Here is a 55765-nt window from a genome sequence, read left to right on the forward strand (position 1 = left end):
GCCGGGCGCGGGCGGGGTCGGGCGCGCGCTGCAACCGGCCAGTGCCGTGGCCAGCAGGACGAGGACGAGGACGGGGCGGCGGCGCGCCTGCGCGGTGCGATGCATGAGGGGTCCTGCGGACACGGGAGCGGCCGCCATTATCCGCGCGCCATGCACCAGCAACGAGCGCCGGTTCGCTATTCCTCCGGCAGGCCTGGCCGCGGGCGCGGGGTGAAGCGCAGGACCACGCCGCGGCCGGGCGGCTGCTGGCGCTGCCACAGCACCGGCACCTCGCGCGGGGCGACCGGTTCGAGCTCGTCGGCATCGCGTCCGGCCAGGGTCGCGGCTTCCTCCTCGTCCTCCCAGCTGTAGCGCGGGCGCGGCGGCAGCGGATCGGCCCGCCACCACAGCAGTCCGGCGACCACGCCGGCCAGGCCGCCGCCGAGGTGCGACTGCCAGGAAATCCCCGGCTCGTGCGGCAGCACGGTCATCAGCATGCCGCCATAGAACAGCACGCCGATCATGCCGGCGGCAATCGAGGCGCGGTCCCGGCGGCGCAGGCCGAGCACCGCGATCATGAACATCAGGCCATGGGTCAGGCCGCTGGCGCCGAGATGGCGGCTGCCGGCCTCGCCGAGCAGCCAGGCGCCCAGTCCCGAGCCCAGCCACAGCAAAGGCAGCGCACGCAGGGTGGCGCGCGGATAGACCGCGCCGGCCAGGGTGCCGAGGATCAGGATCGCGCCGGCATTGGCGCCGAGGTGTTCCGGCGAGCCATGCAGCAGCGGTGCGGCCAGCAGGCCCAGCCACTGCCCCAGGTCGCGTGGCGACACCGCCAGCGCGCCCACGTCCAGCGCGGGCTGGGAGACGAACACCACCAGCAGCAGGAAGACGAAGGCCAGGCTGGCATTGAAGGCGCGCAGGATCCGGTGGCGGTCGCCGCCGGGCTGTGACGCGGGGTTGGATGAGGTGTCCATTCCCCCTGCATGGCGCCGGCCTGCGGCCGAATCAACCGGGCCCGGGCAAAAAGAAGGGCGCGGAAACCGCGCCCAAGCATTGCTCAGCCCTGCCGGGAGAGAGGGACAGGTGGAACGGGACCACCAGGCCCGCGCTCGTGCCGCGGGCCGATTGGCCAGGCGGAGGGGATCTGCGCGCCGGGCCGGGGAGACTGCAGGGCCAAGTTGTCACAGCCTCCGTTAACGTTTCATCTGGAGGCCGTGAAGCGCGCATTGCCGCTGTTACTGGCGCAGGTCCCGCTCTGCGCCGGGTGCCGGCTGGCCCGGCGTGGCCCGCCACGGATTGATGTCCAGCCCGCCGCGCCGCGTATAGCGCGCCTCGACCGATAGCCACTGCGGCTGGCAACGCGCCAGCACGTCCAGGAAGATCTGCTCCACGCACTGCTCGTGGAAGCCGGCGTGCTCGCGGTAGCCGGCGATGTAGCGCAGCAGGCTGCCACGGTCGATGCGCGGCCCCAGGTAGCGCAGGTGCACGCTGCCCCAGTCGGGCTGGCCGGTGACCGGGCAGTTGGACTTGAGCATGCCCGAATGCAGGTACTCCTCGACCACCTCGCCCGCATCGGCGCGCAGCACTTCCGCCTGCGGCGGACCGTAGTGGTCGATGTCCACGTCGGCGTCGTCGACGCTGGTGCCTTCCTGGCCCCCGGCCATCGGCGGCAGGCCGAACCGGACCTCGACAGGAGCGCCGGCGGCACGCGAGAGATCGTCGACCACGCGCAGGCGCAGGGCCTCGGCATCGTCGAAGCGGGCCGCGTTGAGCGAGTTGAGGTAGAGCTTGAACGACTTGGACTCGACCAGGCAGGGCGAATCGGCCGGTACCACCACGGTGGCGGTGCCGGCCTGCGGGCGGCCGCGGCCATCCAGCCAGCCAAGTTCGTAGGCATGCCAGCGGTCGTGGCCGATGAAGGGAAGCGCGGTACCGGGGGCCAGCCCAAGCTCGGCGCGGGCACCGGCACGCGGGATCGGGAACAGCAGCGTCGGGTCGTAACGGGTCGGGTAGGCGACCTCGCGACCGAGGCTGGAATCCTGGGGAGTATTCATCGGCACATTCTAGGCAGCCATGCCTGCATGGCGCTTGTCCGGCGCTTCAGCGCGTGGAGGCCAGCGCAATCAGCGCGATGGCGAGGATGGCCAGGGCGATGGCCGCGCGGTTGAGTCCGGAGGTGCGCTCGCGGAAGGCCAGCACGCCGACCAGGGTGCCCAGCACCACCACGCCGATGTTCATGGTCGCGAACACCGTGGCCGGGCTGTCCGGCAGGGCCTGGTGCGCGCGCACGTAGAACACGATGTTGCCGAAGTTGAGCAGGCCCAGGCCGAGGCCCGCGGCGGCGTGGCGCAGGCCCGGGCGCATGCCGTCGCGCAGCATCCGCCACAGCTGGATCGCGGACATGCCGAAGAACGCCAGCACGAAGGCCACCAGCAGCGCCGCCGAGGCAGGGGTGCCGGACATGGCCAGCTGCTTGAGCATCACGTCGACCAGGGCGAAGCCCGCCCACACCGCCAGCAGCAGGAGCCAGCCGCGGCGGTCGGGCGCCGAGTCCGCAGGGCGCGCGAGGATGCCCAGCACCGCCAGCAGGCCCAGGCCGATGCCGGCCAGCTTCAGGGCCCCGGCGCGCTCGCCGAAGAACACGAAGGCCGCGCCCAGCGACAGCAGCAGCGACAGGCGCTGTGACACGTCGGTGCGGACGATGCCGGCGTGGCGTACCGCAGCGGCCAGCACCAGGAACAGCGTCGGCAGCACCGCCGCCAGCACCAGCAGTGCGACCCAGGGCGCGTCCGGCTGGTGCAGGGACGCGGCCGGCGGCTTCAGCAGCCAGGCCGAGAGCAGGGCCGCGGCCAGGTAGTTCCAGGTGATCATCTGGCCCACGTCCCAGCCGCGCCGCGGCGCCAGCTTCAGCAGTACCGAGACCAGGACACTGCAGGTGACGCTGAGCAGGAGGAAGTGCATGCGGAGGGTGGGCCGGAACGGGCGGTCATTGTCGCCGGGCCGGGCCCCCGCGGCGACCGCCTTCGCACCGGGTCCTCGCGGGCGGTCTGTATCATGTGCGCATGAGCCAGAGCGCCTTTCCCGACCAGTCCACCACCCTGATGCTCGACGGCCCGGCCGGCGAGCTGGAAGTGGCGGTGGACCTGCCCGAGCCCGCCGATGCCCGTCCGCTGGTGGCGGTGGTCTGCCATCCGCTGCCCACCGAGGGCGGCACCATGCACAACAAGGTCGTGACCATGGTGGCGCGCGCGCTGCGCGAGCTTGGCGCGACCACGGTGCGCTTCAACTTCCGCGGCACCGGCGGCTCCGGCGGCGAGTTCGACCGCGGCGTCGGCGAACGCGAGGACCTGCGTGCGGTGGTCGACTGGGTGCGCGCCGCGCGGCCCGGCCAGGCCCTGTGGCTGGCCGGTTTCAGCTTCGGCTCCTACGTGGGCCTGTCCAGCGCCGCCGAGCTCGCTCCCGATGCGCTCATCTCGATCGCCCCGCCGGTATCCGGCCGTGGCTGGGACTTCTCCGGCATCGAGGTTCCCGAGGTGCCGTGGCTGGTTGTGCAGGGCGACCAGGACGAGATCGTCGACCCGCAGGCGGTGTACGACTGGATCGACACGCTGGAGCGCAAGCCGCAGCTGGTGCGCATGCCCGAGACCAGCCATTTCTTCCACCGCAGGCTGATCGACCTGCGCGGCGCGATCCAGCACGAGGTCAAGGGCTGGCTGCCGCAGGCATGACCGCAGGTCCCGTACGCACCCCGTCCCGGGTCTACGCCGAGGGCGCCGCTGCCGGGCGCTGGCGCGATGATCCGGCCCAGCATCCGGCACTGGGCGAGCTGGACCGCATCCACCAGGGCCTGCTGGCGCCGGCCGACGGCGGGCTGCTGTCGCGCCTGCTGTCGCGCCCGCCGCGGCCGGTGCAGGGCCTGTACTACTGGGGCGAGGTCGGGCGCGGCAAGACCTTCGTGGTCGACCTGTTCTACGAATCGCTGCCGCTGCCGGTGTACTCGCCGGGCATCGGCAAGCCGCAGGTCAGCAACGGCAAGTACCGCACCCACTTCCACCGCTTCATGCGCGGCGTGCACGAGCGCCTGCGCGACTACGCCGGTGAGGCCGACCCGCTGGCGCTGGTCGCCCGGCGCTGGCGCGGCTCGCTGAAGGTGCTGGTGCTGGACGAGTTCTTCGTCACCGACATCGGCGACGCGATGCTGCTGGCGCGCCTGCTGGAGCGGATGTTCGCCGAGGGCGTGACCCTGGTGACCACCTCCAACACCGCGCCGGAGAACCTGTACCGCGACGGCCTGCAGCGCGCCAGCTTCCTGCCGGCGATCGACCTGCTGCAACGGCACTGCGTGGTGCTGCGCTCGGATGGCCAGGAGGACTACCGCCTGCGCGCGCTGACCCGCTCGCCGGTGTACCGCTCGCCGCTGGATGCGGGCGCCGATGCCTGGCTGGCCGAGCGCTGGCGCGAGCTGAGCGGTGGCGACGCGGCCCATGCGTGCAATATCGAGATCGATGCGCGCAAGATCCCGGTGCGCGGCCGCGGCAAGAGCATCGCCTGGTTCGACTTCGCCGCGCTGTGCGAAGGCCCGCGTGGCACCACCGACTACATCGAGATCGCGCGCGAGTTCAACACCGTGCTGCTGGGCGGGATCCCGCGCATGGACGCATTGAACGAGGACGCGGCGCGGCGCTTCGTCAACCTGGTCGACGAGCTATACGACCGCCAGGTCAACCTGGTGTGCACCGCCGACGCGCAGCCGACCGGGCTGTACGCAGGCCATCGCCTGCAGGGTGCGTTCGAGCGCACCGCCTCGCGCCTGATCGAGATGCAGAGCGCCGAGTACCTCGGCACCCGGCACCGCGCCTGAGCCTCAGCGCCGCGTGCCGGCGCGCAGCTGCCAGGCGCACAGGCCGAGCCAAGCCAGGTAGAGCGCGATCACGGCCTTCTGCGAGGCGCCACGCGGCAGCTCGCGCCACAGCGCATGCGCCCACAGCCCGGCGAAGGCCAGCATCGCCAGCGGCAGCAGGATCCGCCCCGTCGCGCGCCAGCGCGGATCGTGCCGCAGCGTGGCCGACTGCAGCAGCATGCCGCTGCCTACCAGCAGGAAGGCCGACATCGCCGAGATGCGGTGGACCAGCACGCCCAGCTCGTCCACCGGGTATCCCGGCGCCGGGCCGGGCCACATGGCGGTGACCGCCAGTGCCGCCGCGCCGATGACCAGCAGGACCGGCACCAGCACGTGTCGCGCCGCCGGCAGCAGGCTGCGGTGGACCTGCACCGCCAGAACCGCCACGCCCAGCGCCAGTCCGTAGTACGCACAGCGCAGCCACGCGCCCCATTCGCCGCTCAGGTACAGGCTCAGCGGCGCCTGCCACGGGTCGTAACCAGGGCGCAGGAACTGCACCGCCACCGCGGCCAGCAGGAAGTGGAACACCGAGGCCAGGACCAGCAGGCTGGCAGTGGCGTCGCGGGAGGGCTGGATCGTCATGCGCGGGAGTTTCGCAGAACCGTTCCGGTGAGGTGCGCCATGGCGCATTTCTACAAGATATGGTTGACCAGTGGCATGCGGCCACACTATGTTGTGTCTGTCGGTTCCGGTGGCCCAAGGCCACCGGATTAAAAGGGAAGTCCGGTGGGCCGCAAGGCGAATCCGGCACTGCCCCGCAGCGGTAACCGGAAACGAACCCGCGTCAATGCACTGGGCCACGGGCCTGGGAAGCAGCGGCAGTAGGCGAGGCCAGGCCTCACGTCCGGAAGTCCGAAGACCTGCCGACAGCCGCGCGAAGCACACCGCGCGGTGCCGGTCGTGGATCCCCGGAGGGGGGAGGGCTGGTGAAGCATGGACCGCCGCAGCCGCGCTGCGTCGCGGCCATTGCGACGCTGCCTCCGCATCCTGCGTTCCGCACCGGATCCGAGTCCTTCGAGGGAGGGACACGGCGTGCATCACGCAACGGAGGATGCGCAATGACGTCCCAGGACACCTCTTCGCCGGTCGCCACGCCGGCGGATCCCGTCGTGGCCGCCGCACGCGCGGCACGGGCCATCGACCCGAACGACCACGTGCCACTGCCACCGGCCGCCAGCGGATCCGCGCACCCGCCCGAGGCCGAGGCCACCACCTGGATCACCAAGGAGGCCGGCAACCGGCGCCTGGCGTTCGATCCGGCGCGCCTGGAGCGCAGCATCGATGTAATCGCGGCCGGGTTCCCGCAGCTGGAGATCGGCGACTACAAGCGCGCCGTGCTCGGCTTCGTCGCGCGCAAACCGGCGCTGTCGGCCGACGACCTGGTCGACCACCTGATCCGCGAGGCCGAAGCGCGGGTGGACCTCACCGCACCGGAATGGGAGCGGTTCGCCGCGCGCCTGTACCTGCGCCGGCTGTACAAGCGCGCCAGCCGCAACCGCTTCTACGACGCCGGGCAGAAGTACGGCTCCTACGTCGGCCTGCAGGAGAGCCTGGCCGACCGCGGCATCTATTCCAACGACATCCTGCGCGCGTACTCCAAGGAAGAGCTGGAGGAAGCCGGGCGCATGATCGAGCCCGAGCGCGACAAGCTGTTCGCCTACAACGGCCTGTACCTGCTGGCCACGCGCTACCTGGCCACCGATACCGCCCGCAACGTCTACGAGCTGCCGCAGGAACGCTGGCTGACCATCGCCTTGTACCTGATGCAGGAGGAAAAGCCACGCGAGCGGCGCATGCAGCTGGTGGGCGAGGCGTACTGGGCGCTGTCCAACCTGTACATGACCGTGGCAACGCCGACCCTGCAGAACGCGGGCAAGGTGGGCGGCCAGCTGTCCAGCTGCTTCATCGACACGGTCGACGACAGCCTGCAGGGCATCTACGACTCCAACACCGACATCGCCCGCGTGTCCAAGGGTGGCGGCGGCGTGGGTGCCTACCTGGGCTACGTGCGCGCCGCCGGCGCGCCGATCCGCGGCGTGCCCAATTCCTCCGGCGGCGTGGTGCCATGGATCAAGCAGCTCAACAACACCGCCGTGTCGGTGGACCAGCTCGGCCAGCGCAAGGGCGCGGTGGCGGTGTACTTGGACATCTGGCACCGCGACATCGAGGCCTTCCTCGACCTGCGCCTGAACAACGGCGACCAGCGCCTGCGCGCGCACGACGTGTTCACCGCGGTGTGCATCCCGGACCTGTTCATGGAGGCGGTGGAGCGGCGCGGCGACTGGTACCTGTTCGACCCGCACGAGGTGAAGCAGGCCAAGGGTTGGTACCTGCAGGACTTTTACGACGAGAGGCGCGGCGAGGGCAGCTTCCGCAGCAAGTACCAGGAGCTGGTCGAGGACGGGCGCATCGGGCGCAGGACGGTCAAGGCGATCGACCTGTTCAAGCGGATCATGGTTTCGCAGCTGGAGACCGGCAACCCGTTCATGTTCTACCGCGACGAGGTCAACCGGAAGAACCCGAACAAGCACTGCGGCACGGTGTATTCGTCCAACCTGTGCACCGAGATCCTGCAGAACCAGAGTCCGACCCGGATGATCCAGGAGGTCATCTCCGGCAACCAGATCGTGACCACCAGGCAGGCCGGCGACTTCGTGGTCTGCAACCTGTCCTCGATCAACCTGGGCCGCGCGGTGGTCCAGGCCGATGGCCAGGGCGACCTGATCAGCGACGTGCTCGAGCGCCTGGTGCCGATCCAGGTGCGCATGCTCGACAACGTCATCGACCTCAACCAGCTGCCGGTGCCGCAGGCGACCATCACCAACCGCAGGTACCGCGCGATCGGCCTGGGCACCTTCGGCTGGCACCACCTGCTGGCGCTCAAGGGCATCCACTGGGATTCGAAGGAGGCCGAGGACTACAGCGACGCGCTGTACGAGCGGATCAACCGCCTGGCGATCCAGGCCAGCATGGAGCTGGCGAAGGAAAAGGGCACCTACCCCGCGTTCCCCGGCAGCGACTGGCACACCGGCGCCTACTTCCGCGAGCGCGGCTACAACTCGCCCGAGTGGCTGGACCTGGCCGCGCAGGTGGCGGTCAACGGCCTGCGCAACGGCTGGCTGCTGGCGGTGGCGCCGAACATGTCCACCGCACAGATCGCCGGATCCAGCGCCTCGATCGACCCGGTCTACTCGGCGTTCTACTACGAGGAAAAGAAGGACTACCGCCGCCCGGTGGCCGCCCCCGGCCTGTCTCTGGAAACCTGGCCCTACTACGAGAAGGGCGCGTGGAAGGTGGACCAGTTCGCCTCGGTGCGGCAGAACGCGCGCCGCCAGCGGCACGTGGACCAGGCGATCAGCTTCAACCTCTACGTGCCCTCGTCGATCCGCGCTTCGGTGCTGCTGGAGCTGCACCTGGAGGGCTGGCGGCAGGGCCTGAAGACGACGTACTACGTGCGCTCGAACGATATCGACGTGGCCGAGTGCGAATGGTGCAGTAGCTGACTGCGCGTTCGCGCTAGTCAGGTTCCACGGTTCGCGCTGCGAACCGCGGGCCCCGCTCCGCATTCCTCCATACCCCCGCGCCTTCGGCGCGCCCCCTGACTCAGGGGGCTTTCCTCCAGAGGGCTGGCTGCAGAAGGCGGCCGGCAAAGAGAGAAGAACAATGAACGTTGTTGCTGCACCGCGAACCGCTACCCGGCTGGATCGCATCCGCATCCTCGAGCCGCGCCATCCCAACCGTTCGACCGGCATCATCAACGGCACGACCTCGGGCATCCTCAACTGGAACGACATCCCCTACCCGTCGTTCTATCGTGCCTACAAGGAGCTCTCGACCAATTTCTGGATCCCGGACGAGGTCGACATGAAGAGCGACGCGCGCCAGTACGGCGAGCTGTCGGCGCGCGAGAAGAACGCCTTCGACTCCATCATCGGCCTGCTGGCCACCCTGGACTCGCCGCAGACCCGCTTCATCTACAACGTGGCCGAGTACATCACCGATCCGGCGGCGCATGCCAACGCGGCGATCATCGGCCAGCAGGAGGTGATCCACAACGAGAGCTACAGCTACGTGCTGGCCTCGATCACCGACCTGGCCAACCAGAACCGGGTGTTCGAGATCGCGCGAACCCACCCGACCATCCTGCGCCGCAACGCCCCGATCATGGCCGCGTACGACGACTTCATGCGCGAGAAGACCGCCGAGACCCTGCTGCGTGCCCTTATCCAGTCCTCGATCCTGGAAGGCATCAACTTCTATTCCGGCTTCGCCTACTTCTACAACCTGGTGCGGCAGAACCGGATGGCCGGCACCGGCAAGATCATCAGCTTCATCAACCGCGACGAACTGGCGCACACCAAGTTCATCAGCGAGGTGATCCGCGCCATCGTCGGCGAGAACCCCGAGCTGCAGACCGACGAGCTGGCCGACTACGTCCACCTCGCGTTCCGCCACGCGATCGAGCTGGAGACGCAGTGGACCGGCGAGGTCCTGGACGGCATCGACGGCATCGACGTGGACGAGATGATCCGCTACGTGAAGTACCGCGCCAACAAGATGGCCGGGATGCTGGGCATCGAGTCGCTGTACACGGAGACCACCGACAACGTCATGCCCTGGATCCGCGCCTACGCCGACAACTTCACCGAAACCAAGACCGACTTCTTCGAGATGCGTAACGCCTCGTACAAGAAGACCAATGCGGACAACGGATTTGATGATCTATGAGGCAGGTGATTCGTGATTGGTCATTCGTGATTGGAAAGAGCAAAACCTGCGTCGGCAGCAATCGCGGGACACGGACATTGACCTCGAACCCTGGCCTTCATCGAATCACCAATCCCGAATCACCAATCACGGCTTTCAAATGCCCCTCCTGATCGCCTACGCCTCCCTCAGCGGCAACACCCGCGATCTTGCGCGGCAGGTACGTGCGCGCTGCGAGGCACGGGGGCATGCCGTGACCTGGCTGGAGGCCGGGTTGCACACGCCGGCGGAGATCGGCGATCCGCGGCATGACCTCTACCTGCTGGGCAGCTGGACCGACAACGCCGGGCGCACGCCGGCGGAGATGAAGCGGTTCATCGGCGACCTGGTCGCGGCCGTGGGCCGTCCGGCGAACGTGGCTGTGTTCGGCACCGGCGAGACCCAGTGGGGCGAGGAGTACTACTGCGGCGCCGTGCGGCGCATCGCCCGCTTCTTCGATTCACCCTTCCCGACGCTCGAGATCGAACAGATGCCGCATGGGCAGCGCGACGCACTGGCCATCCGCCGCTGGACCGACCAGGTCCTGGACACCATCGGAACCGACACCCATGCAGACCCTGCACGCCACCTCGCCTGAGGAACACGCTGCCGCGCTGGCGGCCCATCCCCACCTGCTGGTGGACTACTGGAAGGACGACTGCCCGGGCTGCGCCATGCTCGACCTGTCGCTGCGCCGGTTCGCCGCGGAACCCGCGGCGAAGGGCCTGGTGCTGCTGAAGGTGAAGCTGGAGGACCTGGGCGAAGAGTTCTTCCGCGGCCTCGGCCTGCGCCAGACCCCGACCCTGTCGCTGTACCGCGACGGCCGCGAGGTCGCGCGCCTGCCGGGCTTCCAGTCGCCGGCGCAGGTCGCTGCCGCGGTCGCCAAGGTCTCCTGAGGTCGTGCCATCGTCCACGCGCTGGGATGCCCGGATCGGCGATGATCCGGACAGGCCCACAGGGAGAATGCCGTGATGTCCGAAGCCGTCACCGTCGGGGAGCGCCCGACCGAAGCGCGCCTGATGAACATGGTCTTCCCGGACCACACCAACCACCTGGGCACGCTGTTCGGCGGCCAGGCCCTGGCCTGGATGGACATGGCCTCGTTCATCGTTGCCTCGCGTTACGCGCGTACCACCGTGGTCACCGCACGCTCGGAGCAGGTGGACTTCAACCAGCCGATCCACAAGGGCGACCTGGTCGAGGTCATCGCGCGCCTGGTCAAGGTCGGGCGCAGCTCGATGAACGTCGAGGTCGAGGTGATCACCGAGAACCTGCTGACCGGCGAGCGCAAGCTGTGCACCCGCGGCCGCTTCGTGATGATCGCCCTGGATCCGCTGGGCCAGCCGACGCCGGTGCCGCAGCTGCCCGGCGCCGACTGAGGCCGGAGCCGACTCAGTCGGCCGCTCCGGGGTGCCGCTCCTGCCACGCGGCCAGCGCCTGCCGGTACTCGTCCAGGGCTTCGGCGTAGAGGTCGTACACGCAGATCGGGCAGCCGCTCTCGCAGCACTCCGCGGGCAGCGGCTTCTCGGGCGGCTGCGGACGCGGATCGTCGGCGGGTAGCGGCTCGGGGATGGAGGACATGCGGGCAGGGACTGGTTACGTGCGTCCCATTGTCCCGTGCCTGCGACGCTGCGAACAGCAGTGCAGGACAGGCACTCCGGAAAGCTCGTGTTGATCGGCGTGATCCACATGGCCTGTCGCGCCGCCGCGTGACCCGCCGGCGATTTCGTGACCGCCTGCGCGAATGCGGACAGATCCCCGCGGAAAGCTGCCAACCCCGTCTCATCCATTGGTCTAACCGGGCAATTGATGCCTAAACGCGGGGCCGGGGCCGCCGATACCCCCCTACCCCGATCAGCCCCCGCAGCCCACGCTCCACGCATGGCCGGCTGGTGCGGGGACATTCCTCCACCTCGACGCCGGAGCGGCGCGGCCCGCCGCACGCCCGGTACCAAGACCTCCCCCGGGTAGCCATGAACGAGTTCCTGCAACGCTTCACGGTCGGCAAGCGCATGTTCGCCGGCTTCGGCCTCATGCTGCTGCTGATGGCGGCGATCGCCACGGTGTCGGCCGTCTCCCTCTCGATGCTGGAGCGCCACCTGCGCAGCATCGCCACCGAGCACACCACCAAGATCCGGCTGTCGAACCTGCTGTACGACCATGCCAACGAGCTGTACATCGACCTGCAGGCGGTGCTGCTGACCGCTGACGCCGAAGGCCAGCAGCTGGCGCTGGACAAGCTCACCGAAACCCGCGAGCACTTCGTCGCCACCTACGACGAGCTCGCGGCGATGCCGGGCGACGAGGCGGGCAAGCGCCTGGTGGCCGCCATCGGCGATGCGCGCCTGGCGACGGTGCCGACCAACAACGAGGTGATCGGCCTGGCCACCAGCGGCCAGCGCGAGGAAGCCCTGGCCTACCTCACCGCCACCGCGGCCCCGGGCATGCAGGCCTGGCGCGAGGCGGTGACCGCCAACCTCGAACACGAGCAGGAGATGATGGGCCAGGCCTACGCGGACGCCAGTGCCGCGGCCGACCGCACCCGCGTCGCCATGTTCGCGGTCCTGGGGCTCGCGATCGTCCTCGGCGTGTTCCTCGGCATCGTGTTCACCCGCAGCCTCACCCTGCCGCTGGCGCGTGCCGCCGCGGCCGCCCGCGACCTGGCCGCCGGCCGCATCGAGGGCGAGCGCCTGACCGGCGGACGCGACGAGGTGGGCGAGGTGCTGCGCGCCGTCCAGGCCACCCGCGTGTCACTGCGCACCCTGCTCGACGGCATGGCCGAGATGGGCCGCCAGCACGACGAAGGCCATATCTCGGCGCGCCTGGACCCGGAGGCGGTGCAGGGCGAGTACCGCACCCTCAGCGAGTTGATCAACGCGCAGATCGGCAGCCACATCGACGCCGCCCTGCTGGCCGCACACATGGCCGGGGCCTATGCCCGCGGCGACCTGCGCGAGGACTTCCCGCGCCTGCCGGGCGAGAAGGCGGTGCTGATGCACGCCATGGACGAGGTGAAGTCCAACATGCTGGCGCTCAGCGAGGAGATCGGCACCCTTAGCGGCGCCGCGGTGCATGGCGACTTCAGCCAGCGCGGCAACGAGGCCCGCTTCGAGTTCGGCTTCCGCGACATGGTCGCTAACCTGAACCGGTTGATGGCCACCGCCGACGGCAGCCTGCAGTCGCTGTCGCACCTGCTCAGGGACGTGGCCGACGGCGACCTGACCGCACGCATGGACGGCGAGTACGAGGGCGTGTTCGCCGACATGCGCGACGCGGCCAACGCCACCGTGCGCAACCTCACGGGCATCGTCGGCCGCATCCAGCAGGCCTCAGGCAGCATCAACAACGCCGCCGCGGAGATCTCGCAGGGCAACGCCGACCTGGCCCGCCGCACCGAGCAGCAGGCCGCCAACCTGGAGGAAACCGCCGCGTCGATGGAGGAGCTCACCTCCACCGTGCGCCAGAACGCCGAACACGCGCGCCAGGCCAACCAGCTGGCGATCGGGGCGGCCGGGGTCGCCTCCGAGGGCGGCGTGGTGGTCGGCCAGGTGGTCGAGACCATGAGCGCGATCGAGGATTCCTCGCGCAGGATCTCCGAGATCATCTCGGTGATCGACGGCATCGCCTTCCAGACCAACATCCTCGCGCTCAATGCCGCGGTGGAGGCCGCGCGCGCCGGCGAGCAGGGCCGCGGCTTCGCCGTGGTCGCCTCCGAAGTGCGCACCCTGGCCCAGCGTTCGGCCGGTGCCGCCAAGGAGATCAAGCAGCTGATCGACGACTCGGTGCAGAAGGTGGCCGATGGCTCGGGCCTGGTGCGCAAGGCCGGGACCACCATGGGCGAGATCGTCAGCAGCGTGCAGCGGGTGACCGACATCATGGCCGAGATCTCCGCGGCCTCGCAGGAGCAGACCGCCGGCATCGAGCAGGTCAGCCAGACCGTGGTGCAGATGGACGAGACCACCCAGCAGAACGCCGCGCTGGTGGAAGAGGCATCCGCGGCTGCGCGCGCGATGGAGGAACAGGCCAGCCAGCTGGTCGAGGCGGTGGCGGTGTTCCGCCTGGAAGCGGGGGCCGCGCGGCCGACGGCGCGTACCGCGTCGCGCCCGGCATCGCCGGCCGCGCCGGTGCAAGCCAGGCCGCAGCCGGCCCCGCGCCCGCGTGGTGGTCGTGCGTTCCCGGCGCTGTCGGTGGCGGCGGCCGCCGAGGGCGACTGGCAGGAGTTCTGAGCCGCGGCCGGCTCATACGGTGTGCGGAAGCCGTCCCCCCGCGGCTTCCCCCGGACGCCGGCCCTGGTGGCCGGCGTTCTCTTCTCCACGGAGGCGGTCAGCCGACGACGATGCCGGCCGCCTCCAGGGCCGCGCGGGTCGGCGCGTCGCCGTCCGGGGTCACCGGCCGGGTCAGGTCCCACAGGAAGCGCACGCGGAAGCCGGCAGCCAGCGCGTCCTGCGCGGTCCACAGCACGCAGTAGTCGCGGGCCAGGCCGCAGACATGGACCTCCCCGATGCCGCGCTCGCGCAGCCAGCCGGCCAGGCCGGTGGGCGGGCGCTGGCCGTCCGGCCCGTGGTTCTCGCGGAAGCCGCTGTAGGAATCCACCTGCGCGCGGGTTCCCTTGCGCAGTACCAGGTCGGCGGCGCTCCAGTCCACCCGCGGGTCCAGCGCCGCACCCGGCGTGCCCTGCACGCAGTGGTCCGGCCACAGGGTCTGCGGCTGGCCGTGGAGTTCGATCTGCTCGAACGGCCGGCGGCCGGGATAGGCGCTGGCGAAAGAGGCGTGGCCGGGCGGATGCCAGTCCTGGGTGGCGAGCACGGTGCGGTAGCGGCGCGCGCGCAGCAGCGCGTCGATGGCCGGGACGATGGCATCGCCCTCGTGGCAGGGCAGCGCGCCGCCGGGCATGAAGTCCGGCTGCAGGTCGACGACGATCAGGGCGGTGGTGTCAGGCAGCATCGGTGGCCAGCGGAAGACGCCGCGGCTTGGCGCGGCGGGTGCCCAATGATGCCGCAGGCAACGTGCCGGCGGCCCCCTTGCCCGCCGTCCGGTTCAGGGCTCGGCCGTGCGCCGCAGCAGGTTGGAATAGCACTTGTTGACCAGTTCCAGGGCCCGTTCGGCGCCTTCAAGCCCGGTCAGCTGGGTGCGTGCGGCGGACAGGTCGTGCAGCATCTCGCGCATCGCCGGCTCGCGCACCAGGCTCTGCACCCAGCCGACGATGGCGATGCGCTCGCCGCTTTCCACCGGGCGGACCCGGTGCAGCTGTCCGGTGGGATAGCAGATCGCCGAGCGCGCCGGCAGCTTGAACGCCATCTCGCCGCTGCCGTGCTCGAAGGCCAGCTCGCCGCCTTCGTAGCTGTCCGGGTCGCTGAGGAAGATGGTGAAGGACACGTCGCTGCGCACGTGGTTGGGCGCGCCCATCACCGCCGCGTCCACGTGCAGGCCGTAGGCCATGCCCGGCTGGTAGCGGCTGACCAGCATCGCGGCCAGGCGCCGCGGCTGCGCCGCGCTCATGAAGGTGTCGTCGCGCCCCAGCGCCTGCATCACCAGCGCGGTGATGTCCTTCATCACCGGATGGTTCCAGGGGATCTGCTGGTTCTGCTTCTTGCGGTGCAGGTATTCACCTGCGGTGGCGCGGCCGTCCGCGAACTCGACCCCGGCCAGCAGGCGCTGGATCTGGGCCAGTTCCCCCGGCGTCAGCACTTCCGGCAACGTCAGGATCATCCCGTTTTCCCCGTCGGGCCGTTCCCGCGGCCCCCCCTTGGCCCCAGTGTAGGCGGGCGCCGGGCGCGATCAAGCTCGCACGCCGGCGCATCCGCCCGGGGCGGCCAGGGTCCCGCGCGGGACCCGGGCCCATCCACGCCTCAAGCGATCGAGGCGCGGTAGATCGACTCGATCGAGGCGTCCAGCGCCTTGTCGAACTCCTCGTCGCCCTGCTGCGCGCCGAGGCCCTCGGTCAGGGCACGGCTGAAACTGGCGATCACGCCCGGGTTGCGGGCCAGCTTCGCGTTGGCGTCGTCGCGGCTGTAGCCACCGGAGAGGGCCACCACCTTGAGCACCGACGGATGCGCGACCAGCTCGGCGAAGAAGCCGTCGACGCTTGGCAGGGTCAGCTTGAGCATCACCGGGGTGGAGGCGTCGATGCCGTCAAGGCGCTCCAGCAGGCCGCGCTTGAGCTCGGCCTCGATCGCTTCCTTGTCGGCGGACTTGATGTCCACCTCCGGCTCGATGATCGGCACCAGGCCGGCGGCCAGGACCTTGCGCGCCAGCTCGAACTGCTGGTCGAGCACGGCCGCGATGCCCACGGCGTTGTTGGCCTTGATCACCGAGCGCTCCTTGGTGCCGAACACGCCCTTGGCCTTGGCCCGCGCCAGCAGGTCCTCCAGGCCCGGGATCGGCTTGAGCATCTGCACGCCGCCTTCCTCGTCCTCCAGGCCCTTGTCGATCTTGAGGAACGGCACGACCTTCTTCTGCTCCCACAGGAAACGCGCGGCTTCCTGGCCGGCGAAGCTGTCGTCCAGGGTGCGCTCGAACAGGATGGCGCCGAGGATGCGGCCGTCGAAGGACGGGCTGGTGACGATGCGCTCGCGCATGCGGTGGACCAGCGCGAACATTTCCGCGTCGTTGGAATAGGCGGATTCGTCGACGCCGTAGAGCTTCAGCGCCTTGGGCGTGCTGCCGCCGCTCTGGTCGAGCGCGGCGATGAAACCCTGGCCGGAAGCAATGCGGTCACGCTGTTCGCTGTTGATGGTCACGGCAGATCCCTTTGCTGTTCTGGGGGCCGACGATCTTAGCGCCGGGCCCGTAAGCGCGACGTACCGTCCGCACAAGACAACGCTGTCAGCCGTACGCCGTGGTGCGGACATGTGGGCGATATCGTGCAACATGTCCCCACCGCTCCTGTTCCCGCGCCTGCCGCGGCGCTGCCAACCACCGATGCACGCTTCCGCTCCCGCGCTACCGACCTTCGACGCCGCCGGCGGCGGAGCCGCGCTGGGCGACTTCATCGCCCGCCATCGCCGCCTGTTCGTGCTTACCGGCGCGGGCATCAGCACCGGCTCCGGCATTCCTGACTACCGCGACGCCGATGGCGGCTGGAAGCGGGTGCCGCCGATCACCTTCCAGGCCTTCACCGGCGACGACCATGTGCGCCGCCGCTACTGGGCCCGCAGCCTGGCCGGCTGGTCGCCGTTCGCCGCGGCCCGGCCGAATGCCGCCCACCATGCGCTGGCCGGACTGCAGGCACGCGGCCGCGTCGCCTGCCTGCTGACCCAAAACGTGGACGGCCTGCACCAGCGCGCCGGCAGTACCGGCGTGATCGACCTGCACGGGCGACTGGACCAGGTCGTGTGCCTGACCTGTGGCCTGCGCCAGCCGCGCGCCGGTTTCCAGCAGGAGCTGCTGGCGCGCAATCCCGGCTGGGAAACGCACATGGCCACGGTCGCGCCTGATGGCGACGCCGACCTGGAAGGCGTGGACTTCGCCGGCTTCGAGGTGCCCGGGTGCCTGGCATGTGCCGGCATGCTCAAGCCGGACGTGGTGTTCTTCGGCGAAAGCGTGCCGCGCGCGCGGGTCGAGCAGGCCACCGCCGCCCTGAACGGCAGTGACGCGATGCTGGTGGTCGGCTCCTCGCTGATGGTCTGGTCCGGCTTCCGCTTCGCCAGGATGGCGACCGAGGCAGGGATCCCGCTGGCGATCCTCAACCGCGGCCGCACTCGCGCCGACGGGCTGGCGGCGCTCAAGCTCGAGGCCGATTGCGTGCAGGTGCTGCCAGGGCTGGTCGACGCCGCCTAGATGCGGCGAACGTGGCGCGATGCTGCGATCCAGCCATGGCCTTGCACCCCGGTCGCCGCGGCGCTGCAATGCCCGGCCGCATCAAGGTACAGACCATGAGCCAGCTGTTCTCGCCGCTCCACCTCGGTCCCCTGGAACTGCTCAACCGGATCGTCATCGCGCCGATGTGCCAGTACTCGGCGCACGAGGGCGTGGTTTCGGACTGGCACCGCATCCACCTCGGCAACCTGGCCCTGTCCGGCGCTGGCCTGCTGATCCTGGAAGCCACCGCGGTGCAGGCCAACGGCCGCATCAGCCATGCCGACCTGGGCCTGTGGAACGATGACCAGGAAGCGGCGCTGGCGGCACTGGTGGCCTCGCTGCGGCGCTGGGCGCCGATCCCGCTGGGCATCCAGCTGGCCCATGCCGGACGCAAGGCCTCGACCGCGCGTCCATGGGAAGGCGGAGGTCCGATCGCCGCCGGCGAACCGGATGGCTGGACCACGGTATCCGCCTCCGCGCTGGCGTATGACGAGGGCCATCCGCTGCCCGGGGCGCTGGACGCGGCGGGCATCGAGGCCCTGGTCGAGGCCTTCGTCGATGCCGCGCGGCGCGCGGCGCGGATCGGCCTGGACCTGGTCGAGATCCACGCCGCCCACGGCTACCTGCTGCACCAGTTCCTGTCGCCGCTGTCCAACCAGCGCACCGACGAATACGGCGGCAGCCTGGAGAACCGCCTGCGCCTGCTGCTGCGGGTGTTCGACGCGGTGCGCGCGGCGCTGCCGGAACACGTGTCGGTCGGGGTGCGCATCTCCGCCACCGACTGGGTGGAGGGTGGCTGGGACCTGGAACAGAGCATCGCCCTGGCCCGCGAGCTGGACGCGCGCGGCTGCCACTTCATCCATGTCTCCAGCGGCGGCCTGGACCCGCGCCAGCAGATCGCCATCGGCCCGGGTTACCAGGTGCCATTCGCCGCCGCCATCCGCGAGCAGGTGCGGATGCCGGTGATCGCGGTCGGGCTGATCACCGGGGCCCGCCAGGCGGAGGCGATCGTCGCCGACGGCCAGGCCGATGCGGTGGCGCTGGCCCGCGGGATCCTCTACGACCCGCGCTGGCCCTGGCACGCCGCCGCCGAGCTCGGGGCGAAGGCCAAGGCCGCGCCGCAGTTCCTGCGCTGCGAGCCGCCCGGGGTCCGCGGCCTGTTCGGCTGAGCCGGGCGGCGCCGGGAGGGCGGTAACAGCTGCAACGGCCGCGCGCGGCGGCCGTCGCTCGCATACCATGGCGCGCCTATGCGCCACGACTACATCCTCGCCCTTTCCTGCCCGGACCGTACCGGCATCGTCTACCGCGTCTCCGGCCTGCTGTTCGGCCAGGGCTGCAACATCCTCGACGCCCAGCAGTTCGGCGACGAGGAGACCGGCCGCTTCTTCCTGCGCGTGCACTTCGAGCTGCCGGAACCGCAGGCGCTGGAAGGCGTCCGCGAACGCTTCGCCAACCTTGCCGGCGAGTTCGACATGGACTGGCAGCTGCACGACGCCCGCCGCCGCGCGCGCCTGCTGGTGCTGGTGAGCAGGCAGGGGCACTGCCTCAACGACCTGCTGTTCCGCGCCCACAGCGGCCAGCTGCGCGTGGACATCGCCGCGGTGGCCTCCAACCACCAGGACTTCGCCGCGCTGTCCGCCTCCTACGGCGTGCCGTTCCACCACCTGCCGGTGGATGCATCCAACCGCGGGGAGCAGGAGCAGGCGATCATCGACCTGGTCGAGCGCGAACAGGTCGACCTGGTGGTGCTGGCGCGCTACATGCAGATCCTGTCGCCGCGCCTGTGCGAGGCCCTGGCCGGGCGCGCGATCAACATCCACCACAGCTTCCTGCCGAGCTTCAAGGGCGCCCAGCCGTACCACCAGGCGCACGCGCGCGGGGTCAAGATCATCGGCGCCACCGCGCATTACGTGACCCCGGACCTGGACGAGGGCCCGATCATCGAGCAGGACGTGGCCCGCGTGGACCACGCCATGACCCCGCGCGACCTGGTCCGGGTCGGCAGCGACATCGAGTCGCAGGTGCTGGCGCGCGCGGTGCGCCGCCACGTCGAGCACCGCATCCTGCTCAACGGCCACAAGACCGTCGTCTTCCGCTGACACCACTCGCCTCTCCGGTGGGATGGCGTGTGCGCGCCTGCTGCAGCACACCCGCGTCCTGCAGCGCGGGTGGGGCGTCCGGCAATACCCGAATCCCGGGGGCTACCGGAGCCCAGGCCGCTGCGTCGCGGACGGACCTCTGCTTGATGCCCCTCAGGACCCCAGCCAGGTCCGCAGCGGATGCGCCGGGTCGGCGAGCAGCCGCAGTGCCAGCAGTACCGACACCGTCACCAGCAGCGGCTTGATCACCTTCGCGCCCTGGCGCATGGCGAAGCGCGAGCCCAGGCGTGCGCCCAGCACCTGGCCGGCGCCCATCACCAGGCCGACCTTCCACAGCACCGCGCCGGAAACCAGGAACACCACGAACGCGCCCAGGTTCGAGCCGAAGTTGAGGAACTTGGTGTGGGCGGTGGCCTTGAGGATGCCGTAGCCGGCCAGGCCGACGAAGCCCAGCATCAGGAACGAGCCGGTTCCCGGGCCGAACACGCCGTCGTAGAAGCCGATCACCGGCACGAAGGTGAGGGCGAAGGCCTTTTCGCTGATACGCCGCTGCCGTTCCACCGCGCCCACGTCCGGCTTCAGCCAGAAATACAGGGCGATGCCGAACAGAAGCAGCGGCAGCACGGCGCGCAGCCAGCTGCCCGGTACCACCGTCGCCAGCAGCGCACCGGCCACCGCGCCGGCGGCCGCGGTAAGCGCCATCGGCAGCTGCGCGCGCAGGTCGACGTGGCCATGGCGGGCATAGGTCCAGCTGGCCGTTCCCGCACCGAACAGCGACTGCAGCTTGTTGGTGCCCAGCACCTGCAGCGGCGGGATACCGGCCAGCAGCATGGCCGGGATGGTGATCATGCCGCCACCGCCGGCGATCGAGTCGATGAAGCCGGCCAGCAGGCCGGCAAGGAACAGCAGCAGCAACAGCTGCAGGGCAAGCTCGGGCATGGGGTGGGGGGCGCGACGCGCTGGTAGGAGCGACATTGTAGGCGCCGCCCGGTCCGACACCGGGCCAGGCGATGCAGCACCGCGTGCCGCCGTCGCCACGGCCAGCGGCTAACCTGTGGCCCTCTTCCCTTCGTCGCCGAGCCACCCATGCCGTGCAAGCCGCTCATGCATTCCCTCGCCCTGGCCTGCCTGCTCGCGCTGGGCGCCACGGCTCCGGCCGATGCGGCGGCGCCACGGCCCGAGGTCGACGCCGCGGCGGCGAAGCTGCAGGCGCAGGTGGTCCACTGGCGCCGCGACTTCCACCAGCACCCCGAGCTGTCCAACCGCGAGCAGCGCACCGGCCAGGTGATCGCGCGCGAGCTGGCGAAGATGGGCCTGGAGCCACGCACAGGCGTCGCCGGCCATGGCGTGGTCGCGGTGCTCAAGGGCGGCAGGCCTGGACCGCGGATCGCGCTGCGCGCGGACATGGACGCGCTGCCGGTGACCGAGCGCAACGACCTGCCGTTCGCGTCGAAGGCCACCGGCGAGTACCGAGGGCAGAAGGTCGGGGTGATGCATGCCTGTGGCCACGATGCGCACATGGCGATCCTGCTGGGCGTGGCCCGCGCCCTGGTCGACCGGCGCGCGCAGCTGCCGGGCGAGGTGATGTTCGTGTTCCAGCCGGCAGAGGAAGGCGCGCCTCCGGGCGAGCAGGGCGGCGCCCCGCTGATGCTGGAGCAGGGCCTGTTCGACGGATTCCGGCCGGAGGCGATCTTCGGCCTGCACGTGTTCTCCTCGGTCCAGGCCGGGAAGATCGCGGTGCGCGGCGGCCCGCTGATGGCCGCTTCCGACCGCTTCGGGATCAAGGTGATCGGCCGCCAGACCCATGGCTCGCGGCCGTGGGGCGGGATCGATCCGGTGGTGGCCGCCGCCGACATCGTCGGCAGTGCGCAGAGCATCGTCAGCCGCCGCACCGACATCGCCAGGTTGCCGGCGGTGGTGACCTTCGGCGCGATCAACGGCGGCGTGCGCTACAACATCATCCCCGACGAAGTGGAGATGGTCGGCACCATCCGCACCTTCGACCCTGGCATGCGCGAGGCGATCCTGGCCGACCTGCGCAATGTCGCCAGCCATGTCGCCGCCGCGCACGGGGCCAGGGTCGAGGCGCAGGTGCCGGACGGCGAGGGCAATCCGGCCACGGTCAACGATCCGGAACTGACCGCGCGGATGCTGCCCAGCCTGCAGGCCGCGGTGGGCGCGGAAAACGTCTACGAGCCGGCGCTGCAGATGGGTGCGGAGGACTTCGCGTACTACGCGAAGGAAGTGCCGGCGATGTTCTTCTTCGTCGGCGCCACCGCGCCGGGCATCGATCCGGAAACCGCGCCGGGCAACCACTCGCCGGAGTTCATGCTCGACGAGACGTCGCTGGACGTGGGCCTGCGCGCGCTGCTGCAGGTCTCGCTCGACTACCTGCACGGCCCCGGCTGAGCCGGGCGCGCGTTCAGAGGTCGAAACCCAGCAGCAGCGGGTCGTGGTCCGAGCTGCGCCACGGGCCCGGCTCGTTGCGCCCGGCGTAGCCGGCATCGTCCGGCTCGTCGGCATTGACGTGCCACTCGGCCGCGCCGCGCAGCGCCGGCACCAGGGACGGACTCAGCAGGGCATGGTCCAGGCGCCCGCTGAGGCCGTCGTAGACATAGCTCCACGGCCGCTCGATCCCGGCCGCGGCGAACGCGTCCACCCAGCCGCCCTCGCTGCGCAGCCAGTGCAGCGGGTCTTCCATGGCGTAGGCATTGAAGTCGCCAAGCATCACCACGCGACCGGCGCGGCTGCCGACCGGATGGGTCTTCAGCCACGCGTGCAGGCGCCGGGCCGAATCGGTGCGCAGCGCGTTCCAGCAGCCCTGGCCATCGCCACGGTCGGCATCTGCGCCGGTCGCCTCGCTGCAGCCCTTGGACTTGAGGTGGTTGGCGACCACGACCAGGTCGCGCTTGCCGCCCTTGCGCACGAAGGCCTGGGCGAGCGGCACGCGGCTGCGCTCGCCGAATGGGCCACCTTCCAGCACCGCCGGTTCGCCCCTGGCGACCACGCGGTCGGCGCGGTAGATCAGGCCGACGCGGATGGTGTCGCCGCCTGGGCCGTGGCCGGCGTCGACGAAGCGCCACTGCGCGCCATCGGCGTTGAGCGCGTCCACCAGCTGGGCGATGCTCGACTCCGGGCCGTAGCCGTCGTTCTCCAGCTCCATCAGCGCGGCGATGTCCGGGTCCAGGCCGTGCACGGTCGCCACCAGCTTGGCCAGCTGCGCCTGCATCGCCGCGTGGGTCCTGGCGCCGCGCTTCGTCGGGAAGCCGCCGCCGCGACCGTCGCCATTGAACAGGTTTTCCAGGTTGAACGCGGCCACCTTGAGCGTGCCGGGCACGCGTGGCGGCTGCGGGCGCCCGGCCGCCTGCAGCTGCAGCGGCTGCTCGACCTGGATCCGCCAGCTGCCATGGCGGCGCTCGAGGATGCCTTCCACGCCCTGGACGATGCTGCCCACCCGCGGCGTGCTGGCCTCGCCGAGGTACGGGATGGACTGCGGATCGCGCTGGCCGCTGCCGTCGTCCAGCAGCAGCCGCTGGCGGGCATTGGCCGCGGCCAGGCGGGCATGCTCGGGAGTGCCGGGCAGGGCGATCTCGCTGGGTTGCCACTGGCGCCCGGCGAAGCTCACGGTGAGCTCGCCATAGCGTTCCAGCGCATGGGTGCCGGTGACCGTGAGCGGCGCCTCGATGCGCACGCGCATGCCCTCCAGCGGTTCCCAGCTGGAAGGCAGCGCCGATACCCGCACCGGTTCGGCCGGAACCGCGGCGCGGCACGGGCCGATCGATGCTGCCGCCAGCGCGCGCAGGCGGTCGGCGCCGGCGCGCAGCTCGACCAGTTCGCCGCTGGCCTGGCAGTGCATGCCCGGGCCGAAGCCCGGCGGCACCGCCAGCTCCGGTCCCGCCTGGACCAGCAGCGCGTCCGGCGTGGCCGGGTCGCTGTCGCCGGCGTCCTGCAGGTAGAAGCCGCCCAGGCCGGCGCGGAAATCGCCGGTGACAACGCCCTCGACCCGCAGCGGGCCGGTGGGTGCTTCGCCGCGGGCAAGGCTGCCAAGGGCGGAGGAGGCGGGCCCGGCCAGCGCCAGCGGCGGCGCGAGCAGGAGCGTGGCCAGCAGGAGGCGGGCGGGCCCCGGCAGGGAACGGCGGCGGTACTGCATTGTTGATCCTCGGCCCGGCGGGGCCCGGAAACGCGGACGCCGCCCTGGGGCGGCGTCCATGGTGTCCATGCGGGCTGGCTTACTTGAGGTTGTCCAGCATCCAGTCGACCGTGGCGTGGACCTGCTCCTCGGTCAGGGCCGGGTTGCCGCCCTTCGGGGGCATCACGCCGGCATTGCCGGTGAAGCCCTCGACGGCGTGCTTGTACAGCGTGTCCTTGCCCTGGGCGATGCGCGCGTTCCAGTCGCCGCGAGCCAGGGTCGGGGCATTGCCGACGCCGTTGGTGTGGCAGGCGCCGCAGAGGTTCTGGAAGATCACCGAGCCGTCGGTGGTGCCGCCGTAGGCGACCTGCGAGGCGGCGGCGGCAGCGGCGGCGGCCGCGGCGGCGGCTTGGGCGGCAGCGCCGGTGTCACCGGCGTACACCGCGCCTGCCGGAGCGATGCGCTCCTGGGTGCGGGCGGCGGCCGAGGCCGAGACCTCCGGCGGAATGCGGCCATGCAGGTGGTACGCCAGCAGGATCAGCCCCAGGGTGATCAGGCCAAGCATGCCCAGGACCATCGAGAAACGCTTCAGGAATTCCAGGTCGTAGTTGCGCACATCGCATCCTATTGGCGAGCGGCCCGGCGGCCACAGCTCGCCGATTATAGGGATGGACGCGCCGGCTTCGGAAGCGGCCCGCCGGACGGCGTCCCGGAACGGCACCGGCCGGGGCCCCGGGAGCGGGCGCGGGCAACGCATTTCCCTGTTGCGTCGCAGCACGTTCCGTGCCCCGCAGCGGCGACTGCCGGGACGCCCATTGCACCGGGCGGCGTACGGATCGCCCGACAGGCCGGGGTTATCCCGTCGGACCCCGCCGGCACGGGCTCCATGGGCCCGCGCACGGTTGTGCCACGTGGATTGACAGCGCTGACAGTTTGGCCGGAGCCTCTGCGCCGGACCGCTCCGTGGGCCGGGAGGGCAATGGCCGCGCGGAGCCGGGATAACGTCACCAGGGAGGAACAACCTTGAGCAGCAAGCTTGCTGGCGCGCGTGCGCCCGCCACCCGGATCGGTACGACCCTGGCCATGGCCGTCGCCGTGGCCCTGCTGGGCGGCTGCGGCAGGAGCGAGGCCGACACCTCGGCCCCCGCCGCGACCCCTGCCGCCGCCGATGGCAGCATCAATCCCGACAGCTGGCCGCAGGTCGAGTGGCCGCTCAAGGCCGACCCGGAGATCGAGAAGAAGATCGACGAGCTGCTGGCCAGCATGACCCTCGAGGAGAAGGTCGGCCAGGTCGTGCAGGGCGACATCGCCTCGCTGACCCCCGAGGACGTGCGCAAGTACCGCCTCGGCTCGGTCCTGGCCGGCGGCAGCTCCGATCCCGGTGGCAAGTACAACGCCAGGCCGGAAGAGTGGCTGAAGCTGGCCGACGCCTTCTGGGAGGCGTCGATGGACACCTCCGGCGGCGGCAAGGCGATCCCGGTGATCTGGGGCATCGACGCCATGCACGGCCAGAGCAACGTGGTCGGCGCGACCCTGTTCCCGCACAACGTCGGCCTGGGCGCCACCCGCAACATCGAACTGCAGCGGCGGATCGGCGAGATCACCGCGCAGGAGACCCGCACCACCGGCATGGAGTGGACCTTCGCCCCGACCGTGGCGGTGCCGCAGGACGTGCGCTGGGGCCGTGCCTACGAGGGTTATTCGGAGAATCCGCAGCTGGTGGCCGATTTCGCCCGGGCGATGGTCGAAGGTCTGCAGGGCAAGGCCGGCGCGCCGGACTTCCTCGACGACCGCCACGTGATGGTCTCGGTCAAGCATTTCCTCGGCGACGGCGGCACCAGCAACGGCCGCGACCAGGGCGACACCCTGGCCACCGAGCAGGAACTGCGCGAGATCCACGCCGCCGGCTACGTCACCGCGATCAATGCCGGTGCGCAGGCGGTGATGGCCTCGTTCAACAGCTACCACGGCACCAAGCTGCACGGCCACAAGCCGCTGCTGACCGACGTGCTCAAGGGCCGCTTCAACTTCAACGGCTTCGTGGTCGGCGACTGGAACGGCCACGGCCAGATCCCCGGCTGCAGCAACGACGACTGCCCCGCCACCTTCGCAGCCGGCCTGGACATGGCCATGGCCCCGGACAGCTGGAAGGGCATGTACGAGACCACCCTGGCCGCGGTGCGTGACGGCACGCTCGCGCAGGAGCGCCTGGACGATGCGGTGCGCCGCATCCTGCGGGTGAAGTTCCTGATGGGCCTGTTCGACAAGCCCAAGCCCTCCGAGCGCGCGCTGGGCGGCAAGTTCGAGCTGCTGGGGGCGCCGGAGCATCGCGAGGTCGCCCGCCAGGCGGTGCGCGAGTCGCTGGTGCTGCTGAAGAACCAGGGCGGCCTGCTGCCGCTGTCGCCGAAGCAGCGCGTGCTGGTCGCCGGCGACGGTGCCGACAACCTGGCCAAGCAGGCCGGCGGCTGGACCCTCACCTGGCAGGGCACCGGCACCACCCGCGCCGACTTCCCGAACGCCGATTCGATCTGGCAGGGCCTGGAGCGCGCGGTCAAGGCCGCCGGCGGCAACGCCGAGCTGGCGGTGGACGGCAAGTACAAGGCCAAGCCGGACGTGGCCGTGGTCGTGTTCGGCGAGGAGCCCTACGCCGAGTTCCAGGGCGACATCGCCAACCTGCTGTACAAGCCGGGCAACGACGCCGACCTGGAGCTGATCAAGCGCCTGAAGGCCGATGGGATCCCGGTGGTGGCGGTGTTCCTGACCGGCCGGCCGCTGTGGATGAACCGCGAGATCAACGCCGCCGACGCCTTCGTGGTCGCCTGGCTGCCGGGTTCGGAGGGCGCCGGCGTGGCCGACGTCCTGCTGCGCAAGGCCGATGGCAGCGTCGCCCACGACTTCAAGGGCAAGCTGAGCTTCTCCTGGCCGGCGCAGGCCACCGAGGGCAACGTGCGTTCGCCGGACTACAAGGCGCTGTTCCCGTTCGGCCACGGCCTGACCTACGCCGACAAGGGCGACCTGGACGCGCTGCCGGAAGACTCCGGCATCGACGGCCTGCATGCCGCCCCCGGCGTGTACTTCTCCAACGCCATGCTGGCCCCGGGCCTGGCGATGCGCGTGGAGAACGCGCAGAACCACACCGCCCAGATCACCACCGTACCAGCCCGCCTGCACGACGGCAGCATCGAGGTGACCGCGGTCGACCACCAGCGCCAGGAGGACTCGCGCCGCTTCGCCTGGTCGGGCACCACCCCGGCCACCGTTTCGGTCTATGCCGAGCCGGCGGTGGACCTGTCGCGCGAGACCAACGGCGACCTGCTGCTGGTGCTGACCGTGCGCCCGGATTCGATCCCGGCCAGCGGCAAGCTCGGCATCAGCGCCGGCCGCGGCCAGCCGGTGTCGCTGCGCGAATCGCTGGCGGCGCTGCCGGCCGGTGAGTGGACCACCGTGGGCGTGCCGCTGAAGTGCCTGGCCCACGCCGGCGCCGATGCCTCCGCGCTGGACGTGCTGCTGCGCCTGCATGGCGATGCCGAGGCGGCGCTGTCGGTGTCGCGCGTGGCCATCGGTGCGGTCAGCGAGGCCGAGCACATCGTCGACTGCCCGCGCGGCGAGTAAGGCCCGAAGGGCCGGCGGATCGCATCCGCCGGCCCTTTCTCCATCTCCAGCCGACGCATCGCAGGCTGGACGTTTCGCGCAAAACTTTGCTGCATCGCAGTGGCCGCCGTGCCCTGCGCATGGCCCGCAGCACGCAGCCACGCGCCCCGCGGCGGGCAATGCGGGCAGCCGCAGCAGCCCGGCGCCATCGCGTTTGACAGCGCTGGCCGGGGCATCGATAAGACAGCGCTGTCAGGCCTGGGGGACAACGTCGTGCGCGCTATCGGCGCGGCGACCACGGCGCGGGAACGCATCGCGCGAACCGCCGGCCTCCGTGGCCCACCAACTGCACGCGGCGACCCCAGGGTCGCCGGCCCGATTGATCGCGGAGGAACCCGAGTGAGACTTGCGACGCTGGACATCGCCATCGTGCTTGCCTACCTGGCAGGCATCTTCATCCTCGCGCAGGTGGTCTCGCGCGAGAAGGCCGGCCACCAGAAGTCGGCCAGCGACTACTTCCTGGCCAGCCGCTCGCTGCCGTGGTGGGCCATCGGCGCCTCGCTGATCGCGGCCAACATCTCGGCCGAGCAGATCATCGGCATGTCCGGATCCGGTTACGCCATCGGCCTGGCCATCGCCTCCTACGAGTGGATGGCGGCGGCCACGCTGCTGATCGTCGGCAAGTTCTTCCTGCCGATCTTCCTGCGCAACAAGATCTACACGATGCCGCAGTTCCTCGAGGAACGTTACGGCACCAGCATCCGCACGCTCATGGCCGTGTTCTGGCTGGGCCTGTACGTGTTCGTGAACATCACCTCGATCCTGTGGCTGGGCGCGATCGCGGTGAACCAGGTCACCGGCATGGACCAGATGACCGCGGTGGTGCTGATCGGTGTGTTCGCGCTGGTGTACCAGCTCTACGGCGGACTCAAGGCGGTGGCGCTGACCGACATCGTCCAGGTCACCCTGCTGGTGCTGGGCGGCCTGCTGGTCGCGGGCCTGACCCTGAGCAAGCTCGGCGACGGCGCGGGCATCGCCGCCGGCTTCAGCCGCCTGTGGGCCGAGCATCCCGGCCACTTCGAGATGATCCTCAGCAAGGACAACCCGTTCTACAAGGACCTGCCGGGCATCAGCGTGCTGGTCGGCGGCATGTGGATCATGAATGTCAGCTACTGGGGCTTCAACCAGTACATCATCCAGCGCGCGCTGGCCGCCAAGGACCTGAAGGAAGCGCAGAAGGGCGTGCTGTTCGCCGCGTTCCTGAAGCTGCTGATGCCGGTGATCGTGGTGGTGCCGGGCATCGCCGCGGTGATGCTGGCGCCCACGCTGGACCGGCCCGACCAGGCCTACCCGACGATGATGGGCCTGCTGCCCACCGGCATCCTCGGCCTGGTGTTCGCCGCGCTGGTGGCGGCGATCGTGGCCTCGCTGGCGTCCAAGATCAATTCGGTGGCGACCATCTTCACCCTGGACTTCTACGCCAAGATGCGTCCGGATTCGGAGCAGCCGAAGCTGGTGCGGGTGGGTCGCATCGTCGCCGCGCTGTCGGTGCTGGTCGGCATCCTCGCCGCCAGGCCACTGCTGGGCAGCTTCGACCAGGCCTTCCAGTACATCCAGGAATACACCGGCTTCTTCACCCCGGGCATCGTGGTGATCTTCATGCTCGGCCTGTTCTGGAAGCGCGCCAACCAGGCCGGTGCACTGGCCGCGGCGATCGGCTCGTTCGTGCTGTCGGTGGTGCTCAAGCTGGCCTGGCCAGGCCTGCCGTTCATCGACCGCGTCGGCCTGGTGTTCCTGCTCGCCCTGGCCCTGGCCGTGGTGGTCTCGCTGGCCACCGCGCCGCAGCGCGAGGGCAGCGACCTGATCCGCACCGACGACGTCAGCTATTCGACCACCGCCGGCTTCAACTTCGGCGCCCTCGGCGTGGTCGCCATCCTGGTGGCGCTGTACGCGATCTTCTGGTGAACGCCGGGCCGGCCAGCGACGACGGGATCCGCGCCCAGCGCACGGGGCATGCCCCGGCGCGGGCCCGGATCGAGGACGTGGCCACGGCGGCCGGCGTCTCGATGAAGACCGTCTCGCGCGTGCTCAACAACGAGCCGGGCGTGCGCGAGTCGACCCGGCAGCGCGTGCGCGAGGTGGTGGCGGCGCTCAACTACCGTCCCGATCCTTCCGCGCGCAGCCTGGCCGGCAACCGCTCCTACCTGGTCGCGCTGCTGTACGACAACCCGTCGCCGAACTACCTGATGGAAGTGGTGACCGGCGTGGTCGATGCCTGCGAGGCGCACCACTACGGCATGGTCATGCAGCCGGTGGCGTACCAGTCGCCGGGGTGCGTGGAAACCGTGGACAACCTGCTCTCCGGCTCGCGCCTGGACGGGCTGATCCTGACCCCGCCGCTGACCGACAGCGAGGCCCTGCTGGACCGGCTGGACGAGCGCGGCATCCCGTTCACCTGCATCTCGCCGTACAAGCGCGAGGGCCGCATCGGCGTGACCCTGGACGAGCACGACGCGGTCTGCGAGCTGGTCGCGCACCTGGTCGCGCTGGGGCATACCCGGATCGGACACGTGCGCGGGCATCCGGACCACGGGGCCAGCGAATGGCGGCTGGCCGGCTACCGTACCGCGCTGCGCCGTGCCGGCCTGCTCTACGACCCGGAGCTGGTGGTGCACGGCGAGTTCTCGTTCGACTCCGGCCTGGAGGCCGGGCGCCGCCTGCTGTCGCTGCAGCCGCGGCCGACCGCGATCTTCGCCGCCAACGACGACATGGCCGCCGGCGTGATGCGCGCGGCCAGCGAGATGGGCCTGCGGGTGCCGGCCGAGGTCTCGGTCTGCGGCTTCGACAACACGCCCATCTCCAAGCACATCTTCCCGCAGCTGACCACGGTGCAGCAGCCGACCCGGGACATGGCCCAGGTCGCGACCATGCAGCTGCTGGCATCGATCCGCGACCGCGGCGCCGGCAGCATGGTGCACATGCCCTACGCGCTGCAGCTGCGCGATTCCACCGGTCCGGCGCCGGCCGCCTGAGCAACCGGCCAGGCCTGCCGTGCCGCCCTCAGGCGGCGTCGGCGTGCAGCACCACCCGCAGCGGGTTGTCCCATTCGCGCAGCAGCTCGGCTTCGCGCGACTTGGCCGCGTGCAGGTGTGCTTCCTTGACGTGGCCGTAGCCGCGGATCTGGTCAGGGATGCTGGCGATCTGCGCGGCCAGGCCGACGTTGCCGGCGTCCAGCTTCTGCAGCAGGCGCTCGATGGTGGCGAAGTAGTCCTCGACCAGCTGGCGCTCCATGCGCCGCTCGGCGGTGCGGCCGAACGGATCGAACGCGGTGCCGCGCAGGAACTTCAGCCTGGCCAGCCAGCGGAACGCGGTGAACACCCACGGCCCGTACTCGCGCTTGACCAGGCGACCCTGCTCGTCCCTCTTCGCCAGCAGCGGCGGGGCGAGGTGGAAGTGCAGGCGGTAGTCGCCCTCGAACTGCTGCTGCAGGCGCCGCTGGAAGTGGCCGCCCGTGTACAGGCGCGCGACCTCGTACTCGTCCTTGTACGCCATCAGCTTGAACGCGTAGCGCGCCACCGCTTCGGTCAGCGCGGTCGAGCCGGGCACGCGCGCGCTCTCGGCGGCGCGGACCTTCTCCACCAGCTTCGTGTAGCGCTCGGCGTAGGCGCGGTCCTGGTAGGCGGTCAGGAACACGCGGCGGCGTTCGACCAGTTCCTCCAGGCTGCGCGACAGGCGCAGGTCGTCCAGCGGCAGCGGGGCGACGTTGCCGGTGGCGGTATCCAGCGGCGAGGCCTGGCCATTGCCCGCGGCATCGGCCGCCAGCGCCGGCAGCCCGCGCCATTCGCGTCCGCCGGTGGCCGGGCGCGGCGCGCTGGTGCTGCCCCATTCGCTGCCTTCCCAGTCGCCCGGCGGCAGCACCTGCAGGTCGTCGGCAAATTCCTCCGCCGCGGTGACCGGGTTGGCGACCAGGCCGGCGGCCTTGGCCACCGCCTCCGGATCCACGGCCGCCAGGCGGCCCCAGGCGAAGGCCTGCCTGTTCATCTCCACTGCGGCGCCGTTTAGCTCGATCGCGCGCATCAGCGCGCCCTCGGACAGCGGCACCAGGCCCAGCTGCCAGGCGTAGCCGAGCATGAACAGGTTGGTGGCGATGGCGTCGCCCAGCAGCGCGGTGGCCAGCTGGGTGGCGTCGATCAGGCGCGGCTCGCGCCCGCCCAGTGCCAGCTTCACCCCGGCGATGATCTCGGCGGCGGGGAAGTGCAGGTCCGGCTGGGTGGTGAAGGTGCCGGGCATCGCCTCGTAGGTGTTGAGCACCACTTCGGAGCGCTCGGGGCGGACCTTGGACAGCGCCCAGTAGTCGTTGACCACGACCATGTCGCAGCCCAGCACCAGGTCGGCCTCGCCGGCGGCGATGCGCACGGCATGGATGTCGCCCGGCGTGCGCGCAAGGCGGATGTGGGTGGTGACCGCGCCGCCCTTCTGCGCCAGGCCGGTCTGGTCGAGCACGGTGGCGCCCTTGCCTTCCAGGTGCCCGGCCATGCCCAGCAGGGCACCGATGGTCACCACGCCGGTGCCGCCGACGCCGGTGATCAGGATGTTCCAGGGACGCTCGAGATCAGTGCGCCGAGGGGGTGCCGGCAGGTTGTCGAGCAGGGATTCGGCCGCGGCACGCGGACCCTTGCGCGGCTTGCCGCCATGCACGGTGACGAAACTGGGGCAGAAGCCGTTGACGCAGCTGTAGTCCTTGTTGCAGTTGGACTGGTCGATCTGGCGCTTGCGCCCGAACTCGGTCTCCTGCGGCAGCACCGACACGCAGAAGCTCTTCTGCCCGCAGTCGCCGCAGCCCTCGCATACCAGGGTGTTGACCATCACCCGCTTCTGCGGGTCCTCGAGCTTGCCGCGCTTGCGGCGGCGACGCTTCTCGGTGGCACAGGTCTGGTCGTAGATCAGGATGGACACGCCCTTGACCTGGCGCAGGCGCTGCTGGACCGCGTCGAGTTCGGCGCGGTCGTGGAACTCCATGCCCGGCGGGAACAGTTCGCGCTTGTGCCAGCGCGAGATGTCGTCGCTGACCAGGACGATGGTGTCGATGCCCTCGGCACGCATCTGCCAGGCGATGTCCGGCACCGTCAGGGTGCCGTCCACCGGCTGGCCGCCGGTCATGGCCACCGCGTCGTTGTAGAGGATCTTGTAGGTGATGTTCACCTTCGCGGCGACGGCCTGGCGGATCGCCAGCGAGCCACTGTGGAAGTAGGTGCCGTCGCCGAGGTTCTGGAACACGTGCTCGGTTTCGGTGAACGGTGCCTGGCCCGCCCAGGTGACGCCCTCGCCACCCATATGGGTGAAGGTGTCGGTGGAGCGGTCCATCCAGGTGACCATGTAATGGCAGCCGATGCCCGCCAGCGCGCGCGAACCTTCCGGCACGCGGGTGCTGGTGTTGTGCGGGCAGCCGGAGCAGTAGTGCGGCACGCGTGGGAACTGCGCGCGCGGCAGTGCCATCTCCGCTTCCTTCTCCTCCATCCAGTGCAGGCGCTGTTCGATCGACTCCGTCGTGAAAAAGCGCTGGATGCGGCGGCCGATCACCCCGGCGATGGTGGCCGGGGTCAGCTCGCCGGTGGACGGCAGGATCCACTCCCCGGCCTCGTCGTACTTGCCGACGATGCTCGGGCGCCGGCCCCAGGCCTCCGGCCAGTTGTAGAACTGCTCCTTCATCTGCCGCTCGATGAAGGCCCGCTTTTCCTCCACCACGACGATGTCCTCCAACCCGCGGGCGAAGGCGGCGATGCCCTGCGGCTCCAGCGGCCAGGTCATGCCGACCTTGTACACGCGGATGCCGATGTCGCGGCACGCTTCCTCGTCCAGGCCCAGGTATTCCAGCGCCTGAAGCACGTCCAGGTAGCTCTTGCCGGTGGTGACGATGCCCAGCCGCGCGCGCGGCGAGTCCATCACGATGCGGTCGATGTTGTTCGCGCGGGCGAAGGCCTGCGCCGCGCGCACCGCGTAGCGGTGCAGGCGCATCTCCTGGTCCAGCGGCGGATCCGGCCAGCGGATGTTGAGCCCGCCCGGCGGCAGCTCGAAGTCCCCGGGCAGCACGATCTGGCGCGCGAACGGATCCACGTCCACCGACGCGGACGACTCCACCGTCTCGGCGATGGTCTTGAAGCCGATCCAGCGGCCCGTGTAGCGGCTCATCGCCCAGCCGACCAGGCCCAGGTCGAGGATGTCCTGCACGCCTGCCGGATTGAGTACCGGCATCATCGCGCTGACGAACTCATCCTCGCTGCCGTGCGGCAGGGTGGAACTGCGGCAGGCGTGGTCGTCGGCGGCCAGCGCCAGTACGCCACCGTACTTCGAGGTGCCGGCAGCATTGCCGTGCTTGAACACGTCGCCGCAGCGGTCGACACCGGGGCCCTTGCCGTACCACATGGCGTAGACGCCCTCGACCTTCGCGCCCGGGAACAGGTTGGTCTGCTGCGTGCCCCAGACCATGGTCGCGCCGAGGTCCTCGTTGAGGCCCGGCTGGAACCGCACCTTCGCTTCTTCCAGGTGCTTGCGCGCGCGCCACAGCTCCAGGTCGAAGCCGCCCAGCGGGCTGCCACGGTAGCCGCTGATGAAGCCCGCCGTGTTGAAGCCCGCCGCGGTATCGCGCAGCTGCTGCATCAGCGGCAGGCGCACCAGCGCCTGCACGCCGCTCAGGTAGATGCGGCCATCGCGGCGGGTGTAGCGGTGCTCCAGGGTGTAGTCGGCGTCGAAGCTGTCGAGCCCGGGCTGGTTGGCGGACGCGGGCGATGTCAATTCGGCGGTGCTGGTCATCACAGGCCTTGGAGCGTTGGCTGGCCGGGCACCCGGCGATAGCCCGACATCATAATCAAGCGCGCGGTTTGCGACAGCGCGCGCTGTCCCCTTCACCTCCATGCCGTTAGCATTGCGCCCCGGGAGGGCAATCGTCCCTGGGGAAATGCAAGTGAAGAAGCATGTACTGCTGGCTTGCCTGCTGCTCTGTCCGGCCGTGGCGCTGGCGCAGGCGCTGCCGGCACCGAAGGAGTTCTACTTCGCCGAGGATCCGCAGACCACGCGTGCGATCGTCGCCCTGCGTGGCGAGGACGACGCGGTGCTGGACCGCCTGGCGGCCAACATCAAGCGCAAGCCCAACGACGTCGAGTCGCGCGCGCAGCTTGCACGCATCGCGATGCGTTCCGGCCGCGCCGAGCTGGGCCAGGAACTGTACGAGGCCGCGTTGCGCAATGCGGCCGGCAAGCAGAACCTGCAGCGTGCGGTGGCCTGGAACTATGGCTGGGACCTTTATCGCGCCGGCCAGCCTGGGCAGGCGCTGAAGCACTGGTCCGGCCTGGTGGGCGGCTGGCCGGGCACGCCGGCATGGCAGCCACCGACCTACGCCCTGGCGCTGTGGACCGTGGGTCGCCGCGACGAGGCGGTGCAGTGGTATGCCGCGGCGGTGCGCACCGAACCGCGGCTGTGGAGCGATCCGGCCAACTATCCCGACCTGCTGCCGGACTGGACGGCGGAAGAGCGCGCGGTACTGGCGGAGGTCCACGCGGCCTGGCAGGCGAACCCGCCGGCCTGGCCCTGATCCACTGCAGCCGTGGGACAATGGCCGTGCATCGAGCACGGCCAACCGGCCCATGATCAGCAACGAACTCGACATCGAACCGTACCGCGCGCGCCTGCGTGCGCTGGGCCGGGTGCAGATCCCCAGCTTCCTGCAGGAGGATGCCGCGCAGCGGCTGCATGCCTGCCTGCGCGACGAGGTGCCATGGGAAACCGCCCAGCGCACCGACGCGCCGCCGCTGCCCGGCCTGCCGGCGGCCGCCACGCCGGGCAGCGCCGAGGATGCCGCGCTGCTGCAGGCGGTGAGCGAACGCGCCCGCGACGGCTTCGAGTTCTACTTCGACCGCTACCGAATGATCGACGCGCGCCGCGACGGCCAGGATCCACACCTGGTGCTGCACGCGGTGGTGGACTTCCTCAACAGCGAGCCGTTCCTGCAGTTCGCGCGGCACCTGGCCGGCGATCCGGCGATCCGCATGGTCAGTGCGATCGCGGTGCGCTACCGCAACGGCCACTTCCTGCGCGTGCACAACGACAAGGCCGCCAGCGAGGAGCGTTCCTGCGCCTATGTCATCAACCTGGCACGCGAATGGCAGCCTGACTGGGGCGGCCTGCTGCAGTTCCTCGACGCCGGCGAGCGCCGCGTGGTCGAAACCTTCACTCCCACATGGAATTCGCTGAGCCTGTTCCGCGTGCCGCAGCCGCACGTGGTCAGCCAGGTGGCGCCATGGGCGCGCGAACCGCGCCTGAGCATCACCGGCTGGTTCCGGCGCGGCTGAGAAACACCCGATGGCTTTCGATGCATTCGCACTGATCCTGGCCATGCTCGCCCTGGGCATGGCCATGGGCCGCACCCGCCTGCTTCCGGACAACGCCACGGAAGTGCTCAACCTGGTGGTGCTCTACGTCTGCCTGCCGGCGGCGGTGCTGCTTTACGTGCCGCGCCTGCACCTGGAGTGGTCGCTGCTGGGCGTGGGGCTGACGCCGTGGATCCTGATGGGCGCGACCTGGCTGGCGGTCACCGTGGCGGCGCGGCTGTGGAAGTTCCGCCGCGAGCAGTACGCGGTGCTGCTGCTGTGCGTGGGCCTGGGCAACACCAGCTTCCTCGGCTACCCGATGATGCGCGCGCTGCTGGGCGAGAGCGCGGTGCAGTACGCGGTGGTGTATGACCAGTTCGGCACCTTCGTGATGCTGTCCACCATCGGCCTGTACGTGTGCGCGCGCTACAGCGGGGACACGCCGCCGGGCCCGCGCGAGGTCGCGCTGCGGATCGCGCGCTTCCCGCCGATCTGGGCGCTGGCCCTGGGCCTGACCCTGATGCCGGCCGATCCGCCGCACTGGATCGGGGCCGGCCTGCAGCGGCTGGCCGATGCCATGCTGCCGCTGGTGATGCTGGCAGTGGGCCTGTCGATCCGGCTGCGCCTGCCGCGCGAGGAGCTGGGTCCGCTGCTCACCGGGCTGAGCCTCAAGCTGCTGGTGATGCCCGCCATCGCCCTGCCGCTGTCGCTGCTGTTCGGCATGCCGCCGCTGATGCTGCGCGCCAACGTGCTGGAGTCGGCGATGCCGACCATGGTCTCGGCGGCGGCCCTGGCGATGGCCCACGGCCTGGCCCCGCGGCTGTGCGCGGCCCTGGTCGGCTACGGCATCGTCGTCTGCCTGGCCACGCTGCCGGCCTGGGCCTGGCTGCTGGCGCGTTTCTACGGCTGAGGCGGCACCCGCCGGCGGGATCAGTCCGCCGGCACCGTGCGCGGCAGCGCCCACTCGCGCAGCGCCGCGACCTGCTCGGCCATCAGCACCGACAGCGGGCGGGTGTTGCGGATCTCCTCCATCAGCAGGGTCGTGTCCAGCGGCCCCTGGCTGGCGTGGGCCGCGTACAGGCCGGAGACGATGGCCTGCTCGATCTCGGCCCCGGAGAAGCCGTTGGCCGCCGCGGCCAGCGCCGGCAGGTTGAACTCGTCCGGCTGCAGCCCGCGCGTGGACAGGTGGATGCGCAGCAGCTCCACGCGGGTATCCGGGTTGGGCAGGTCGACGAAGAAGATCTCGTCGAAGCGGCCCTTGCGCAGCAGTTCGGCCGGCAGGTGCTGGACCTGGTTGGCGGTGGCGACCAGGAACACCGGCGCCTTGCGCTCGGACATCCAGGTCAACAGGTAACCCAGCACCCGGCGCGAGACGCCACCGTCGCTGTCGCCGCCATCGGCGGCCACGCCCTTCTCGATCTCGTCGACCCACAGCACGCACGGCGCCAGCTGGTCGGCCGAGGCCAGCGCCGAGCGCAGGTTCTGCTCGGTCTCGCCGTGGTACTTGGCGTACAGGGTGCCGAAGTCCAGGCGCAGCAGCGGCACCCCGAAGCCGGCGGCGATGGCCTTGGCCAGCAGCGACTTGCCGCAGCCCTGCACGCCCAGCAGCAGGATGCCGCGCGGCGGATCCAGCCCCGGCGGCGGGGAACCGGCGAAGGCTGCCTTGCGCAGCTGCACCCAGCGCTTGAGCCGGCGCGCGCCGGCGACCCCGTCCAGGGCCGCGGCGTCGTATTCGTAGTGCAGGTGGCCGCTGCGGTTGAGCAGCTCGAACTTCAGCTTCGCCAGCTGCGGCAGGTCCGATTCGGTCAGCGCGCCGTCGTCGTGGATCAGCTGGCGGGCGATGCGGCGGGCGTCGTGCAGGTCCAGGCCCTGCAGGTTGCGCACGATCCGCTTCACCGCCTCCGGGTCGGCCTCGGCGCGGCGGCCGTGCTCGCGCGCGTAGGCTTCCGCCTCCTCGCGCACCAGCTTCAGCAGCGCGGCCGCGTCCGGCAGGCGCGGGGTGAAGCGCACCGCCATCGCCTCCAGTTCCGGCGGCAGCTCCACCCTGGCGCCGACCAGCACCACCACGTGCGCCTCGCAGTGGCGACGCTGCAGGATGTCGCGCAGCAGGCGCTGGTGGCTGGCGTAGCCGAGGTAGGGATGGAAATCGAGCAGCAGGTAGATGCCTCGCTGGTCCGCCTCCTGGATCGCGCGCAGCACGTAGGAGGCGTCGGGCGGGCCGTCGGCCGGGTCCTCGCGGTCCAGGTCCAGCCGGCGCAGGCCCTCGGTGATGGTCCAGCGGTGCAGGGCACGCCAGACATGCATCAGCGACTGCCGGAACAGCTCCACCACCCGGTCCTCGTCGCGGGTCTCGATGACCACCAGCGGCGTGTTGGCGCGGATCAGGGCGGTGAGGTCCTGCAGCTGGCTCATGGGCACGTCCGTGTATGGGGGCGGTGAAAGATAGCAACCCGGCGGCCTTCCTACCGCCTCCACCAGCCCCGGTGTAACCTGCGGACAGCCCAATGGGAGCAGGCTGGCGCATGAAGACGATCCTGGTGGCCGGGTCCAAGGGCGGCGTGGGCAAGACCACGATCGCCACCCATCTGGCGGCGCACGCGGCGCTGCGCGGGCAGCGCACGGTACTGGCGGACGCCGATCCCCAGGGTTCGGCCACCCGCTGGGCCGAGCGCCGCTCGGTACTCGACAGTGCGGTCCTGCCGCTGGACGCCAGCTCGCGCCGCAACTGGCAGGCGCGCCTGCCGGCCGATGCCGACCTGCTGGTGATCGACGCCGCCGCCGGCGCCCAGGCCGCCGACCTGGCGCCGTTCCTCGACCGCGCCGACGCCGTGGTGGTGCCGCTGCAGCCGTCGGCGCTGGACATCGAGGCCACGGTCGGCTTCCTCAACACCCTGGCCAAGGTGGCCCGGGTGCACGACCGCAGCCTGCCGGTGGGCCTGGTGCTCAACCGCAGCAAGCCCTGGACCAACACCAGCCAGCAGGCGCTGCAGATGCTGGCCGGGTGGCCCTATCCCGTGGTCGCGCAGCTGCGCGACACCCAGGCCTACGTGGTCCTGGTCGGGCTGGGCCGCAGCCTGTTCGACTACCACTCCGCGCAGGTGCGCGACCACCAGGCCGACTGGGAACCCCTGCTGAAATGGCTGGGCCAGGCATGACGGCCCGCTTCCCAGGAGGAACCGCCAGTGCGTGAACTGATCCTGCTGCGCCACGCCCACGCCGAACCGGGTGCCCCCGGCCAGGCCGACATCGACCGCCCGCTGTCCGCGCACGGCCTGGCCGAGGCCGAGGCCGCAGGCCGCTGGCTGGCCGGAAAGGGCCTGCTCCCGGACCGGGTGCTGTGTTCGCCGGCGCGCCGCAACCGCGAGACCCTGGAGGCGGTGCTGGGCATCACCGGCTACGCCGAGCAGCGGCTGGAGGAGTCGATCTACGAGGCCACCCCCGGCACCCTGATCGGCCTGCTGGAGGACCACCGCGAGGTCGACCGGCTGATGGTGGTCGGGCACAACCCCGGGCTGGAGCGGCTGGTCGCGCTGCTGGACCAGGGCCGTTCCGACGACTACCGCGGCATGCCGCCTGCGGCGGTCGCGGTACTGTCGCTGCCGGCGGGCGAGTCGCTGGAACCGGGCGTCGCCCGCCTGACCGCGTTCTGGTGGCCCTGAACGGATGATCCCGCGAAGGTGGTCGTGGCCGGTCCTGGCCCTGTCTTCCGCGCTGGCATGCGCGGTGGCCATGGCCCAGCCCGCCCCGCCGCACCCGCCTTCGCTACCGCGGGCGGTGGCCGTGTACGAGCTGGATCCGGTCAACAGCCGCCTGCAGTTCGAGGTGCGGACCCGGGTCGGCCAGCGCCTGCGCGGCGAGTTTCCGCGCTACGAGGGCCTGGTCGACCTGTTGCCCGACGGCCGCCACCGGGTACGCTTGCGCGTTTCCACCGCCTCGGCCGAGATTCCCGGCAAGCCGCGCTACACCGGCTGGATGCGCGGCGACAGTTTCTTCGACACCTTGCGGCATCCCTGGATGGAATTCGTGTCCGAACCCTATCCGGCCGACGCCCTGGCCCGCGGCGGCCAGTTGCGTGGCCACCTGACCCTGCGCGGCGCGACCCGCGCCGAGACGCTCGACGTCGAGCCGGCGGCCTGTGCCCATCCGGGACGGGACTGCCCGATCGAGGTCCACGGCGACATCGTGCGCAGCCACTACGGCATGGACGACTGGCAGGTGGTGCTGTCCGAGCGCGTGCGCTTCTCCATGCAGGTGTGGCTGCGCGAGGCGGGTGCGCGGTGAGGCGGTGGATGCGCCTGCTGCTGGCCGCGGCGCTGGCGGTGTCGGCCAGCGCCTGCAGCACGTTGGGCCCGCAGCAGCGCGACCAGGCCGCCGCGCTGGCGGTGGCCGCGCGCGATGCCAGCCTGGACTGCGAACGCGCCGACCGCTGCGCCGAACCCTCGCCGCTGCGCGACCTGGCCGGGGAGGCCTTCGCCGAGACCGCCTCGGCGCCGGACGGCCAGCCGCGCCACCGCGCGCTGATCCTGGACGGCGGCGGCGACGCCCTGCTGGCGCGGATCAACCTGATGCGCAGCGCCACCCGCCGCATCGACCTGCAGACCTACATCTTCGACAAGGACGACAGCGCGCGCCTGGTGATCGACGAGCTGCTGGCCGCGGCCCGCCGCGGGGTCAAGGTGCGGGTGCTGATCGACCAGCTCTCGGCGATCGCCGACGTGGAGATCCTCGCCGCGCTGGCCGGCGCGCACGAGAACCTGCAACTGCGCATCTACAACCCCACCTTCGGCCTGGCCAAGCCCAACTACCTGCACTACGCCGCCAGCGTGGTCTGCTGTTTCCGCCGCTTCAACCAGCGCATGCACAACAAGCTGCTGGTGATCGACGACGCGGTCGGCATCTCCGGCGGGCGCAACTACCAGGACGACTATTACGACTGGGACGGCGAGTACAACTTCCGCGATCGCGACGTGCTGGTCGCCGGGCCGGTGGTGCGCGAGATGGAGCGCAACTTCGCCGCCTACTGGAACGACCGCCGCAGCGTGCCGGTCGAGCGCCTGGACGACGTGGCCAGGCTGCTGCTGGCCGCCGGGGTCCCGGAGCTGCCGCCGGCCCAGCCGGCGCGCCCGGACCGGGTCGGGCAGATGCGCGAGGCCGCTGCGGATGCGGCGCTGGTGGAGGAGCGGCTGGCGCGGCACGCGATGCCGGTGGGCCAGGTCCGCTACCTGGCCGACGTACCGCGCAAGCACCGCGAGGGCCCGGTGGAGGGCAAGGGCGCCGCCGGGCTGGCCGGGCTGCTGGCGCAGGCGCGCGAGGAAGTGCTGCTGCAGACCCCGTACCTGGTGCTGTCCGACAGCGCGGTGGAGATCTTCCGCGGCCTGCGCCAGCGGGCCGAACCGCCGCGGGTGGTGGCCTCGACCAACAGCCTGGCGGCCACCGACAACGCGATCGTCTACGCGCTCAGCTACAAGTACAAGCGCCGCAACGTGCGCGAGCTGGGTTTCGACCTGTTCGAGTACAAGCCGTTCCCGGAAGACCCGCCGGTCGACCCGGCGCTGGGCGCGTGGCAGCCGGGCGATCCGGAGACGCAGGATCCGGAGGTGGCCCGCAGCGAACTGCCCGGTGCCGGCTCCTCCGGTCCCCGGGCCAAGCGTGCCCGTCCGGAACCGGGCGACAACCGCCGCCGGGTACGCGACAAGCTGCGCACCGAGAGCCGTCCCTCGTTGCTGAGCACCAGCGCCCCGGCCAACCGCCCGCTGCCGGTGCGCGCCCAGGGCAAGCGTCCGCGCATGGGCCTGCATGCCAAGTCGCTGGTGATCGACCGCCGCATCGGGGTGGTCGGCACCCACAACTTCGACCCGCGCAGCGAGACCTACAACACCGAGGCGGTGGTGGTGATCGAGGACGAGGCCTTTGCCGCCGCGCTGGCCGCGAGCATCGAGCGCGACATCGCCCCGGGCAATTCCTGGACGGTGGCGCCGCGGGCGCGGCCGCCGGTGCTGTCCGGGCTCAACTACAGCATGGGCAAGGTGCTGGAGCGCTCGCCGGTGCTGGACCTGTGGCCGTGGCGCTACGCCACCAACTACGTGTTCCAGCCCGGCCCCGAGTGCCCGGCGCCGCTGCCGCGGCGCGACCCGCGCTTCCACCAGTGCTACGTGGCGGTGGGCGACTTCCCCGAGGTGAGCCTGGGCCCGCGCTCGATCCTGACCCGCATGCTGACCGCCTTCGGCGCCGGGCTGGTGCCGATCCTGTGAGCCGGCGGCGATAATCGCCGCCCGTTTCCCGCAGGAGCAGCGCCCATGGCCTTCCGTGGCCCGGTCGACCTGGACGAACTCAACCGCCTCAGCCGCGGCACCCTGATCGAGCACCTGGGCATCGTGTTCACCGCAGCCGGCGGGGACTGGCTGCAGGCGACCATGCCGGTCGAGGGTTTCACCCGCCAGCCGTACGGCCTGCTGCACGGCGGCGCCTCGGTGGTGCTGGCCGAGACCCTGGGCAGCAGCGCCGGCAACCTGTGCCTGGACACCACCCGGCAGCAGGCGGTTGGGCTGGAGATCAACGCCAACCACCTGCGCGCGGTGCGCGAAGGCGTGGTCACCGGCACCGCCAGGGCCGTGCACGTCGGCCGCAGCACCCAGGTCTGGGACATCCGCATCGAGGACGGCCGCGGCCGCGCCAGCTGCGTATCGCGCCTGACCCTTGCCGTGGTCCCGGTGGCCCCGCCCGCGGCCTGAGCCGCCGCGGCGGCACGGGCGATCCCCAAGCCGCCGCCCCTTCCGGTATCGTGCGCGTCCTATGGACCCAGCTTCCCCCCGGGCCGCCCGGCGCCGCTCCCGGCCCGGTTCCGGCATCGCCCGCCTGTTCCGCTACCTCTATCGCGTGCCGCTGCTGCTGCTGCACCTGCTGCTGCCGCTGCCGCTGACCCTGCTGTGCCAGATGCCGCCGCTGGCGCGCCTGCAATGGGGCAGCGAAACCCTGGCCGACCGCGCGGTGCGGGCCTGGTCGGGCGGGCTGATGTGGGTGTTCGGCTTCCGCCTGGCGCGGGTCGGCGAGCCGCTGCCGGGCGCGACCCTGTTCGTGGCCAACCACGTCAGCTGGGTCGACATCGAGATGCTGCACAGCCAGCGGATGATGGGCTTCGTCGCCAAGCGCGAGATCGCCAGCTGGCCGGTCGTGGGCTGGATGGCCACCCTGGGCCAGACCATCTACCACCAGCGCGGCAGCACCGATTCGCTGTCCGGGGTGATCGCGCTGATGGTCGAGCGCCTGCGCCAGGGCCGTGCGGTCGGCGTGTTCCCGGAAGGCCGCACCCGCGACGGCCGCGAGGTCGGTCCGTTCCATGCCCGCATCTTCCAGGCCGCGGTCGAGGCCAACGTGCCGGTGCAGCCGGTGGCGCTGCGCTACGGCGCCCGCGGCGAGGCCCAGACCGCGGTCGCGTTCGGCCCGCGCGAGAACTTCCTCACCAACTTCCTGCGCCTGCTGGGCGAGCCGGCGCGGCGCGCCGAGGTGCATTTCCTCGAGCCGGTGCAGCCGGGCGAGGTCGAGGGCCGCCGGCGCCTGGCCGAGCTGTCGCGCGAGCGCATCCTGGCGGTGATGGGACGCTAGTGGCGCGGCCTGGCGGGCACTCGCGCCAGTCCTGGCGCAGAATGGTGTCAGGCGCAACCGAATAACCCCTGCATGCTGACCGCCGCCGACTTCCAGCCCCCGCGCCTGCTGCGCAACCCGCACCTGCAGTCGGTGCTGGGTTCCAGCGCCCTGCGCCGCCACCGCGGCCAGCGCGCGCTGGCCGCCAGCGGCGCGCGCACCCGCGAGCTGATCCTGGACGGCGGCAACGGCGTGCGCCTGCAGGGCTGGCACAGCCAGGTCCCGGGCGTGCCCTCGCGCGGCATGGCCCTGCTGCTGCACGGCTGGGAGGGCAGCGCCGAGTCCGGCTACATGCGCCTGACCGCGGCACGCCTGCTGGACGCCGGCATCGAGGTGTTCCGCCTCAACTTCCGCGACCACGGCGACACCCACCACCTCAACGAGGACCTGTTCCACTCCAACCGCCTGGACGAGGTGGTGCACGCGGCCGCGGACATGGTCGCGCGGCTGCGGGTGCGCGACCTGGTGGTGGCCGGCTACTCGCTGGGCGGCAACCACGCCCTGCGCCTGGGCCTGCGCGCCGCGGTGGCCGGGCTGCCGCTGCGCCACATCGCCGCGGTCTGCCCGCTGGTGGACCCGGGCGCGGCCATGGACCACATGGAGCGCGGGCCGCAGTTCTACGACTGGTACTTCCGCCGCAAGTGGCGCAGCTCGCTGCTGCGCAAGCGCGAGCTGTTCCCGGACCGATTCGGCTACGACGACGCCACCCTGCGCCAGGACATGCGCGGGCTGATCGGCTGGCTGGCCCAGCGCCATGCCGGCTTCGGCTCGCTGCAGGACTACTTCGACAGCTACTCCATCGCCGGCCGCCGCCTGGCCGCGCTGGACGTCCCGGCCGACATCCTGATGTCGCGCGACGACCCGGTGATCCCGTTCGACGACTTCCAGCGCTGGCAGCTGCCGGCGCTGGCGCGGCTGGAGGTGGCGTCGTGGGGCGGGCACTGCGCCTTCGTGGAGAACCTGCACGGCGACGGCTTCGCCGAACGCTGGGTCGCCGAGCGCCTGTGCGCGGCGGTGCCGGCCGGATGAGCCGGGCGGGCTAGAATCGGGGTTTTCCCGGATCCAAGCCCCAATGCAGCAGAACATCCTCGCGTCCCTGGCCAACGGCGCCATCGAACAGGCGCTCGAACTCGCCCGCCAGTGGACCGCCGCCGAGCCGGACCTGGCCGCCGCCCACCGCACCCTGGCCCACGTGCTCGCGCGCAGCGGCGACATCGCCGCCGCCCTGGTGGCGCTGGATCTGGCCGCCGCCCTGGCCCCCGAGGACGCCGGCGTGCACCACGACCGCGCCCTGCTGCTGGTGCGCGAGGGCGACACCGCCGCCGCCCAGGCGGCGCTGGGCCAGACCCTGGGCCTGGATCCCAACCACCTGCCGGCCTACCTGGCGCAGGCGCGCCTGGCGATCGGCCTGGACCAGCTGGACGAGGCCACCCGCTTGCTGCGCACCGCCTCCCGGATCGATCCCGACCATCCGCAGCTGCTCGCGCTGGATGGCCTGCTGGCACTGCGCCTGGGCAACCACTCCCGCGCCCTGGTGCTGGCCACCAGCGCGGCCAAGGCGCTGCCGGACGACCCGCAGGTGCTGTCGGTGATGGGCTTCGCCCACGCCGCCCAGGGCCAGCTGGCGTTCGCCGAGCAGGCGTTCCGCCGGGTCGCCGGCCTGGTGCCCGATGCGCGTCCGCTGCAGCCGCTGCTGGCCCGCCTGGTCGCCGCCCAGGGCCGCGCCGACGAGGCCGCCGCGCTGATGGAACCGCTGCTGGACGAGGCCGCCGCGCCGACCCCGGCGCTGCTGCGGGTCGGTGGCATCTACGCCCTGCAGGGCGGCCGCCATGACCAGGCCCGGCAGTGGCTGGGCCGCGCCCTGGACGCGCGTCCGGGCGACACCGAAGCCCTGCGCGCACTGATGGCCCTGTGGGCCGGCACCAACGACCAGGAGGACGCGCGCGCCACCCTCGAGCGCCTGCTGCAGGTCGATCCCTCCCAGTCCATGGCCTGGGCCGCGCGCGTGGCGCTGGAGCAGCCGGCCACCGCCGCTGCCGCCGAGGTGCTGGCGCGCTGGCAGGAAGCGATGCCCGGCCACGTCCCGGCGCTGGAAGCGGCGTTCTTCAATGCCGACCGCAGCGGCGACCTGGAGGCCACCCGCGCCGCCGCCGCGCGCTTGCTGGAAGCCGTGCCGGAGCATCCGGCCGCGCTGCAGTTCGAGGTGGAGTCGCAGCTGGTGGAAGACCCTGACACTGCCCTGGCGCGTGCGCGCCAGATCCTGGAAGCGGCCCCCGAAGGCGCAGAGCGCGACGCCGCCGGCGCCTGGATCGGGCGCATGCTCGACCGCGTCGGCCGTACCGGCGAGGCGCTGGCGCAGTGGCAGTCGCTGCACGATGCCCACCGCGCCACCCGCGTGCCGCTGCCGGAGCTGGCGCCGGTGCCGGAAGCCTGGCCGGCATTGGCCGCGATCGGGCCTGATGCCTCCCGGCCGCTGCTGCTGTGGGGTGCGCCCGGCTCCGGCGTGGAGCGGGTGGTGGACACCCTCGCCGCCAGCGGCGCGCGCCTGCTGACCGACCGCTTCCGTCCCAACCCGCCGCAGGACCACCTGCAGAGCCTGGAGACCGGCCCGGCGCTGGCCGCGGGCCGGGTCGCCCCCGACCAGGTGGTGGCCAGCTGGCGCAAACTGCTGCCGGCGCGCGGCGTCGACCGTGGCCAGCCGATCGACTGGCTGCTGCACTGGGACAACGCCCTGCTGCTGGCGCTGCGCCCGCACCTGCCGGGCGGCTGCGTGATGGTGGCGCTGCGCGACCCGCGCGACATGCTGCTGGACTGGCTCTCCACCGGCGCGGTGCTGCCCCTGCAGCTGGCCTCGGCCGACGAGGCGGCGCGCTGGCTGGCCGCGGTGCTGGGCCAGATCGCCGACCTGCGCGACCAGGAGCTGTACCCGTACCTGCTGCTGCCGCTGGACGGCGTGGTCGACGACCCGGTCGCGCTGGCCACGGCCCTGGGCCAGGCGCTGGGCGCGAAGCTGCAGCCGGCCGCCCGCGTCCCGCGGCGCCTGCCGGCCGGGCGCTGGCGCGCCTATGCCGGCGACCTGGCCGGCGCGTTCGCCACGCTGACGCCGGTGGCGGTCCGCCTCGGCTACGCTGAGGCCTGACCACGACCTGATCACACCGGGAGGCAGCGCATGCGCATCTGGAGCGACAGTTTCCGGGCCGGCGGCCCGATCGCGGCCGAGTTCGCGCTCGGCTCGGTCGACGGCTTCGGCGGCAACCGCAATCCGCACCTGGCCTGGGACGGCGTGCCGGAGGGCACCCGTTCCCTGGTCCTGCTGTGCATCGACCCGGACGCGCCGACCGTGCCGGAGACGGTCGGCCGCGAGGACATGGAGATCCCGGTCGGGCAGCCGCGCACCGAGTTCGTGCACTGGGCCATGGTCGACATCGACCCCGGCCTGGCCGCGATCGGCGCCGGCAGCTGCAGCGAGGGCCTGGTCCGCGCCGGCAAGCGCCAGCCGCAGGGCCCGGCCGGCGCGCGCCAGGGCATCAACGACTACACCGGCTGGTTCGCCGGCGACGCGGAGATGGGTGGCGACTACCGCGGCTACGACGGTCCGTACCCGCCGTTCAACGATGCCCGCGTGCACCGCTATTTCTTCCGCCTGTTCGCCCTCGACCTGGCGCGGCTGGACGTGCCCGACCGCTTCACCGCCGCCGATGTGCTGCGCGCGATGCAGGGCCACGTGCTGGCCGAAGCCGCGGTGCATGGCACCTACACGCTGAACAACCGGCTGGGCTGAGCACGCCGTAACCACGGCCGTGGAGAAGATCGACCTCAAGCGCAGCCTGGGGCCGCTGTACCGGCCGGCTCCCGGCATCGTCGAACTGGACGTGCCCGCGTTCCCGTTCCTGATGGTCGACGGGCGGGCGACCCCGACCGCGCGCCCGCCTGGCGCGAGGCCGTGGAGGCGCTGTACGCGGTGTTGTACGCGCTGAAGTTCGCGCTCAGGCGCCAGCGCGCGCTGGACTACGTGGTGATGCCGCTGGAAGGGCTGTGGTGGGCGGACGACCTGTCCAGCTTCATCCGCGGCGACTGCACCGCCTGGCAGTGGACCGCGATGATCATGCAGCCGCCCGGGGTCGACGCGGCCCTGGCCGCCGAAGCGGTCGCCGGCGTGCGCGCGAAGAAGGACCTGCCGGCACTGGACCGGCTCCGGTTCGAACCGTTCGCCGAAGGGCGTTGCGCGCAGCTGCTGCACATGGGCCCGTACACGGCCGAGGGCCCGGCGATCGCGCGCCTGCATGCCTGGATCGGCGAGCGCTCGGCGCTGCGCGGGAAACACCACGAGATCTACCTCGGGGATCCGCGCCGGGCCGCACCGGAAAAGCTGAAGACCCTGCTGCGCCAGCCGATGGCGTGAGCCGCAGCGGAACCGCCGGCGGTTACTGCGCCGGCATCAACGCCAGCAGGCCGATGCCCAGCAGGATCCGGTAGACGGCGAAGCCGGTGAAGCGGTGGGCCTTGATGTAGCCCATCAGCCAGCGCACCACGGCGAAGCCGGTGACCGAGGCGGCGGCGAAGGCGATGGCCACGCCGGCCCAGTCCTCGTTGCCGAGGCCGCCTTCCATTGCCAGCTCCATGAAGGCATAGCCGCTGGCCGCGAACATGGTCGGGATGCCGACCAGGAACACGAACTCGGCCGCCGAGGAGCGGCGGCTGGTACCGGCCAGCATGGCCATGAAGATCGCCGCGGCCGAGCGCGAGGTGCCGGGGAACACGCCGGCCACCACCTGGGCCAGGCCGACCAGGATCGCCACCTTCCAGGTGATCGTGGCCACGTCCCCGCGCTTTTCGGCGTAGTGCTCGGCCACCAGCATCCACACGCCGCCCAGCACCAGCGCCCAGGCGATGGGGGTCACCGTTTCCGGCAGCTCCCAGCCGGCAAGGCGCACCGGCAGTCCCACGACCGCGGTGACCAGGAACGCGGCCGCCAGCTTGAACACGTAGTCGCGGTTGGCCGCGTCGCCCAGCCCGGTGGCCAGTTCCCACAGCCGGCGGCGGAACACCAGGGTCACGGCGAGGATCGCGCCGGCCTGGATGACGATGTTGAAGAAGTCCGAGCGTGCGCCCAGCCAGTGCTGGGCGATCAGCAGGTGGCCCGTGCTGGAGATGGGCAGGAACTCGGTGAGGCCTTCGAGGATGCCAAGCAGCAGGGCGGAGAGGAGGTCGGACACGTGGGCGATGGGGGTCGTGAGGCGGCTGCTGAGGATACGCGACCTCATGCTGCACTGAAACATCACCAAATTGGTGCATTAACCGCACCAAAAGAATGCACCGCTTTGGTGCCATGTCCCCGACTGCGGGACACAGCTCAGTCAAATCAACAACTTGTGATCGCTATCAAGGTTGGCACGGACCCTGCTACAGGGAGGGTACCCATCACCCCGAGGTTGCACAGCGATGTCCGTGGAAAACGTTGAGAAGCTGATCAAGGACAACAAGGTCGAGTTCGTCGACCTGCGATTCGTCGACATGCGTGGCATGCAGCAGCACGTCACGTTCCCGGCCAGCATCGTCGAGGACTCGCTGTTCGAGGACGGCAAGATGTTCGACGGCTCTTCGATCGCCGGCTGGAAGGGCATCAACGAGTCCGACATGCTGCTGATGCCCGACCCGGAAACCGCGGTGCTGGATCCGTTCACCGCCGACCCGACCCTGATCCTGACCTGCGACGTGCTCGACCCGGCGACCATGCAGGCCTACGCGCGCTGCCCGCGCGGCGTGGCCAAGCGCGCCGAGGCCTACCTCAAGTCTTCCGGCATCGCCGACCTGGCGTTCTTCGGCCCCGAGCCGGAGTTCTTCATCTTCGACGCGGTGCGCTACGCCAACGACATGGGCCACACCTTCTTCGAGATCGAGTCCGAGGAAGCGGCCTGGAACAGCGGCACCAAGTACGAGACCGGCAACACCGGCTACCGCCCGGGCGTGAAGGGCGGCTACTTCCCGGTAGCCCCGCACGACTCCCTGCACGACCTGCGCGCCGAGATGTGCAAGACCCTGGAAGAGGCCGGCATCGAGGTCGAGGTCCACCACCACGAGGTGGCCACCGCCGGCCAGTGCGAGATCGGCACCAAGTTCAACACGCTCGTGCGCAAGGCCGACGAGCTGCTGACCATGAAGTACATCATCAAGAACGTCGCCCACCGCAACGGCAAGACCGTCACCTTCATGCCCAAGCCGGTCGTCGGCGACAACGGCAGCGGCATGCACGTGCACCAGTCGCTGGGCAAGGACGGCAAGAACCTGTTCTCCGGCGACGGCTACGGCGGCCTGTCGCAGCTGGCGCTGTGGTACATCGGCGGCATCTTCAAGCACGCCCGCGCGATCAACGCCTTCGCCAACGCCGGCACCAACAGCTACAAGCGCCTGGTCCCGGGCTTCGAGGCGCCGGTGATGCTGGCCTACTCGGCCCGCAACCGCTCGGCCTCCTGCCGCATCCCGTGGGTGTCCAACCCGAAGGCCCGCCGCATCGAGATCCGCTTCCCCGATCCGCTGCAGTCCGGCTACCTGACCTTCACCGCGCTGATGATGGCCGGCCTGGACGGCATCCGTAACCAGATCGACCCGGGCGCGCCGAGCGACAAGGACCTGTACGACCTGCCGCCGGAGGAAGAGAAGAACATCCCGAAGGTCTGCTCCAGCCTGGACCAGGCCCTCGAAGCGCTCGACGCGGACCGCGAGTTCCTCAAGGCCGGCGGCGTCATGAGCGACGACTTCATCGACGGCTACATCGCGCTGAAGATGCAGGAAGTCACCAAGTTCCGCGCGGCCACGCACCCGCTGGAATACCAGCTGTACTACGGCAACTGATGGCAGCGGCGCGGGGGAAACCCCGCGCCGTTTCCGTCCATGCGTCAACCACCGCCGGGCAGGGGGCCTGGCGGTGCTGAAGGAGAGGGCAAAGAGCAACGAAGCAAGGGGATTCCCGGGCCTGCATGACCTCCCCCAAGAAGTCGGATGCAGCCTGCGAATCGGTGCGCCGCCGCCGTCATGGAGCGGCCATGTCGAAACGGTAGCGCCGGGCCATGCGTGGCCCGGCCTGCCGCCAGTTCCGAACGCCGGCCGCAATGGCCGGAAACTCCACCATCGGGATGCGAACATGAAACTGATCACCGCAATCATCCGGCCGTTCAAGCTTGACGAGGTGCGCGAAGCCCTCGCCCAGGCTGGCGTGTCCGGCATCACCGTGACCGAGGTCAAGGGCTTCGGTCGCCAGAAGGGGCACACCGAGCTGTACCGGGGCGCCGAGTACGTCGTCGACTTCCTGCCGAAGATCAAGATCGAGACGGTCGTGACCGACGACCGCCTGGAAGCGGTGCTGGAAGCCATCCAGCAGTCGGCGGGCACCGCCAAGATCGGCGACGGCAAGATCTTCGTCACCGCCGTCGAGCAGGTCATCCGCATCCGCACCGGCGAGATCGGCGCGGACGCGCTCTAACCCACCCCGGAGAACACCATGAAGACGAAATTCCTGGCCGGGTGGAAGACCCGGTTCTATACCGTGTGCCTGATGATGCTGGTTTCGGCCCTGGCGACCACCGCCTTCGCCGCGCAAGCGCAGGAAACCGCCGCACCGCCGCCGACCGCGGAGGTCTCGCCGATCGAGTCCGCCGCCGACGCCACCGCCGACGCTGCCACCGACGCCGCTGCCGCGGTCGGGGACGCGGTGGAGGAAGTCGCCGCCGCCGGGGAGGCGCCTGCCGAGGAAGAGGCCACCCTCAGCGCCGGCGACACCGCCTGGATGCTGACCTCGACCCTGCTGGTGCTGCTGATGATCGTGCCCGGCCTGGCCCTGTTCTACGGCGGCCTGGTGCGCAGCAAGAACGTGCTGTCGGTGCTCAGCCAGGTGCTGGTCGTGGCCTCGGTCGTGATCGTGCTGTGGGCGTTCTACGGCTACAGCGCGGTGTTCACCGAGGGCAACGCCTTCTTCGGCTCGTTCACCGAGAAGTCTTTCCTCAAGGGCATCACCATCGACAGCCTCAGCGGCAGCATTCCCGAGCTGCTGTTCGTCGCCTTCCAGTCGACCTTCGCCGCCATCACCACCGCCCTGATCGTCGGCGCCTTCGCCGAGCGCATCAAGTTCAAGGCCGTGCTGCTGTTCTCGGTGCTGTGGTTCACCTTCAGCTACCTGCCGATGGCGCACATCGTGTGGGGCGGCGGCTACCTGGGCGAGCTGGGCGCGATCGACTTCGCCGGCGGTACCGTGGTGCACATCAACGCCGGCGTGGCCGGCCTGATCGGCGCCTACTTCGTCGGCAGGCGCCTGGGCTTCGGCCAGACCGCGCTGAAGCCGCACAACGTGCCGTTCACCTTCATCGGCGCCTCGCTGCTGTGGATCGGCTGGTTCGGCTTCAACGCCGGCTCCGCCGCCGCCGCCGACGGCACCGCCGCGCTGGCCTTCATCAACACCATCCTCGCCACCTCGGCGGCGGTCGTGGGCTGGACCCTGGTCGAGGCCATCAGCAAGGGCAAGCCGTCCGCGCTGGGCGCCGCCTCGGGCGCGGTCGCCGGCCTGGTCGGCATCACCCCGGCCTGCGGCACCGTCGGTCCGCTGGGCGCGATCGTCATCGGCCTGGCCGCCGGCGCGATCTGCGTGTGGGGCGTCACCGGCCTGAAGAAGCTGCTGAAGGTCGACGACACCGCCGACGTGTTCGGCGTGCACGGCGTGGGCGGCATCGTCGGCGCGATCCTGACCGGCGTGTTCACTGCTCCGTCGCTGGGCGGCACCGGTGACGCCGACTTCGCCATCGGCGCCCAGGTCTGGATCCAGGTGGTCAGCATCGTGTTCACCATCGTCTGGTGCGCCGTGGTCACCATCGCCGCACTGCTGGTCGCCAGGCTGGCCTTCGGCCTGCGCGTGAGCGAAGAGGCCGAGCGTGTCGGCCTGGACATCAGCTCGCACGGCGAGTCGGCCTACGAGGCCTGAGCAGCACCCGCGCCGCGGCCTCCCGCCGCGGCGCGTCCTTCGCACCACCGCGGTGGCGCCGCACGGTGCCACCGCCCGATTCCCGCGCGCGGCCCGAGCCGGCAACGCGCCTGCAATGCGCCGAGGTGAACCGTGTTACGCCTTCCAGTCACCCACGCGCGCCGGCGGCAGTCCTTGCCACCGTCGCTGCGGGACGGTGCAATGGGGCATGAGCCCGGTCCTGCGCACGCTTCTGCTCCTTGTCTCCTGCCTCCTGCTTGGCGCATGCACGCATGCGCCGCAGCGCAACCCGCTGGCGGAGTGGTCACCTTCGCCCAACCACGACGCACGCCGGCCGCAGGTCATCGTGCTGCATGCGACCGAGCAGCGTTCGGTGGCGCAGAGCCTGGACACGCTGCGCACGCGCAACAGCGGTGGGCCGGTGAGCGCGCACTACCTGGTCGGCGCCGATGGCAGCCTGCACCAGCTGGTCGAGGACGGTCGCCGCGCCTGGCATGCCGGTGGCGGCAGCTGGGGCACGCTGGCCGAGCTGAACTCGGCGTCCATCGGCATCGAGCTGGACAATGACGGTGCCGCTCCTTTCCCGCCCGCACAGATCGACGCGCTGCTGCGCCTGCTCGGCGACCTCTGCGCGCGCCTGGGCATCCCGCCGCATGCGGTCATCGCCCACGCCGACCTGGCGCCGACCCGCAAGCGCGACCCCGGGCCGCTGTTCCCGTGGCGCCAGCTGGCCGAGGCCGGCTATGGGCTGTGGCCCGACCCCGCCGACGGGGAGCCGCCTGCCGGTTTCGACCCGTGGCTGGCGATGCAGGCCATCGGCTGGCCGCTGGGCGATCCGGCCGCGGCGGTCCGCGCCTACCGCCGCCACTACCGCGGCGACGAAGCCGACACCCTCGACGCCGAGGACCTGCGCATCCTGCACTCGCTGGCCATCCAGGCCCGCCGCAGGCGCTGAGCGGCGGCCGGCATCGCCGGCGGGCCCGGCTTGCACTAAATTGGTGCAATGCCCATGACCACCCCCGTGCCCACCCTCGAGCATCTCGCCACCCCGGTGATCTGGGCCGACGCCCAGGCCAGGATCGCCGGCGTGAACGCTGCCTTCCCGCGCTGGCTGGGGATCGGTCCCAGGCGCCTGGTCGGGCAGCCGCTGGCGGCGCTGGAGCAGGAGGGCGATGCCCTCGCGCGGTTCCTGGAGCAGGACGAGCGCGAGATCCTGCGCCTGCACCGGATCGCCCTGGGCCTGCCCGGCGAGGCGCCGCGCCTGGCCGACGGCTGGGTCACCCGGGTCGATGGTGGCTGGCTGCTGGAAGCCCATCCCTGCGACGACCAGTCCCTGCCCGACGCAGCCCACGCCCTGCCGGGAGCATTGCAGGCCGCGCTCAAGGGCCTGGCCCACGAGCTGCGCAATCCGCTGGCCGGGCTCAAGGGCGCGGCCCAGCTGCTGTCGCGGCGCGCCGCCGCGCGCCAGGACGATGCCGGCGAGCGCGAGCTGATCGAGCTGATCGGCTCGGAGATCGGGCGCCTGAGCACCCTGGTCGACCAGCTGCTGTCGCCGGCGCCGCAGCGCCCGCACGCGCCGCTCAACATCCATGCCGTGCTCGAGCGGGTACTGCGCCTGGCCGAGGCCGAGGGCGGCAAGCCGGTGCGCATGCAGCGCGACTACGACCCCTCCATCCCCGAGTTCCCCGGCGATGCCGACCGCCTCGCCCAGGCGGTGTGGAACCTGGTCAACAACGCCCTCCAGGCCGGGGCCACGACCATCATCCTGCGCACCCGCTTCGAGCACGGCCTCAGCATCCGCGAGCACATGCACGCGCGCGCACTGCGGGTGGAGATCGTGGACGACGGCCGCGGCGTGCCCGAGGAACTGGCCGAACACCTGTTCCTGCCGCTGGTGAGCGGCCGCGCCGAAGGCACCGGCCTGGGCCTGGCCCTGGCCCACCAGGTCGCACGCGAGCACCGTGGCTCGCTGACCTTCCGTTCCCGTCCGGGACATACCGTCTTCACCCTGCTATTGCCGCAGGCCGAGCCCGAAGGAGAAACCGCTGCATGAATGCCGACAGCCGCCGCGTCTGGGTGGTGGACGACGACCGATCGGTGCGCTTCGTGCTGGCAACCGCCCTGCGCGATGCGGGCTACGAGGTCGACGGCTTCGAGAACGCGGCCAGCGCGCTGAGCGCGCTGCGCGTGCGCGGCGCGCCGGACCTGCTGTTCACCGACGTGCGCATGCCCGGGGAGGACGGCCTCAAGCTGCTGGACCGGCTCAAGTCCGCGCATCCGCAGCTGCCGGTGATCGTGATGAGCGCCTATACGGACGTCGCCAGCACCGCTTCGGCGTTCCGCGGCGGCGCCCACGAGTTCCTGTCCAAGCCGTTCGACCTGGACGACGCGGTCGCGCTGGCCGCGCGCGCGCTGCCGGCCGGCGACACCCCGGCGCCGGCCCCGGTCCCGGTCGCCGCCACCGAGGAAGCCGCCACCCCGGAGTTGATCGGCGACACCCCCGCCATGCGCGCGCTGTTCCGCGCCATCGGCCGCCTGGCGCAGGCACCGCTTTCGGTGCTGATCACCGGCGAGACCGGCACCGGCAAGGAGCTGGTGGCCAGTGCCCTGCACCGCGAGTCGCCGCGTTCCGACGGTCCGTTCGTCGCGCTCAACACCGCCGCGATCCCGGCCGAGCTGCTGGAGAGCGAGCTGTTCGGGCACGAGGCCGGCGCCTTCACCGGTGCGCAGAAGCGTCATGTCGGCCGTTTCGAGCAGGCCAACGGCGGCACCCTGTTCCTGGACGAGATCGGCGACATGCCGGCCTCGCTGCAGACCCGCCTGCTGCGCGTGCTGGCCGAGGGCGAGTTCTTCCGCGTTGGTGGCCGCGAGCTGATCCGGGTCGACGTGCGGGTGATCGCCGCCACCCACCAGGACCTCGAATCGCTGGTCCAGCAGGGCCGCTTCCGCGCCGACCTGCTGCACCGGCTCAACGTGGTGCGGCTGCAGATCCCGGCCCTGCGCGAGCGCCGCGGCGACATCCCGTTGCTGGCCACCACCTTCCTGCACCGCGCCTCGCGCAAGCTCGGCGGCGGCGCCAAGCGCTTCGAGCCCGGCGCGCTGGCCGCGCTGCAGGCAATGGACTGGCCCGGCAACGTGCGCGAGCTGCAGAACCTCTGCTGGCGCCTGGCCGCGCTGGCGCCCGGCGAGACCATCACCCTGGAGGACCTGCAGGTGCTGCAGGCGCCGGTGGCCGCGCCGCCGGTCGCCCCGGCCAGCGCCGCGCAGTGGGACCTGCAGCTGCGGCAGTGGGCGCTGGACTGCCTGCGCGCCGGTGCGCGCGACCTGCATGCCGAGGCGCGCGAGCGCTTCGACCGCGCCCTGCTCAACGCCGCGCTGGAACACACCGGCGGTCGCCGGGTGGAAGCGGCGTCGCTGCTGGGCGTGGGCCGCAACACGGTGACCCGCAAGCTCGGACCGGGCCGCAGCCGGCGCTGAGCCGGCGCGGTTCATCCCGTCGATGCGCGCGGGCGGCTATCCTCGGCCGCCCCGATATACCGAGGAGCCGAT

Annotated in this window: 49 protein-coding genes and 1 riboswitch (1 of these 50 only partly in view); of the genes, 34 read left to right on the plus strand and 15 right to left on the minus strand. The window is 71.1% G+C overall.

The annotated features are described in order from the left end of the window. The 4 genes from PSESU_RS00230 to PSESU_RS00245 form a co-directional block, all read right to left on the minus strand. Positions 1-105, minus strand: the 5' portion of a protein-coding gene (locus tag PSESU_RS00230) for an acid phosphatase (RefSeq protein ID WP_013533739.1). 750 nt of this gene lie to the left of the window's left edge; only the first 105 of its 855 coding nucleotides appear in the window; the start codon lies at positions 103-105; its stop codon lies beyond the left edge, outside the window. A 71-nt stretch (positions 106-176) separates the two neighbouring features. Beyond that, positions 177-953 carry a rhomboid family intramembrane serine protease gene (locus PSESU_RS00235; protein ID WP_013533740.1) on the minus strand — a complete coding sequence of 259 codons (777 nt, stop codon included), beginning with the start codon at positions 951-953 and terminating at the stop codon, positions 177-179. A gap of 261 nt (positions 954-1214) precedes the next feature. After that, positions 1215-2033 (minus strand): NADPH-dependent 7-cyano-7-deazaguanine reductase QueF, encoded by an 819-nt coding sequence (gene queF, locus PSESU_RS00240; RefSeq protein ID WP_013533741.1) that lies wholly within the window; start codon positions 2031-2033, stop codon positions 1215-1217. Positions 2034-2079: 46 nt separating this feature from the next. Further along, a complete protein-coding gene (locus PSESU_RS00245) occupies positions 2080-2940 on the minus strand; it encodes an EamA family transporter (RefSeq protein ID WP_013533742.1) in 861 nt (286 codons plus the stop codon). 101 nt (positions 2941-3041) lie between these two features. On the opposite strand from PSESU_RS00245, the gene PSESU_RS00250 reads away from it, so the two are divergent. Both PSESU_RS00250 and zapE read left to right on the plus strand, forming a co-directional pair. Then, positions 3042-3707 carry an alpha/beta hydrolase gene (locus PSESU_RS00250; RefSeq protein WP_013533743.1) on the plus strand — a complete coding sequence of 222 codons (666 nt, stop codon included), beginning with the start codon at positions 3042-3044 and terminating at the stop codon, positions 3705-3707. Further along, the gene (gene zapE, locus PSESU_RS00255) at positions 3704-4840 is read left to right on the plus strand and encodes a cell division protein ZapE (RefSeq protein WP_013533744.1); all 1137 of its coding nucleotides are present in this window, start codon (positions 3704-3706) and stop codon (positions 4838-4840) included. The genes PSESU_RS00250 and zapE overlap by 4 nt, the downstream gene beginning before the upstream one ends. 3 nt (positions 4841-4843) lie before the next feature. Here zapE and PSESU_RS00260 read toward each other — a convergent pair whose 3' ends face one another. Next, entirely contained in the window at positions 4844-5461 is a 618-nt protein-coding gene (locus PSESU_RS00260) for a DUF998 domain-containing protein (RefSeq protein WP_013533745.1), read from the minus strand. A gap of 84 nt (positions 5462-5545) precedes the next feature. Then, positions 5546-5761, plus strand: a riboswitch (cobalamin riboswitch). 176 nt (positions 5762-5937) lie between these two features. On the opposite strand from PSESU_RS00260, the gene PSESU_RS00265 reads away from it, so the two are divergent. From PSESU_RS00265 to PSESU_RS00285, 5 genes are all read left to right on the plus strand, one after another. Next, positions 5938-8382, plus strand: a complete 2445-nt coding sequence (locus tag PSESU_RS00265; RefSeq protein ID WP_013533746.1) for a ribonucleoside-diphosphate reductase subunit alpha — start codon at positions 5938-5940, stop codon at positions 8380-8382. A 160-nt stretch (positions 8383-8542) separates the two neighbouring features. Continuing rightward, a complete protein-coding gene (locus tag PSESU_RS00270; protein ID WP_013533747.1) occupies positions 8543-9607 on the plus strand; it encodes a ribonucleotide-diphosphate reductase subunit beta in 1065 nt (354 codons plus the stop codon). Between the two features lie 139 nt (positions 9608-9746). After that, positions 9747-10223: a flavodoxin gene (locus PSESU_RS00275; RefSeq protein ID WP_013533748.1), complete on the plus strand. Its 477-nt coding sequence runs from the start codon at positions 9747-9749 to the stop codon at positions 10221-10223. Beyond that, positions 10195-10521 (plus strand): thioredoxin family protein, encoded by a 327-nt coding sequence (locus tag PSESU_RS00280; protein WP_013533749.1) that lies wholly within the window; start codon positions 10195-10197, stop codon positions 10519-10521. The genes PSESU_RS00275 and PSESU_RS00280 overlap by 29 nt, the downstream gene beginning before the upstream one ends. Before the next feature lie 75 nt (positions 10522-10596). After that, positions 10597-11004 carry an acyl-CoA thioesterase gene (locus PSESU_RS00285; protein WP_013533750.1) on the plus strand — a complete coding sequence of 136 codons (408 nt, stop codon included), beginning with the start codon at positions 10597-10599 and terminating at the stop codon, positions 11002-11004. A gap of 13 nt (positions 11005-11017) precedes the next feature. Here the strand turns inward: PSESU_RS00285 and PSESU_RS00290 are convergent, their stop codons facing one another. Further along, complete coding sequence (locus tag PSESU_RS00290) at positions 11018-11206, minus strand: oxidoreductase-like domain-containing protein (RefSeq protein ID WP_013533751.1); 189 nt, start codon at positions 11204-11206, stop codon at positions 11018-11020. Between the two features lie 392 nt (positions 11207-11598). Here PSESU_RS00290 and PSESU_RS00295 point away from each other — a divergent pair, with 392 nt between their 5' ends. Beyond that, positions 11599-13851, plus strand: coding sequence for a methyl-accepting chemotaxis protein (locus tag PSESU_RS00295; RefSeq protein ID WP_013533752.1), 2253 nt, complete (start codon positions 11599-11601; stop codon positions 13849-13851). A 97-nt stretch (positions 13852-13948) separates the two neighbouring features. On the opposite strand, the gene pncA is transcribed toward PSESU_RS00295, so the two are convergent. The 3 genes from pncA to PSESU_RS00310 form a co-directional block, all read right to left on the minus strand. Further along, positions 13949-14569 (minus strand): bifunctional nicotinamidase/pyrazinamidase, encoded by a 621-nt coding sequence (gene pncA / locus PSESU_RS00300; protein WP_013533753.1) that lies wholly within the window; start codon positions 14567-14569, stop codon positions 13949-13951. A gap of 93 nt (positions 14570-14662) precedes the next feature. Further along, positions 14663-15334, minus strand: a complete 672-nt coding sequence (locus tag PSESU_RS00305) for a Fe2+-dependent dioxygenase (RefSeq protein WP_013533754.1) — start codon at positions 15332-15334, stop codon at positions 14663-14665. A 140-nt stretch (positions 15335-15474) separates the two neighbouring features. Further along, positions 15475-16365 carry a fructose bisphosphate aldolase gene (locus PSESU_RS00310; protein WP_013533755.1) on the minus strand — a complete coding sequence of 297 codons (891 nt, stop codon included), beginning with the start codon at positions 16363-16365 and terminating at the stop codon, positions 15475-15477. A gap of 181 nt (positions 16366-16546) precedes the next feature. Here PSESU_RS00310 and PSESU_RS00315 point away from each other — a divergent pair, with 181 nt between their 5' ends. The 3 genes from PSESU_RS00315 (at position 16547) to purU (ending at position 19524) form a co-directional block, all read left to right on the plus strand. Continuing rightward, complete coding sequence (locus tag PSESU_RS00315) at positions 16547-17404, plus strand: NAD-dependent protein deacetylase (RefSeq protein WP_013533756.1); 858 nt, start codon at positions 16547-16549, stop codon at positions 17402-17404. A gap of 95 nt (positions 17405-17499) precedes the next feature. After that, positions 17500-18594, plus strand: coding sequence for an NADH:flavin oxidoreductase/NADH oxidase (locus tag PSESU_RS00320; protein ID WP_041764240.1), 1095 nt, complete (start codon positions 17500-17502; stop codon positions 18592-18594). Positions 18595-18672: 78 nt separating this feature from the next. Further along, complete coding sequence (purU, locus tag PSESU_RS00325; protein WP_013533758.1) at positions 18673-19524, plus strand: formyltetrahydrofolate deformylase; 852 nt, start codon at positions 18673-18675, stop codon at positions 19522-19524. 153 nt (positions 19525-19677) lie between these two features. Here purU and PSESU_RS00330 read toward each other — a convergent pair whose 3' ends face one another. After that, positions 19678-20463 (minus strand): TSUP family transporter, encoded by a 786-nt coding sequence (locus PSESU_RS00330; RefSeq protein ID WP_013533759.1) that lies wholly within the window; start codon positions 20461-20463, stop codon positions 19678-19680. A gap of 165 nt (positions 20464-20628) precedes the next feature. Between PSESU_RS00330 and PSESU_RS00335 the strand changes: the two genes are divergently transcribed. After that, positions 20629-21933 (plus strand): amidohydrolase, encoded by a 1305-nt coding sequence (locus PSESU_RS00335; RefSeq protein ID WP_041763679.1) that lies wholly within the window; start codon positions 20629-20631, stop codon positions 21931-21933. A gap of 13 nt (positions 21934-21946) precedes the next feature. Here PSESU_RS00335 and PSESU_RS00340 read toward each other — a convergent pair whose 3' ends face one another. Together PSESU_RS00340 and PSESU_RS00345 are read right to left on the minus strand one after the other, a co-directional pair. Beyond that, positions 21947-23674: an ExeM/NucH family extracellular endonuclease gene (locus tag PSESU_RS00340; protein WP_013533761.1), complete on the minus strand. Its 1728-nt coding sequence runs from the start codon at positions 23672-23674 to the stop codon at positions 21947-21949. Positions 23675-23753: 79 nt separating this feature from the next. Next, complete coding sequence (locus PSESU_RS00345) at positions 23754-24269, minus strand: c-type cytochrome (protein WP_041763681.1); 516 nt, start codon at positions 24267-24269, stop codon at positions 23754-23756. Between the two features lie 407 nt (positions 24270-24676). Between PSESU_RS00345 and PSESU_RS00350 the strand changes: the two genes are divergently transcribed. The 3 genes from PSESU_RS00350 (at position 24677) to PSESU_RS00360 (ending at position 30276) form a co-directional block, all read left to right on the plus strand. Beyond that, positions 24677-27265 (plus strand): glycoside hydrolase family 3 protein, encoded by a 2589-nt coding sequence (locus PSESU_RS00350; protein WP_013533763.1) that lies wholly within the window; start codon positions 24677-24679, stop codon positions 27263-27265. 378 nt (positions 27266-27643) lie between these two features. Next, complete coding sequence (locus PSESU_RS00355; RefSeq protein ID WP_013533764.1) at positions 27644-29209, plus strand: sodium/sugar symporter; 1566 nt, start codon at positions 27644-27646, stop codon at positions 29207-29209. Next, positions 29206-30276 (plus strand): LacI family DNA-binding transcriptional regulator, encoded by a 1071-nt coding sequence (locus PSESU_RS00360; RefSeq protein ID WP_013533765.1) that lies wholly within the window; start codon positions 29206-29208, stop codon positions 30274-30276. The genes PSESU_RS00355 and PSESU_RS00360 overlap by 4 nt, the downstream gene beginning before the upstream one ends. Positions 30277-30304: 28 nt before the next feature. Here the strand turns inward: PSESU_RS00360 and PSESU_RS00365 are convergent, their stop codons facing one another. Continuing rightward, positions 30305-34054, minus strand: a complete 3750-nt coding sequence (locus PSESU_RS00365) for an indolepyruvate ferredoxin oxidoreductase family protein (protein ID WP_013533766.1) — start codon at positions 34052-34054, stop codon at positions 30305-30307. A 151-nt stretch (positions 34055-34205) separates the two neighbouring features. Between PSESU_RS00365 and PSESU_RS00370 the strand changes: the two genes are divergently transcribed. From PSESU_RS00370 to PSESU_RS00380, 3 genes are read left to right on the plus strand one after another with little or no spacing between them, the layout of a single operon-like run. After that, positions 34206-34832, plus strand: coding sequence for a tetratricopeptide repeat protein (locus PSESU_RS00370; RefSeq protein WP_428992102.1), 627 nt, complete (start codon positions 34206-34208; stop codon positions 34830-34832). A gap of 52 nt (positions 34833-34884) precedes the next feature. Continuing rightward, complete coding sequence (locus PSESU_RS00375) at positions 34885-35589, plus strand: 2OG-Fe(II) oxygenase (protein WP_013533768.1); 705 nt, start codon at positions 34885-34887, stop codon at positions 35587-35589. A gap of 10 nt (positions 35590-35599) precedes the next feature. Continuing rightward, complete coding sequence (locus tag PSESU_RS00380) at positions 35600-36517, plus strand: AEC family transporter (protein ID WP_013533769.1); 918 nt, start codon at positions 35600-35602, stop codon at positions 36515-36517. A 20-nt stretch (positions 36518-36537) separates the two neighbouring features. Here the strand turns inward: PSESU_RS00380 and PSESU_RS00385 are convergent, their stop codons facing one another. After that, positions 36538-38019 (minus strand): AAA family ATPase, encoded by a 1482-nt coding sequence (locus PSESU_RS00385; protein WP_013533770.1) that lies wholly within the window; start codon positions 38017-38019, stop codon positions 36538-36540. Between the two features lie 110 nt (positions 38020-38129). Between PSESU_RS00385 and PSESU_RS00390 the strand changes: the two genes are divergently transcribed. The 10 genes from PSESU_RS00390 to PSESU_RS00435 all read left to right on the plus strand — a co-directional run bounded on the left by PSESU_RS00390 (position 38130) and on the right by PSESU_RS00435 (position 47650). Beyond that, complete coding sequence (locus PSESU_RS00390; RefSeq protein WP_013533771.1) at positions 38130-38762, plus strand: ParA family protein; 633 nt, start codon at positions 38130-38132, stop codon at positions 38760-38762. Between the two features lie 27 nt (positions 38763-38789). Next, positions 38790-39266: a SixA phosphatase family protein gene (locus PSESU_RS00395; protein WP_013533772.1), complete on the plus strand. Its 477-nt coding sequence runs from the start codon at positions 38790-38792 to the stop codon at positions 39264-39266. Between the two features lie 4 nt (positions 39267-39270). Then, positions 39271-39888 (plus strand): YceI family protein, encoded by a 618-nt coding sequence (locus PSESU_RS00400; protein WP_013533773.1) that lies wholly within the window; start codon positions 39271-39273, stop codon positions 39886-39888. Between the two features lie 8 nt (positions 39889-39896). After that, positions 39897-41858 (plus strand): phospholipase D family protein, encoded by a 1962-nt coding sequence (locus PSESU_RS00405; protein ID WP_013533774.1) that lies wholly within the window; start codon positions 39897-39899, stop codon positions 41856-41858. 45 nt (positions 41859-41903) lie between these two features. Next, on the plus strand, positions 41904-42338 hold the full coding sequence (locus PSESU_RS00410) for a hotdog fold thioesterase (protein ID WP_013533775.1): 435 nt from the start codon (positions 41904-41906) through the stop codon (positions 42336-42338). Between the two features lie 61 nt (positions 42339-42399). Further along, a complete protein-coding gene (locus PSESU_RS00415) occupies positions 42400-43209 on the plus strand; it encodes a lysophospholipid acyltransferase family protein (protein WP_013533776.1) in 810 nt (269 codons plus the stop codon). A 72-nt stretch (positions 43210-43281) separates the two neighbouring features. Continuing rightward, positions 43282-44277, plus strand: a complete 996-nt coding sequence (locus tag PSESU_RS00420; RefSeq protein WP_013533777.1) for a YheT family hydrolase — start codon at positions 43282-43284, stop codon at positions 44275-44277. A gap of 43 nt (positions 44278-44320) precedes the next feature. Next, complete coding sequence (locus PSESU_RS00425; RefSeq protein ID WP_013533778.1) at positions 44321-46387, plus strand: tetratricopeptide repeat protein; 2067 nt, start codon at positions 44321-44323, stop codon at positions 46385-46387. A gap of 30 nt (positions 46388-46417) precedes the next feature. Next, positions 46418-47029, plus strand: coding sequence for a YbhB/YbcL family Raf kinase inhibitor-like protein (locus PSESU_RS00430; RefSeq protein WP_013533779.1), 612 nt, complete (start codon positions 46418-46420; stop codon positions 47027-47029). A 162-nt stretch (positions 47030-47191) separates the two neighbouring features. Then, a complete protein-coding gene (locus PSESU_RS00435; RefSeq protein ID WP_233275241.1) occupies positions 47192-47650 on the plus strand; it encodes a GyrI-like domain-containing protein in 459 nt (152 codons plus the stop codon). Between the two features lie 22 nt (positions 47651-47672). On the opposite strand, the gene PSESU_RS00440 is transcribed toward PSESU_RS00435, so the two are convergent. Further along, positions 47673-48464 carry an undecaprenyl-diphosphate phosphatase gene (locus PSESU_RS00440; RefSeq protein ID WP_041763686.1) on the minus strand — a complete coding sequence of 264 codons (792 nt, stop codon included), beginning with the start codon at positions 48462-48464 and terminating at the stop codon, positions 47673-47675. A 226-nt stretch (positions 48465-48690) separates the two neighbouring features. Here PSESU_RS00440 and glnA point away from each other — a divergent pair, with 226 nt between their 5' ends. The 6 genes from glnA (at position 48691) to ntrC (ending at position 55693) form a co-directional block, all read left to right on the plus strand. After that, positions 48691-50100, plus strand: a complete 1410-nt coding sequence (gene glnA / locus PSESU_RS00445) for a type I glutamate--ammonia ligase (protein ID WP_013533781.1) — start codon at positions 48691-48693, stop codon at positions 50098-50100. A 289-nt stretch (positions 50101-50389) separates the two neighbouring features. Further along, a complete protein-coding gene (locus tag PSESU_RS00450; protein WP_013533782.1) occupies positions 50390-50728 on the plus strand; it encodes a P-II family nitrogen regulator in 339 nt (112 codons plus the stop codon). Positions 50729-50746: 18 nt separating this feature from the next. Then, a complete protein-coding gene (locus PSESU_RS00455; protein WP_013533783.1) occupies positions 50747-52216 on the plus strand; it encodes an ammonium transporter in 1470 nt (489 codons plus the stop codon). Between the two features lie 208 nt (positions 52217-52424). Beyond that, entirely contained in the window at positions 52425-53171 is a 747-nt protein-coding gene (locus PSESU_RS00460) for an N-acetylmuramoyl-L-alanine amidase (RefSeq protein ID WP_013533784.1), read from the plus strand. A gap of 48 nt (positions 53172-53219) precedes the next feature. Next, positions 53220-54269 (plus strand): two-component system sensor histidine kinase NtrB, encoded by a 1050-nt coding sequence (locus PSESU_RS00465; RefSeq protein WP_203415168.1) that lies wholly within the window; start codon positions 53220-53222, stop codon positions 54267-54269. After that, on the plus strand, positions 54266-55693 hold the full coding sequence (gene ntrC / locus PSESU_RS00470) for a nitrogen regulation protein NR(I) (protein ID WP_013533786.1): 1428 nt from the start codon (positions 54266-54268) through the stop codon (positions 55691-55693). Before PSESU_RS00465 ends, ntrC begins: the two co-directional genes overlap by 4 nt. Positions 55694-55765 lie beyond the last annotated feature (72 nt).

It is taken from the genome of Pseudoxanthomonas suwonensis 11-1, from assembly GCF_000185965.1.
Taxonomy (GTDB): Bacteria; Pseudomonadota; Gammaproteobacteria; order Xanthomonadales; family Xanthomonadaceae; genus Pseudoxanthomonas; species Pseudoxanthomonas suwonensis_A.

What these genes read in the sequence shown, in the direction of transcription:
- purU (WP_013533758.1), top strand. Translation starts at nt 18,673, where the DNA reads ATGCGCCACGACTACATCCTCGCCCTTTCCTGCCCGGACCGTACCGGC.
- PSESU_RS00335 (WP_041763679.1), top strand. Translation starts at nt 20,629, where the DNA reads ATGCATTCCCTCGCCCTGGCCTGCCTGCTCGCGCTGGGCGCCACGGCT.
- zapE (WP_013533744.1), top strand. Translation starts at nt 3,704, where the DNA reads ATGACCGCAGGTCCCGTACGCACCCCGTCCCGGGTCTACGCCGAGGGC.
- PSESU_RS00320 (WP_041764240.1), top strand. Translation starts at nt 17,500, where the DNA reads ATGAGCCAGCTGTTCTCGCCGCTCCACCTCGGTCCCCTGGAACTGCTC.
- PSESU_RS00280 (WP_013533749.1), top strand. Translation starts at nt 10,195, where the DNA reads ATGCAGACCCTGCACGCCACCTCGCCTGAGGAACACGCTGCCGCGCTG.
- PSESU_RS00340 (WP_013533761.1), bottom strand. Translation starts at nt 23,674, where the DNA reads ATGCAGTACCGCCGCCGTTCCCTGCCGGGGCCCGCCCGCCTCCTGCTG.
- PSESU_RS00430 (WP_013533779.1), top strand. Translation starts at nt 46,418, where the DNA reads ATGCGCATCTGGAGCGACAGTTTCCGGGCCGGCGGCCCGATCGCGGCC.
- PSESU_RS00285 (WP_013533750.1), top strand. Translation starts at nt 10,597, where the DNA reads ATGTCCGAAGCCGTCACCGTCGGGGAGCGCCCGACCGAAGCGCGCCTG.
- PSESU_RS00390 (WP_013533771.1), top strand. Translation starts at nt 38,130, where the DNA reads ATGAAGACGATCCTGGTGGCCGGGTCCAAGGGCGGCGTGGGCAAGACC.
- PSESU_RS00260 (WP_013533745.1), bottom strand. Translation starts at nt 5,461, where the DNA reads ATGACGATCCAGCCCTCCCGCGACGCCACTGCCAGCCTGCTGGTCCTG.
- glnA (WP_013533781.1), top strand. Translation starts at nt 48,691, where the DNA reads ATGTCCGTGGAAAACGTTGAGAAGCTGATCAAGGACAACAAGGTCGAG.
- PSESU_RS00385 (WP_013533770.1), bottom strand. Translation starts at nt 38,019, where the DNA reads ATGAGCCAGCTGCAGGACCTCACCGCCCTGATCCGCGCCAACACGCCG.
- PSESU_RS00270 (WP_013533747.1), top strand. Translation starts at nt 8,543, where the DNA reads ATGAACGTTGTTGCTGCACCGCGAACCGCTACCCGGCTGGATCGCATC.
- PSESU_RS00460 (WP_013533784.1), top strand. Translation starts at nt 52,425, where the DNA reads ATGAGCCCGGTCCTGCGCACGCTTCTGCTCCTTGTCTCCTGCCTCCTG.
- PSESU_RS00400 (WP_013533773.1), top strand. Translation starts at nt 39,271, where the DNA reads ATGATCCCGCGAAGGTGGTCGTGGCCGGTCCTGGCCCTGTCTTCCGCG.
- PSESU_RS00410 (WP_013533775.1), top strand. Translation starts at nt 41,904, where the DNA reads ATGGCCTTCCGTGGCCCGGTCGACCTGGACGAACTCAACCGCCTCAGC.
- PSESU_RS00415 (WP_013533776.1), top strand. Translation starts at nt 42,400, where the DNA reads ATGGACCCAGCTTCCCCCCGGGCCGCCCGGCGCCGCTCCCGGCCCGGT.
- PSESU_RS00330 (WP_013533759.1), bottom strand. Translation starts at nt 20,463, where the DNA reads ATGCCCGAGCTTGCCCTGCAGCTGTTGCTGCTGCTGTTCCTTGCCGGC.
- ntrC (WP_013533786.1), top strand. Translation starts at nt 54,266, where the DNA reads ATGAATGCCGACAGCCGCCGCGTCTGGGTGGTGGACGACGACCGATCG.
- PSESU_RS00275 (WP_013533748.1), top strand. Translation starts at nt 9,747, where the DNA reads ATGCCCCTCCTGATCGCCTACGCCTCCCTCAGCGGCAACACCCGCGAT.
- PSESU_RS00405 (WP_013533774.1), top strand. Translation starts at nt 39,897, where the DNA reads ATGCGCCTGCTGCTGGCCGCGGCGCTGGCGGTGTCGGCCAGCGCCTGC.
- PSESU_RS00305 (WP_013533754.1), bottom strand. Translation starts at nt 15,334, where the DNA reads ATGATCCTGACGTTGCCGGAAGTGCTGACGCCGGGGGAACTGGCCCAG.
- PSESU_RS00265 (WP_013533746.1), top strand. Translation starts at nt 5,938, where the DNA reads ATGACGTCCCAGGACACCTCTTCGCCGGTCGCCACGCCGGCGGATCCC.
- PSESU_RS00290 (WP_013533751.1), bottom strand. Translation starts at nt 11,206, where the DNA reads ATGTCCTCCATCCCCGAGCCGCTACCCGCCGACGATCCGCGTCCGCAG.
- PSESU_RS00235 (WP_013533740.1), bottom strand. Translation starts at nt 953, where the DNA reads ATGGACACCTCATCCAACCCCGCGTCACAGCCCGGCGGCGACCGCCAC.
- PSESU_RS00245 (WP_013533742.1), bottom strand. Translation starts at nt 2,940, where the DNA reads ATGCACTTCCTCCTGCTCAGCGTCACCTGCAGTGTCCTGGTCTCGGTA.
- pncA (WP_013533753.1), bottom strand. Translation starts at nt 14,569, where the DNA reads ATGCTGCCTGACACCACCGCCCTGATCGTCGTCGACCTGCAGCCGGAC.
- queF (WP_013533741.1), bottom strand. Translation starts at nt 2,033, where the DNA reads ATGAATACTCCCCAGGATTCCAGCCTCGGTCGCGAGGTCGCCTACCCG.
- PSESU_RS00380 (WP_013533769.1), top strand. Translation starts at nt 35,600, where the DNA reads ATGGCTTTCGATGCATTCGCACTGATCCTGGCCATGCTCGCCCTGGGC.
- PSESU_RS00315 (WP_013533756.1), top strand. Translation starts at nt 16,547, where the DNA reads ATGCACGCTTCCGCTCCCGCGCTACCGACCTTCGACGCCGCCGGCGGC.
- PSESU_RS00450 (WP_013533782.1), top strand. Translation starts at nt 50,390, where the DNA reads ATGAAACTGATCACCGCAATCATCCGGCCGTTCAAGCTTGACGAGGTG.
- PSESU_RS00455 (WP_013533783.1), top strand. Translation starts at nt 50,747, where the DNA reads ATGAAGACGAAATTCCTGGCCGGGTGGAAGACCCGGTTCTATACCGTG.
- PSESU_RS00250 (WP_013533743.1), top strand. Translation starts at nt 3,042, where the DNA reads ATGAGCCAGAGCGCCTTTCCCGACCAGTCCACCACCCTGATGCTCGAC.
- PSESU_RS00365 (WP_013533766.1), bottom strand. Translation starts at nt 34,054, where the DNA reads ATGACCAGCACCGCCGAATTGACATCGCCCGCGTCCGCCAACCAGCCC.
- PSESU_RS00420 (WP_013533777.1), top strand. Translation starts at nt 43,282, where the DNA reads ATGCTGACCGCCGCCGACTTCCAGCCCCCGCGCCTGCTGCGCAACCCG.
- PSESU_RS00425 (WP_013533778.1), top strand. Translation starts at nt 44,321, where the DNA reads ATGCAGCAGAACATCCTCGCGTCCCTGGCCAACGGCGCCATCGAACAG.
- PSESU_RS00375 (WP_013533768.1), top strand. Translation starts at nt 34,885, where the DNA reads ATGATCAGCAACGAACTCGACATCGAACCGTACCGCGCGCGCCTGCGT.
- PSESU_RS00295 (WP_013533752.1), top strand. Translation starts at nt 11,599, where the DNA reads ATGAACGAGTTCCTGCAACGCTTCACGGTCGGCAAGCGCATGTTCGCC.
- PSESU_RS00465 (WP_203415168.1), top strand. Translation starts at nt 53,220, where the DNA reads ATGCCCATGACCACCCCCGTGCCCACCCTCGAGCATCTCGCCACCCCG.